This is a genomic window from Lelliottia sp. AC1, assembly GCF_023278595.1.
GTDB lineage: Bacteria > Pseudomonadota > Gammaproteobacteria > Enterobacterales > Enterobacteriaceae > Enterobacter > Enterobacter nimipressuralis.
In genome coordinates this window covers 1,214,637-1,272,134 of sequence record NZ_CP025699.1, presented here as the reverse complement: position 1 = coordinate 1,272,134, position 57,498 = coordinate 1,214,637, and the positions used below count along the sequence as shown (strand labels likewise).

At 59.0% G+C, this 57,498-nt stretch carries 51 protein-coding genes and 1 pseudogene (2 of these 52 running past the window's edge); 27 read left to right on the top strand and 25 right to left on the bottom strand.

Going from position 1 to position 57,498, the window contains the following annotated elements:
• A protein-coding gene (gene ahpF / locus C0560_RS05915) for an alkyl hydroperoxide reductase subunit F (RefSeq protein ID WP_100777246.1) crosses the window boundary here: on the bottom strand, positions 1-314 show its 5' portion. Its footprint begins 1,252 nt before the window's first position; 314 of the gene's 1,566 nt are visible here — the first part of the coding sequence; the start codon lies at positions 312-314; the stop codon falls past the left edge of the window.
• A gap of 217 nt (positions 315-531) precedes the next feature.
• A complete protein-coding gene (gene ahpC, locus C0560_RS05910; RefSeq protein ID WP_100777247.1) occupies positions 532-1,095 on the bottom strand; it encodes an alkyl hydroperoxide reductase subunit C in 564 nt (187 codons plus the stop codon).
• Between the two features lie 701 nt (positions 1,096-1,796).
• On the opposite strand from ahpC, the gene C0560_RS05905 reads away from it, so the two are divergent.
• Complete coding sequence (locus tag C0560_RS05905; RefSeq protein ID WP_248859816.1) at positions 1,797-3,020, top strand: phosphoadenosine phosphosulfate reductase; 1,224 nt, start codon at positions 1,797-1,799, stop codon at positions 3,018-3,020.
• Positions 3,005-3,631: a ParB/RepB/Spo0J family partition protein gene (locus C0560_RS05900; protein ID WP_181827472.1), complete on the top strand. Its 627-nt coding sequence runs from the start codon at positions 3,005-3,007 to the stop codon at positions 3,629-3,631. The genes C0560_RS05905 and C0560_RS05900 overlap by 16 nt, the downstream gene beginning before the upstream one ends.
• On the opposite strand, the gene C0560_RS05895 is transcribed toward C0560_RS05900, so the two are convergent.
• Positions 3,632-4,792, bottom strand: coding sequence for a pyridoxal phosphate-dependent aminotransferase (locus tag C0560_RS05895; protein WP_248859815.1), 1,161 nt, complete (start codon positions 4,790-4,792; stop codon positions 3,632-3,634).
• 121 nt (positions 4,793-4,913) lie between these two features.
• Here C0560_RS05895 and C0560_RS05890 point away from each other — a divergent pair, with 121 nt between their 5' ends.
• From C0560_RS05890 to C0560_RS05880, 3 genes are read left to right on the top strand one after another with little or no spacing between them, the layout of a single operon-like run.
• Positions 4,914-5,528, top strand: a complete 615-nt coding sequence (locus C0560_RS05890) for a methylthioribulose 1-phosphate dehydratase (protein ID WP_248859814.1) — start codon at positions 4,914-4,916, stop codon at positions 5,526-5,528.
• Complete coding sequence (gene mtnC, locus C0560_RS05885) at positions 5,525-6,214, top strand: acireductone synthase (RefSeq protein WP_102104197.1); 690 nt, start codon at positions 5,525-5,527, stop codon at positions 6,212-6,214. Before C0560_RS05890 ends, mtnC begins: the two co-directional genes overlap by 4 nt.
• On the top strand, positions 6,211-6,753 hold the full coding sequence (locus C0560_RS05880) for an acireductone dioxygenase (protein WP_248859813.1): 543 nt from the start codon (positions 6,211-6,213) through the stop codon (positions 6,751-6,753). Before mtnC ends, C0560_RS05880 begins: the two co-directional genes overlap by 4 nt.
• A 192-nt stretch (positions 6,754-6,945) precedes the next feature.
• Here C0560_RS05880 and mtnA read toward each other — a convergent pair whose 3' ends face one another.
• Positions 6,946-7,962: an S-methyl-5-thioribose-1-phosphate isomerase gene (mtnA, locus tag C0560_RS05875; protein WP_248859812.1), complete on the bottom strand. Its 1,017-nt coding sequence runs from the start codon at positions 7,960-7,962 to the stop codon at positions 6,946-6,948.
• A gap of 105 nt (positions 7,963-8,067) precedes the next feature.
• On the opposite strand from mtnA, the gene mtnK reads away from it, so the two are divergent.
• Positions 8,068-9,267, top strand: a complete 1,200-nt coding sequence (mtnK, locus tag C0560_RS05870; RefSeq protein ID WP_100777255.1) for an S-methyl-5-thioribose kinase — start codon at positions 8,068-8,070, stop codon at positions 9,265-9,267.
• Positions 9,268-9,316: 49 nt separating this feature from the next.
• On the opposite strand, the gene C0560_RS05865 is transcribed toward mtnK, so the two are convergent.
• From C0560_RS05865 to C0560_RS05850, 4 genes are all read right to left on the bottom strand, one after another.
• On the bottom strand, positions 9,317-10,561 hold the full coding sequence (locus C0560_RS05865; RefSeq protein ID WP_102104199.1) for an LVIVD repeat-containing protein: 1,245 nt from the start codon (positions 10,559-10,561) through the stop codon (positions 9,317-9,319).
• Positions 10,562-10,644: 83 nt separating this feature from the next.
• On the bottom strand, positions 10,645-11,709 hold the full coding sequence (locus tag C0560_RS05860; protein WP_100777257.1) for a sugar ABC transporter substrate-binding protein: 1,065 nt from the start codon (positions 11,707-11,709) through the stop codon (positions 10,645-10,647).
• 20 nt (positions 11,710-11,729) lie between these two features.
• Positions 11,730-12,725 (bottom strand): ABC transporter permease, encoded by a 996-nt coding sequence (locus C0560_RS05855; RefSeq protein ID WP_149044983.1) that lies wholly within the window; start codon positions 12,723-12,725, stop codon positions 11,730-11,732.
• The gene (locus C0560_RS05850) at positions 12,722-14,224 is read right to left on the bottom strand and encodes a sugar ABC transporter ATP-binding protein (RefSeq protein WP_100777259.1); all 1,503 of its coding nucleotides are present in this window, start codon (positions 14,222-14,224) and stop codon (positions 12,722-12,724) included. The genes C0560_RS05855 and C0560_RS05850 overlap by 4 nt, the downstream gene beginning before the upstream one ends.
• A gap of 162 nt (positions 14,225-14,386) precedes the next feature.
• Between C0560_RS05850 and C0560_RS05845 the strand changes: the two genes are divergently transcribed.
• The 4 genes from C0560_RS05845 (at position 14,387) to C0560_RS05830 (ending at position 17,159) form a co-directional block, all read left to right on the top strand.
• Positions 14,387-15,475 (top strand): oxidoreductase, encoded by a 1,089-nt coding sequence (locus C0560_RS05845; RefSeq protein WP_123429298.1) that lies wholly within the window; start codon positions 14,387-14,389, stop codon positions 15,473-15,475.
• Positions 15,476-15,532: 57 nt separating this feature from the next.
• Complete coding sequence (locus tag C0560_RS05840; protein WP_100777261.1) at positions 15,533-16,276, top strand: SDR family NAD(P)-dependent oxidoreductase; 744 nt, start codon at positions 15,533-15,535, stop codon at positions 16,274-16,276.
• Between the two features lie 66 nt (positions 16,277-16,342).
• Positions 16,343-16,780, top strand: a complete 438-nt coding sequence (locus C0560_RS05835) for a type II toxin-antitoxin system RelE/ParE family toxin (protein WP_371923370.1) — start codon at positions 16,343-16,345, stop codon at positions 16,778-16,780.
• Positions 16,755-17,159 (top strand): helix-turn-helix domain-containing protein, encoded by a 405-nt coding sequence (locus C0560_RS05830; RefSeq protein ID WP_248859811.1) that lies wholly within the window; start codon positions 16,755-16,757, stop codon positions 17,157-17,159. The genes C0560_RS05835 and C0560_RS05830 overlap by 26 nt, the downstream gene beginning before the upstream one ends.
• Here C0560_RS05830 and C0560_RS05825 read toward each other — a convergent pair.
• Together C0560_RS05825 and cstA are read right to left on the bottom strand one after the other, a co-directional pair.
• Entirely contained in the window at positions 17,156-17,353 is a 198-nt protein-coding gene (locus C0560_RS05825; protein WP_100777263.1) for a YbdD/YjiX family protein, read from the bottom strand. The genes C0560_RS05830 and C0560_RS05825 overlap by 4 nt on opposite strands.
• 65 nt (positions 17,354-17,418) lie before the next feature.
• Positions 17,419-19,524, bottom strand: a complete 2,106-nt coding sequence (cstA, locus tag C0560_RS05820) for a pyruvate/proton symporter CstA (protein ID WP_248859809.1) — start codon at positions 19,522-19,524, stop codon at positions 17,419-17,421.
• A gap of 291 nt (positions 19,525-19,815) precedes the next feature.
• On the opposite strand from cstA, the gene C0560_RS05815 reads away from it, so the two are divergent.
• The 3 genes from C0560_RS05815 to C0560_RS05805 are packed head-to-tail and all read left to right on the top strand — an operon-like array spanning position 19,816 to position 22,125.
• Positions 19,816-20,538: a nucleoside recognition domain-containing protein gene (locus C0560_RS05815; RefSeq protein WP_100777265.1), complete on the top strand. Its 723-nt coding sequence runs from the start codon at positions 19,816-19,818 to the stop codon at positions 20,536-20,538.
• Positions 20,535-20,999, top strand: a complete 465-nt coding sequence (locus C0560_RS05810) for a YjiG family protein (RefSeq protein WP_100777266.1) — start codon at positions 20,535-20,537, stop codon at positions 20,997-20,999. Before C0560_RS05815 ends, C0560_RS05810 begins: the two co-directional genes overlap by 4 nt.
• A 13-nt stretch (positions 21,000-21,012) precedes the next feature.
• Positions 21,013-22,125 carry a M20 family metallopeptidase gene (locus C0560_RS05805; RefSeq protein ID WP_248859808.1) on the top strand — a complete coding sequence of 371 codons (1,113 nt, stop codon included), beginning with the start codon at positions 21,013-21,015 and terminating at the stop codon, positions 22,123-22,125.
• A gap of 53 nt (positions 22,126-22,178) precedes the next feature.
• Here the strand turns inward: C0560_RS05805 and entH are convergent, their stop codons facing one another.
• Genes entH through entC form a run of 5 tightly spaced genes read right to left on the bottom strand, consistent with a single transcriptional unit; the run spans position 22,179 to position 27,008 of the window.
• Positions 22,179-22,592, bottom strand: coding sequence for a proofreading thioesterase EntH (gene entH, locus C0560_RS05800; RefSeq protein ID WP_100777268.1), 414 nt, complete (start codon positions 22,590-22,592; stop codon positions 22,179-22,181).
• Positions 22,593-23,348 carry a 2,3-dihydro-2,3-dihydroxybenzoate dehydrogenase EntA gene (gene entA / locus C0560_RS05795; protein WP_123429302.1) on the bottom strand — a complete coding sequence of 252 codons (756 nt, stop codon included), beginning with the start codon at positions 23,346-23,348 and terminating at the stop codon, positions 22,593-22,595.
• On the bottom strand, positions 23,348-24,202 hold the full coding sequence (locus C0560_RS05790) for an isochorismatase (protein ID WP_100777270.1): 855 nt from the start codon (positions 24,200-24,202) through the stop codon (positions 23,348-23,350). Before C0560_RS05790 ends, entA begins: the two co-directional genes overlap by 1 nt.
• Positions 24,203-24,212: 10 nt before the next feature.
• Positions 24,213-25,823: a (2,3-dihydroxybenzoyl)adenylate synthase EntE gene (gene entE / locus C0560_RS05785; protein ID WP_123429303.1), complete on the bottom strand. Its 1,611-nt coding sequence runs from the start codon at positions 25,821-25,823 to the stop codon at positions 24,213-24,215.
• A gap of 9 nt (positions 25,824-25,832) precedes the next feature.
• On the bottom strand, positions 25,833-27,008 hold the full coding sequence (entC, locus tag C0560_RS05780) for an isochorismate synthase EntC (RefSeq protein WP_248859807.1): 1,176 nt from the start codon (positions 27,006-27,008) through the stop codon (positions 25,833-25,835).
• A gap of 189 nt (positions 27,009-27,197) precedes the next feature.
• Here entC and fepB point away from each other — a divergent pair, with 189 nt between their 5' ends.
• Positions 27,198-28,157, top strand: a complete 960-nt coding sequence (gene fepB, locus C0560_RS05775) for a Fe2+-enterobactin ABC transporter substrate-binding protein (RefSeq protein ID WP_129034500.1) — start codon at positions 27,198-27,200, stop codon at positions 28,155-28,157.
• 49 nt (positions 28,158-28,206) lie between these two features.
• On the opposite strand, the gene entS is transcribed toward fepB, so the two are convergent.
• A complete protein-coding gene (gene entS, locus C0560_RS05770; RefSeq protein ID WP_248859806.1) occupies positions 28,207-29,451 on the bottom strand; it encodes an enterobactin transporter EntS in 1,245 nt (414 codons plus the stop codon).
• Between the two features lie 111 nt (positions 29,452-29,562).
• Here entS and fepD point away from each other — a divergent pair, with 111 nt between their 5' ends.
• The 3 genes from fepD to fepC are packed head-to-tail and all read left to right on the top strand — an operon-like array spanning position 29,563 to position 32,353.
• The gene (fepD, locus tag C0560_RS05765; RefSeq protein WP_123429307.1) at positions 29,563-30,567 is read left to right on the top strand and encodes a Fe(3+)-siderophore ABC transporter permease; all 1,005 of its coding nucleotides are present in this window, start codon (positions 29,563-29,565) and stop codon (positions 30,565-30,567) included.
• Complete coding sequence (gene fepG, locus C0560_RS05760) at positions 30,564-31,556, top strand: iron-enterobactin ABC transporter permease (RefSeq protein ID WP_248859805.1); 993 nt, start codon at positions 30,564-30,566, stop codon at positions 31,554-31,556. Before fepD ends, fepG begins: the two co-directional genes overlap by 4 nt.
• Complete coding sequence (gene fepC / locus C0560_RS05755; RefSeq protein ID WP_100777277.1) at positions 31,553-32,353, top strand: iron-enterobactin ABC transporter ATP-binding protein; 801 nt, start codon at positions 31,553-31,555, stop codon at positions 32,351-32,353. The genes fepG and fepC overlap by 4 nt, the downstream gene beginning before the upstream one ends.
• 48 nt (positions 32,354-32,401) lie before the next feature.
• Here fepC and entF read toward each other — a convergent pair whose 3' ends face one another.
• The 3 genes and pseudogenes from entF to fes form a co-directional block, all read right to left on the bottom strand.
• Positions 32,402-36,277, bottom strand: a complete 3,876-nt coding sequence (gene entF / locus C0560_RS05750; protein WP_248859804.1) for an enterobactin non-ribosomal peptide synthetase EntF — start codon at positions 36,275-36,277, stop codon at positions 32,402-32,404.
• Positions 36,274-36,486, bottom strand: a complete 213-nt coding sequence (locus tag C0560_RS05745) for an MbtH family NRPS accessory protein (RefSeq protein WP_100777279.1) — start codon at positions 36,484-36,486, stop codon at positions 36,274-36,276. Before C0560_RS05745 ends, entF begins: the two co-directional genes overlap by 4 nt.
• Before the next feature lie 36 nt (positions 36,487-36,522).
• Positions 36,523-37,734: pseudogene (gene fes, locus C0560_RS05740) on the bottom strand (enterochelin esterase); the annotation flags it as partial.
• A 250-nt stretch (positions 37,735-37,984) separates the two neighbouring features.
• On the opposite strand from fes, the gene C0560_RS05735 reads away from it, so the two are divergent.
• Together C0560_RS05735 and entD are read left to right on the top strand one after the other, a co-directional pair.
• A complete protein-coding gene (locus C0560_RS05735; protein WP_100777281.1) occupies positions 37,985-40,237 on the top strand; it encodes a TonB-dependent siderophore receptor in 2,253 nt (750 codons plus the stop codon).
• Between the two features lie 52 nt (positions 40,238-40,289).
• On the top strand, positions 40,290-40,946 hold the full coding sequence (gene entD / locus C0560_RS05730; RefSeq protein ID WP_248859802.1) for an enterobactin synthase subunit EntD: 657 nt from the start codon (positions 40,290-40,292) through the stop codon (positions 40,944-40,946).
• Positions 40,947-41,034: 88 nt separating this feature from the next.
• Here entD and C0560_RS05725 read toward each other — a convergent pair whose 3' ends face one another.
• Positions 41,035-41,757: a GNAT family N-acetyltransferase gene (locus C0560_RS05725; protein ID WP_123429312.1), complete on the bottom strand. Its 723-nt coding sequence runs from the start codon at positions 41,755-41,757 to the stop codon at positions 41,035-41,037.
• 213 nt (positions 41,758-41,970) lie between these two features.
• On the opposite strand from C0560_RS05725, the gene C0560_RS05720 reads away from it, so the two are divergent.
• The 6 genes from C0560_RS05720 (at position 41,971) to C0560_RS05695 (ending at position 47,833) form a co-directional block, all read left to right on the top strand.
• The gene (locus tag C0560_RS05720) at positions 41,971-43,539 is read left to right on the top strand and encodes an ABC transporter substrate-binding protein (protein ID WP_102104217.1); all 1,569 of its coding nucleotides are present in this window, start codon (positions 41,971-41,973) and stop codon (positions 43,537-43,539) included.
• Positions 43,540-43,645: 106 nt separating this feature from the next.
• The gene (locus C0560_RS05715; RefSeq protein WP_248859800.1) at positions 43,646-44,668 is read left to right on the top strand and encodes an ABC transporter permease; all 1,023 of its coding nucleotides are present in this window, start codon (positions 43,646-43,648) and stop codon (positions 44,666-44,668) included.
• Complete coding sequence (locus C0560_RS05710) at positions 44,668-45,501, top strand: ABC transporter permease (protein ID WP_123429315.1); 834 nt, start codon at positions 44,668-44,670, stop codon at positions 45,499-45,501. The genes C0560_RS05715 and C0560_RS05710 overlap by 1 nt, the downstream gene beginning before the upstream one ends.
• A complete protein-coding gene (locus C0560_RS05705; RefSeq protein ID WP_248859799.1) occupies positions 45,494-46,318 on the top strand; it encodes an ABC transporter ATP-binding protein in 825 nt (274 codons plus the stop codon). The genes C0560_RS05710 and C0560_RS05705 overlap by 8 nt, the downstream gene beginning before the upstream one ends.
• Positions 46,305-47,009: an ABC transporter ATP-binding protein gene (locus C0560_RS05700; protein WP_102104221.1), complete on the top strand. Its 705-nt coding sequence runs from the start codon at positions 46,305-46,307 to the stop codon at positions 47,007-47,009. The genes C0560_RS05705 and C0560_RS05700 overlap by 14 nt, the downstream gene beginning before the upstream one ends.
• A gap of 368 nt (positions 47,010-47,377) precedes the next feature.
• Positions 47,378-47,833, top strand: a complete 456-nt coding sequence (locus C0560_RS05695; RefSeq protein ID WP_107704087.1) for a hypothetical protein — start codon at positions 47,378-47,380, stop codon at positions 47,831-47,833.
• 55 nt (positions 47,834-47,888) lie between these two features.
• Here C0560_RS05695 and C0560_RS05690 read toward each other — a convergent pair whose 3' ends face one another.
• Positions 47,889-48,368, bottom strand: coding sequence for a cold-shock protein (locus C0560_RS05690; RefSeq protein ID WP_107704088.1), 480 nt, complete (start codon positions 48,366-48,368; stop codon positions 47,889-47,891).
• A 257-nt stretch (positions 48,369-48,625) separates the two neighbouring features.
• Here C0560_RS05690 and C0560_RS05685 point away from each other — a divergent pair, with 257 nt between their 5' ends.
• Positions 48,626-49,747, top strand: coding sequence for a YbdK family carboxylate-amine ligase (locus C0560_RS05685; protein WP_181827922.1), 1,122 nt, complete (start codon positions 48,626-48,628; stop codon positions 49,745-49,747).
• On the opposite strand, the gene C0560_RS05680 is transcribed toward C0560_RS05685, so the two are convergent.
• From C0560_RS05680 to C0560_RS05670, 3 genes are all read right to left on the bottom strand, one after another.
• Positions 49,734-52,832, bottom strand: coding sequence for an efflux RND transporter permease subunit (locus C0560_RS05680; RefSeq protein ID WP_248859798.1), 3,099 nt, complete (start codon positions 52,830-52,832; stop codon positions 49,734-49,736). The genes C0560_RS05685 and C0560_RS05680 overlap by 14 nt on opposite strands.
• Positions 52,833-52,841: 9 nt before the next feature.
• Positions 52,842-53,921: an efflux RND transporter periplasmic adaptor subunit gene (locus C0560_RS05675; protein ID WP_248859797.1), complete on the bottom strand. Its 1,080-nt coding sequence runs from the start codon at positions 53,919-53,921 to the stop codon at positions 52,842-52,844.
• Between the two features lie 80 nt (positions 53,922-54,001).
• On the bottom strand, positions 54,002-56,695 hold the full coding sequence (locus C0560_RS05670; protein WP_248859796.1) for a cation-transporting P-type ATPase: 2,694 nt from the start codon (positions 56,693-56,695) through the stop codon (positions 54,002-54,004).
• A gap of 499 nt (positions 56,696-57,194) precedes the next feature.
• Here C0560_RS05670 and C0560_RS05665 point away from each other — a divergent pair, with 499 nt between their 5' ends.
• Positions 57,195-57,443: a DUF1158 domain-containing protein gene (locus C0560_RS05665; RefSeq protein ID WP_100777296.1), complete on the top strand. Its 249-nt coding sequence runs from the start codon at positions 57,195-57,197 to the stop codon at positions 57,441-57,443.
• Here the strand turns inward: C0560_RS05665 and C0560_RS05660 are convergent.
• Positions 57,429-57,498: the 3' portion of an alpha/beta hydrolase-fold protein gene (locus C0560_RS05660; RefSeq protein WP_248859795.1), read on the bottom strand. Its footprint extends 1,499 nt past the window's final position; only the last 70 of its 1,569 coding nucleotides appear in the window; the start codon falls outside the window, past its right edge; it ends in the stop codon at positions 57,429-57,431. The two genes, C0560_RS05665 and C0560_RS05660, sit on opposite strands and share 15 nt — an antisense overlap.

Here is a 57,498-nt window from a genome sequence, read left to right as displayed (position 1 = left end):
GCCTCTTTCGACGGATGCCCACCGGTCCACAGCAGCGCCAGTACCAGGGAGGTAAATTCGTGACCCAGCGGAGAACCGGCAAAGCGCGGCCCCTTGTCAGAACCTGGGTTAGTAATCAGGAATGACGGCTTGCGTACCGCGAGGCTGTTATCTTCTTTAAAGGTCACTTTTGGTGACAGTTCGGCGATTTCCGCCAGCAGTTCCTTGATTTCTGCCGATTTAGCGCCGTCATCCAGCGTGGCAATCAGCTCAACAGGTTTGGTCAGTTTCTCAAGGTAGGCCTTGAGCTGGGTTTTCATGTTGGTGTCGAGCATCGTTAATCTCCTGCTTTACGTTTCCTCATGTAAACCGCCTCTTAGCTGGCGGCCTTCGCGCCCCGGTCACTTATTCCTGGGATTCGCTTAGCGCCGCCGCGATGCGACTTACATGAGATAACGTAAAAATTTCAAAAAAGCGGGTGCCACAATGCACCCGCCAATCGTCGTCAATTTCCTTTGGATTTCGCGCCTGAGCGTGAAAAAGAGGGAAATCTTAGATTTTGCCAACCAGGTCCAGAGATGGAGCCAGCGTCGCTTCGCCTTCTTTCCATTTAGCCGGGCACACTTCACCTGGGTGAGACGCCACGTACTGTGCTGCTTTGATTTTACGCAGCAGGTCAGATGCATCACGGCCGATACCTTCAGCGGTAACTTCGATAGCCTGGATAATGCCCTGCGGGTCAACGACGAAGGTGGCGCGGTCAGCCAGGCCTTCATCTTCACGCATGTTGTCGAAGTTACGGGTCAGGGCGCCAGTCGGGTCGCCGATCATCGCGTATTTGATTTTCGCGATGGTTTCAGAGCTGCCATGCCATGCTTTGTGAGTGAAGTGGGTGTCGGTAGAAACAGAGTAAACGTCCACGCCCAGTTTCTGCAGTTCGTCGTAATGATCCGCTACGTCGCCCAGTTCGGTCGGGCAAACGAAGGTGAAATCTGCCGGATAGAAGAAGAACACGCTCCAGCGACCTTCGGTATCTTTCTCGGTCACTTCGACGAATTCACCGTTTTTGAACGCCTGGTTTTTGAAAGGTTTAATTTTAGTGTTAATCAAAGACATCTGTACTTCCTCCGTGTTTTCGTTGAGATGTAAGGTAACGAACTTTGACTGATGGGGCTAATGCGTTTGCCGTATCAAATCAATCAGTCATACCTTACAACCCGAACCGACAACGTTGTGAATGGTGTTGGGTAGCCCAAAAGTAAAAAGGCCGCCCCAACGGGCGGCCCTGATACCTGAATTCCCCGTAGGTACCTTCAGTGCCAGCCGGAGCTGGCGTTGCGTTGCGCTCTACAGAACCTGAGTCAGGTCGTAACAGCGGTATCGATTACACCACCCGCGCAGGCATTGAGCAATCCACGACCGGGTCATTCCTGTCTATGGCTGTGATAGGTTTTTCCGAATAACGATGTTGACGGCCCTTCTCCCCTCTATTCTTGCGAGGAATAAAATTGCGCTTGATGCTAAATTTACCCATTAAAAAATACAAAATAATTATTAACACACCGCAATTCATGCAGCCCAATTATTATTAATAGTCAGAAATATTTTCATGGATGTATTTTATTTAACGCATATTGTGAAACATAATATTTCAATCAGCATAAAACCGAGTGCTATCACAAAACACCAGGGCACTATCCAATCAAATTTTATTTAAGGACAACTTTCTTTTTACATGCAGGGGAATTGCTTTATTATCACCACGTCATTCCCGACGAAGTAATGATATGGCAAAAAAAGTCATAAAGAGATTGATTATGTCCATCTATAAATATCCTCTTAAACTGAATGTTCTCGACGCCGCAATAGAGAGAATCGACTGGACGCTCGAAAACTTATCAAAAGTCTGCGTCTCTTTTTCCGGTGGAAAAGATTCCACCATTATGTTGCATCTTACGGCGCAGCGGGCGCGTAAACAGAAACGGAAAATTAGCGTTCTGTTTATCGACTGGGAGGCGCAATTTACTTACACCATCGAACATGTCGAGAACATGCGGGCGCACTATTCCGACGTCATCGATCACTTTTACTGGGTGGCACTGCCCCTCACCACGCAAAACTCCCTGTCACAATTTCAGCCTGAGTGGCAGTGCTGGGAGCCGGGCACCGACTGGGTCCGCCAGCCGCCGGAAGACGCCATTACCGATCCCCACTATTTCGATTTCTATCAGCAAGGGATGACCTTCGAATCGTTCGTCAGAGCCTTTTCCGACTGGTATGCGCAAAAACGCCCTGCCGCGGTGCTGATCGGCATTCGCGCCGACGAGTCCTATAACCGCTTTCTGAGTATCGCCAGCGCGCGCAAACAGCGGTTCGCGGACGACAAACCCTGGACCACCTTCGCCCCCGGCGGCCACGCCTGGTACATGTATCCCATCTACGACTGGAAAACCGCCGATATCTGGACCTGGTTTGCCAAAACCGGCTGCAGCTATAACCCCCTGTACAACCTGATGTACCAGGCGGGCGTCCCCCTTCGCTATATGCGCATTTGCGAACCCTTTGGCCCGGAGCAGCGCCAGGGCTTATGGCTCTACCATGTGCTGGAGCCGGAGCGCTGGGCGGCGATGTGCGAGCGGGTCAGCGGGGTGCGAAGCGGAGGCATTTACGCGGGTCATGACAACCATTTTTACGGCCATCGTAAAATTCTCAAACCCGATCATCTTTGCTGGCAGGAATATGCCTTGTTATTACTCGACAGTATGCCTGTCGCCACGGCAGAACATTATCGCAACAAAATCGCCGTCTATTTGCACTGGTATCAAAAACAGGGCATGGAAAATATACCGGACACTCAGGACGCGGATATTGGCTTAAAAGACATTCCCTCCTGGCGGCGAATTTGTAAGGTACTTCTTAATAATGATTATTGGTGTCGGGCGTTATCATTTAGCCCAAATAAACCTAAGCATTACCAACGCTACAGTGACCGAATGAAAACCAAACGCCAGCAGTGGGGAATTTTATGCAACAACGATTAATTAACGATATGGAGCACTATCTGCAATCGCTTTCTGAAGAGAAGAAAATAGAGGCCATCAACGCGTTTCGTCAGGCGATTCACCAGTTCAGCCCCTTTCACGAACAGCCCGTCGACTGCGTACTGTGGATTAAACAAGAAGAGATCAGCGCTAACGACTACAACCCCAATACCGTGGCCCCGCCGGAAAAACGCCTGCTCAGCAAATCGCTGGAGCTGGATGGGTTTACGCAGCCGATCCTGGTCACTGAAAACGGCCCGCACAATTACGAGATCGTGGACGGATTCCATCGGCGTGAGCTTGGCAGCCAGCGGGCGGCGTTAAAACGGCAGTTGAAAGGCTATCTGCCCGTCACCTGCCTGCGTAAAGAACGGCAGGAGAAGTTCGACCGGATGGCCGCCACCATTCGTCACAACCGTGCGCGCGGGCGCCATCAAATTCACTCGATGTCGGAGATTGTCCGGGAACTGGTATTGCTCGGCTGGGACAATGAGAAAATCGGGCTGGAGCTTGGGATGGACAGCGACGAAGTGCTGCGCCTGAAACAGATCAACGGCCTGCTGGAACTGTTCGCAGACCGTCGTTATTCAGACGCCTGGACCGTTAAATAATCACAGCGCATTCAGGCGCTCGGCCGCCGCTAACAGCGTCGATTCCTGCTTCGCAAAACAGAGACGAATCAGTTTATGCGGGAAGGGGTCGGCGCAAAATACCGACAGCGGTATCGCGGCGACGCCCGCCTCTTTGGTCAGCCACTGGCAAAAACTGACGTCGTCCAGATCGGAAATCGCGCTGTAATCCGCCAGCAGGAAGTAAGTCCCTTCGCACGGCAGAATTTCCAGCCGGCTGTTGCTCAGCGCATTCACAAACCGATCCCGTCGCGCGCGATAGAACGCCGGTAATTCACGATAGTGCTCCGGTTCGGCACGGAGCATATCCGCCAGCGCCAGCTGCGCAGGGGTGTTTACGGCAAACGTCAGATACTGATGCACTTTACGTAACTCGGCGCTGATCGCCGCAGGCGCGACGCAATAGCCCACTTTCCAGCCGGTCATGTGATAGGTTTTACCAAACGATGACACCGCGATGGCGCGTTCGCGAAGCTGCGGATGGGCGAGCACGCTGGCGTGCCCCTCGTCTGCAAAACAGATGTGCTCGTAGACTTCGTCGCTCAGCACATAGATTTCACGTTCAGCAATCGCCTGCCACAGCGCCGCGAAATCCGCTTTGCGCCAGACGGTCGCCGACGGGTTGTGCGGCGTATTAAGGATTACCAGACGGGTTTTCTCACTCAGCAGCGCGGCGAAAGCCTGCCAGTCGGGGCGAAAATGCGGCGGCTGAAGCGCAACACGTTTGACCACGCCGCCGGAGAGTTCAATGGCTGGCGCGTAGCTGTCGTAGCTCGGATCGAAGCAAATCACCTCATCACCGGTACGCACCAGCGCGGTAATCGCCGCGTACAGCGCCTCTGTCGCCCCCGCCGTCACCGTCACTTCACTGTTGGCATCCGGCTTGTAGCCATAGAGTTCAGCCGTTTTATCGGCAATCGCCTCCCGCAGCGGCTGCGCGCCCGTCATCGGCGCATACTGATTGGCCCCTTGCGCCACGTGGTGCGCCAGGCGCTCCTGCAGATAGGTCGGGCCGTCAAAGTCAGGGAATCCCTGCGAAAGGTTGATGGCGTTATGGGCCTGGGCCAGCGCGCTCATCTGCGTAAAGATGGTGGTACCGAGATTGGGAAGTTTGCTTTGCGGAATCAACGGGTTATTGCTCATTGTGTCGTGCCTGCATGTAATACTTATGTTGCTGCCACTATAACACGATGTTAGTCTTTAGCAATCAAGACGCTTAGACGTCTAAATCATATAATTATTCCTGCCGAGAGGGTAAAGGAAAATGACAGAGCACCTGCAACTCACACAACTCGTCGACGCCTGCCGCTGGATTGGCGCCAAAGGCTGGGCACCCGCGACGGGCGGGAACATGTCCGTGCGAAAGGACGACACGCTGTGCTGGCTGAGCGAATCCGGCAAAGACAAGGGCAGCCTGACAACGGATGATTTCCTGCAAGTGGAGATCGCCACCAACCGCGCGCCGGCCGGGCGAAAACCGTCGGCGGAAACGGGCCTGCACACGCTGATTTATCGCCTGTTTCCACAGGCCAACGCGGTGCTGCACGTGCATACGGTCAATGCCACCGTGCTGTCGCGCCTGACCAAAACGGCTGAGCTGCGCATCAGCGGTTTTGAGATGCAAAAATCCCTCAGCGGGCAGACCACCCATCTGGATACCCTCGTTATTCCGGTGTTCGACAACGACCAGGATATTGACGCCCTCGCCTCGCGAATCGCCCATTACGCACAGGAAACCCCACTTAATTATGGTTTTCTTCTGCGCGGTCATGGCTTAACCTGCTGGGGACGCGATGTGGCCGAAGCCCGCCGTCACCTTGAAGGCCTTGAATTCTTATTTGAATGCGAAATGCGTTTACGACAACTGGAGAGATTATGATTCGCGCGATTGTGACGGATATTGAAGGGACCACCAGCGATATTCGTTTTGTCCACAATGTGCTATTCCCCTATGCGCGCGAGCGGCTGGCGGCGTTTGTCACCGCCCAGCAGTACGCCGAACCGGTGAAATCCATTCTGGACAATCTGCGTGATGAAATTGCCAGCCCTCATGCCAGCATCAGCGAGCTTATCGACACCCTGTTTACGTTTATGGATGAAGACAGGAAATCCACCGCCCTGAAGGCCCTGCAAGGGATTATCTGGCAGGACGGATACGTCAACGGCGATTTCACGGGCCATCTCTACCCGGACGTTTTGCCTGCGCTGGAAAAATGGAAAGCGCAAGGCATTGATCTCTATGTTTATTCCTCTGGCTCTGTCGCAGCGCAGAAACTGTTATTTGGCTACAGCGACGAAGGTGATATTACTCATCTGTTCAGCGGTTATTTCGATACCCACGTGGGCGCGAAGCGTGATGTGCAGTCCTACACCACCATTGCCGCGCAGATCGGCGCCGCCCCGTCGCAAATCCTGTTCCTCTCGGACATTCACCAGGAGCTGGACGCCGCTGAGCAGGCAGGTTTTCGTACCCTGCAGCTGATTCGCGGTGATGACGATGGCGCGAGCCACCACCATCAGGTACACCAATTCGACGAGATTAATCCGGAGCAGATCCCTTCATGAGCGCTTTGACCATTTATTCCGACACCGACACCCGCGCCCCGCTGTGGCACAGCACCGATGCCCGTGATATCGCTGAAAAGCTCAACGCCCGCGGCGTGCGTTTTGAACGCTGGGAAGCCGACCGCGATTTAGGCCGCGATCCCGCACCGGAAACGGTGATTAATGCGTATCAGCACGCGATCGATAAACTGGTGGCGGAGAAAGGCTATCAGAGCTGGGATGTTATCAGCCTGCGCGCGGATAACCCGCAGAAAGAGGTGCTGCGCGCGAAGTTTCTCAACGAACATACTCACGGCGAAGATGAAGTGCGTTTCTTTGTTGAGGGTGCTGGTCTGTTTTGTCTGCACATCGAAGACCAGGTGTACCAGGTGCTGTGCGAGAAAAATGACCTCATCTCCGTACCCGCCGGCACGCCGCACTGGTTTGATATGGGTTCCGAACCCAACTTCACCGCGATCCGCATTTTCGATAACCCGGAAGGATGGATTGCGCAGTTCACGGGAAGTGAGATCGCGGATGGCTATCCGCGACTGGCTTAAGCGCTTTGCCGGGCGGCGCGAACGCTGACCCGGCTTGTTCAGCGGTAGATGCCTTCAGCGCTTCAGTCCGTATGCATCACCAACCAGCCGCTCCAGCACGATGCCCCATCCTTCACCCGTTCGAGCGTTAAAGCAGAATCACGCGTCACGTTCGGTCCTCCCCAAGGGAATGCCCTAAAAGGATAACCGCACTCAGGCGAATTCCCCTTTTGCCACCGCTTCCGGCCACACTACGCCCGTATCCAGCACCCACCCGCTGATCAGCGCCGCAGGCGTCACGTCAAACGCCGGGTTGTAGACTTTCGCCTCTTCCGGCGCCCACTGCACCGCGCCAAAACTCCCGGCAACACCCGTTACTTCGCTGGCCGCACGCTGCTCGATAGGGATGGCATCACCGTTCGGACAGTTCGGGTCCAGCGTGGTTTGCGGTACTGCGACATAAAAAGGAATGCCGTGGAATTTCGCCAGTACCGCCAGAGAGTAAGTGCCGATTTTGTTCGCCACATCGCCGTTGGCGGCAATGCGATCCGCTCCGACCCACACTGCGTCCACCTGCCCTTTCGCCATCAGGCTGGCGGCCATGGAGTCGGTGATCAGCTGATACGGTACGCCTAGCTCGCCCAGTTCCCAGGCGGTAAGTCTGCCGCCCTGCAACAGCGGGCGCGTTTCATCCACCCAGACATTAGCGATTTTTCCCTGCTGATGGGCAACCGCAATCACCCCCAGCGCCGTACCGACTCCCGCAGTCGCCAGGCCACCGGTATTGCAATGGGTCAGCAGACGGCTTCCAGGCTTCACCAGTTCGCTTCCGGCGCGAGCGATGGCGTCGCAAAGCTGCTTATCCTCATCGATCAGCCGCAGGGCCTCAGCGCTCAGCGCAGGGACAAAATCCTCCTGCCACAGCGCCTGCTTCATGCGATCGAGATTGTTCATCAGGTTCACGGCCGTTGGGCGTGACGCCCGCAGGGTGTCGAGGGCTAGCGCCAGCTCGTCTCGGCTTTTCCCTGCCTCGGCCAGCAGCGCCAGCAAAAGGCTCGCAGACAGCCCAATCAGCGGCGCGCCGCGTACTCTGAGCGCGTGAATGTGGCCGACCAGCGCCTCTACCGTGGAGGCATCCAGCCAGCGTTTCTCCTGCGGAAGCGCCTGTTGGTCGAGAATAAATAGCTGATTACCCGCCACCCGCAGGCTTGTCGTCTGTAATGTCTGCATGTCGTTAATTCTCTGTTGCGTTGTTGTATCACATTGTGTCAGGATAAAATTCAGATGTATAGACGTCTAAATGTCTTTATTACCAGAACTGATGAGGAACAGGCAATGTCGCAATACCGTACCTTTACCGCCCAGGATGCCGTGGAATATGCAAAGCAGTTCGGCGGCCTTGATGACCCATCATCGCTGGTGGAGGCGCAGGAAGTGGGCGACGGCAACCTCAATCTGGTATTTAAAATTTTCGATGCCGACGGCGTCAGCCGTATCATCGTCAAGCAGGCGCTGCCTTACGTGCGCTGCGTGGGTGAGTCCTGGCCACTGACGCTGGATCGCGCCCGCCTCGAAGCGCAAACCCTGGTCGAGCACTACCAGCACAGCCCGCAGCACACGGTCAAAATCCACCATTACGACCCGGAGCTGGCGGTGATGGTGATGGAAGATCTCTCCAGCCATAAAATCTGGCGCGGCGAGCTGATTAGCGGCGTCTGGTACCCGCAGGCTTCGCGTCAGCTGGGTGAATATCTCGCTCACACCCTGTTCCACACCAGCGATTTTTACCTCCATCCGCACGTCAAAAAGGCGCAGGTGGCGAAGTACATCAACCCGGAAATGTGTGAGATCACCGAGGATCTGTTCTTTAACGATCCGTACCAGATCCACGAGCGCAATAACTATCCGGCGGCGCTGGAAGCGGACGTGGCCGCCCTGCGCAGTGACGATCGGCTGAAAATTGCCGTCGCCTCGCTCAAGCACCGTTTCTTCTCGCAGGCCGAAGCGCTGCTGCACGGCGATATTCACAGCGGCTCGATTTTTGTCGCAGAGGGCAGCCTGAAGGCGATTGACGCCGAGTTCGGCTATTACGGGCCGATCGGTTTTGATATCGGCACCGCCATCGGCAATCTGCTGCTGAACTTCTGCGGTCTGCCGGGCCATCTGGGTATTCGCGATGCCGCTGCCGCCCGCGAGCAGCGTCTGACGGATATTCAGGAGCTGTGGAACACCTTCGCGGAACGTTTCCAGGCGCTGGCACGTGAAAAAACCCGCGATGCGGCCCTGAGCGTGCCGGGCTATGCGTCAGAATTTCTGAAAAAGGTCTGGACCGATGCCATCGGTTTCTGCGGCACCGAGCTGATTCGCCGAAGCGTTGGGCTGTCGCACGTGGCGGATATCGACACCATTGCGGACGAAGCAATGCGCCACGAGTGCCTGCGCCACGCCATTACGCTCGGCAGAGCGTTGATTGTGATTGCCGACCGAATCGACAGCGCCGAAGAACTCGTGGCGCGTGTTCGCCAGTACAGCTGATTCCGTAACCCTTGCCGGGTGGCGATGTCGCCTGCCCGGCCTGTCACACTTATCCCAGATACTCAATCACCGACAGCCCGCCGTTGTAATCCGTGCTGTAGATAATCCCCTGCGCATCCACAAACACGTCGCATGACTGAATCACCTGCGGGCGATGAGGGCGTGTGTCCATCATCTTCTCCGGCGCGGCCGGAACCAGCGCGCCGGTTTCCACCGGGCGGTACGGATTCGAAATGTCGTACGCGCGCACGCCTGCATTCTGATAGGTGGCGAAAATCAGCGTCGAGCTGATAAAACTCCCTGGCCGGTTTTCGTGCAGATTGTGCGGCCCGAAGTGCGCCCCTTTCGCCACGTAATCTGTCTCTTCCGGCTGCGGGAAGGTCGAGATACTGACCGGGTTCGACGGCTCGCGGATATCAAACAGCCAGATCAGCTTTTCACCGTCCTCCTGGTTATCGAGCACCGCTTCGTCCAGCACCACCAGCAGGTCCCGGTCGGGCAGCGGCAGCGCGGTATGCGTTCCACCGCCAAATGGCGGGCTCCAGTTGCGATGGCTAATCAGCTTCGGCTGGGTTCTATCCTTCACATCCAGCAGGGTCAGCCCGCCATCGCGCCAGCTGCCGTAGGCGGTATCGCCCGCGATGATCGCATGATGCAGCGCGTAGCGTTTGCCCTCCGGCCAGCCCGGTTGTTCGCCTGCCGCCTGATTCATCCCCGGCAGCCACCAGCGGCCTGCCACTTCCGGTTTGCGCGGATCGGCAAGATCGATAGTCAGGAAAATGTAGTCGGTAAAGCCATCGATCAGCGCCGAGACATACGCCCAGCGCCCGCCGACGTACCAGATGCGATGAATGCCGATCCCGTCGAGGGACAAGAAGCTGATTTCACGCGGTTTGTCCGGCGTGGAGATATCAAAAATCCGCAGGCCCGCGCTCCAGCCTTTGTCCTGCACGTCGCTGACGGTGTGCCCTACCTGGCGGGTGTAGTAGACCTTTTCATCGGCAAAACGGGCGTCGGCAAACAGATCGCGGGCGTTGATGACCAGTAACAGATCGTCATGGGCCTGGAGATGCACATTCCAGGTGCCGGGCGGCGCAGCCACGTAGCCCGCCGCTTTGGGATTTTTCGGGTCACGTACGTCGACAATGGAAAAGCCCTGCGACACCATATGCCCGATGTAGGCAAAGCCGCGATGGACCATCAGCTGAACACCGTCCGGGCGACCGCCCTGATCGCTGTGACCGATGAGCCGCATATTGCGGCTGTATTCCGGTGTAGGTAATTGAGAGGACATATCCGTTCCTTTTGCCGGATGGCGCTACACCTTCTCCGGCCTACAGAACGTAGGCCCGGTTAGCGCAGCGCCACCGGGCAATATTATTTGCTCTTCGCTTCCAGGGTCGCAAACCACGGCGCGACGAAATCTTCGGTCTGGCCCCAGCCCGGAATGATTTTCCCGAGTGATGCCACATTGACCGCACCCGGCTGGGCCGCCAGCAGCGCCTGCGGAATTGCCGCCGCTTTAAAGTCGTAGGTCGCTGGCGTGGTTTCACCTGCGATTTTATTGGCGATCAGGCGCACGTTAGTGGCACCAATCAGTTTCGGGTCAACCGCCACGCTCACTTTCCACGGGCTGCCGGATTCACGCATCAGCTGCAAATCCTGGTTCGAAATATCGATGCTGTAGAGTTTGATCTCGGTGCGGCCATTCTCTTTCAGCGCTTTGTAAGCGCCCTGGCTGAAGGCATCCCAGGTTCCCCAGATCGCATCGATTTGGCCTTTCGGGTACTTCGCCAGCACCGCGCCCACTTTGTTCGCCGTATCACCCTGCACGTCAGAGGAGACCGCGCCAATTGACTCCAGCTCTTTGATGCCCGGATACTCTTTTTGCAGCGCCTGGTACGCCGCCTGACGACGCTCCATCGGCGGGAAACCCGCGACCCACAGCTTAATGATATTGGCTTTGCCGTTGAAATCTTTCGCCAGCTGGCCGAAGGAGAGATTCGTCAGGGAGGCATCATCCTGCTGGGTGACGGTCACGCCCGGAATCTCACCGTTGACGGCCGTATCAAACACCGCCACTTTGATCCCAGCATCCACGGCCTTTTTCACCAGCGCCGTGGAGTAGGGGTCGCGGCCCTGGGAGAGAATAATCCCGTCATATTTCTGGCTGATGGCCTGGTTGACGAAATCCTGGAATTTGGCGTCATCGCCGTTGCTTAAAAAGGTGCTGACCTTAAAGCCGAGCTTTTTCCCTTCCTGAATCGCGCCCGAGACAAACTGCGTGGTGTTGTCGTCGGAGCCAAGGTTGCGGATCACCGCGATACGAATCGGGCCGTCATGATTGGCAATCGCCGCCGGAACGGGGGCTGGGGTGGCCGCGTAACCCGGTAACGCGGTCAGTAACCCCAGGGCCACCAAAGAGAGTGCTATTTTCTTCATTCTGTTATCCCATTGTGTTGTTAACGTTTTTGTATGTAAGTAATCGCCAGTGCCACTGCCAGCACCAGCCCTTTTATAATGTCCATGGCGTAATACGGAACCGAGAGCATCACCAGCCCGTTCGACAGCACGCCTAAAATCACCGCCCCCACCAGAGTTCCCAGTGCGTTGGGTTTACCGGAACCCGCCAGCGAGAAGCCAATCCACGCCGCGGCTACCGCGTCCATCAGATAACCGCCGCCCGCATTGACCTGAGAAGATCCAATGCGTGACGCCAGCAAAATGCCGCCTAACCCGGCCAGCAGAGAGGCAATCACATACGCCGCCACTTTGTAGCGCGTGGTACGAATTCCAGACAGACGCGCCGCTTCCGGGTTTCCGCCGATGGCGTACATGCGTCGTCCGTGGGTGGTCAGGGAGAGACCCAGCTGCGCCAGCACCGTCACCACCAGCATGATGATCACAATGGTCGGCACCTGGCCGAGCAGCCCGAACGCTGCCGGAATGGTCCCTTCAGCCATGTCACCGCTCGGCAGTACCATGTTTTCGGTAATCGATCCGCCGTAGCTGTAGGTCATCGCCACGCCCTGAATCACAAACAGACTGGCGAGGGTCGCCAGCATGTCCGGAATCCGCAGAATGACAATCAGGAAGGCATTAAACAGCCCGACCAGCGTACAGAGCGCCAGGGTGATCAGAATCGACTCGGTGGTGCCGTAGCCGTGCCAGACGAAGAGTGAAATCACCAGCGCATTGGCCAGCGACGCCGTCGAGCCTACGGAGAGATCAAACCCGCCGACGGTCAGGGAGATCGACACCCCGATGGCAATCACCGTCACAATGGCGATGGAACGTAAAATATTGATGATGTTAAAAGGATCGAGGAAGTTGTCCGATGCGATGCCAAAAATCGCCACCAGCGCGACAACGGTCAGCAACATGCCCCATTTGTAGAGAAAATCGAAAAACTGCTGACGGCCCGACGCCGTCGCATTCACTGAAAGGGCCTTGCTCACGACGCCGTACCTCCGGTTGAATAATAAAGTAATGTCTCTTCACGGGCCTGTGCTCCGGCGACTTCCGCCACGATGCGCCCGTCCCACAGCACGCAGATGCGATCGCATAATCCCACCAGCTCGGCGAATTCGCCGGAGGCATAAATCACCCCTTTGCCTTCGCGCGCCAGGCCATCAATCAGCTGGAACAGATCGGTTTTGGCCTTCACGTCCACGCCTTTGGTCGGCTCGTCAAAAATCAGTACGCTGGCGTTGCCGCGCAGCCATTTGCCGATCGCCACTTTCTGCTGATTGCCGCCTGACAGACGACGTAGAACCTGCCCCGGCCCCCGTGCCCGAATACCGACGCGGGCGATCACCTCCTCAGCCCAGCGCCACGCCTGACGATGCCCAAACAGGCTCCAGCGCGAGAAGCTGTGATCTGCGCTAACGGCCAGATTCATGCTCACCGGCTCATCGATAAAAATGCCCTCTTTGCGCCGCTCTTCCGGCACCAGCGCCAGCCCGCGCAATACAGAATCCGCCGGATCGCGCGGCTGCCACGGCTGATGGTTCAGCTCTGCGCGATCGACGCGGCTTTTCGAGGCGCCAAACAGCGCTTTGCACAGCTCGGTTTTCCCCGCCCCGGCAAGCCCGGCAATGCCAAGAATTTCGCCCTTGCGCAGGTGCAGGGAGATATCTTTCAGCAGCGCTTCGTCGTGCAGCCCTTCCACGCGCAGCAAGGTTTCGTCACTGTGCGGCGGTCGCGCAGGCGGATAGATGTCGCTCAGTTCATGGCCGAGCATCTTCTCGACGATGTCTTCACCGGAGAGTGACGCCATCGGCCCGGACTCAATCAGCTTGCCGTCGCGCAGCACCGTTAAGGTGTCGCAAATGGCTTTCAGCTCATGAATGCGATGGGAGATAAACACCACGCCGATCCCCTGCTGTTGCAGGCGTCGGACCACCGCGAACAGGCGCTCGCTTTCGTGCGCGTCCAGCGGTGCGGTCGGCTCATCCAGAATCAGAAAACGGCAGTGATGCGACAATGCCCGCGCCAGCAGAATTTGCTGCTTTTCGGCGAGGGTGCAGCTATCGATGGAACGACGGACATTAAGGGAGATATCCAGCTGCGCCAGGGCCTGCTGCGCCTGCTCGCGAATCGCGCGCCAGCGGTAGCGATGGCCCGGCTGCGCCAGATTATCGAGCATAATGTTTTCGGCGATACTGAGGCCCGGGATCAGCGCCACGTCCACCTCCTGCTGCACCAGGTGAATGCCCAGCCGTTTGGCGTCCAGCGGTTCACGAATGGCCACCGGCTGATTGTTAATGCTGATTTCGCCCTCGTAGTGGTCATGCGTGCCGCAGAGTACCGCCATCAGCGTCGATTTCCCCGCCCCGTTGGCCCCCGTCAGCGCATGGACAGAACCGCCCGTCAGGGTGAAATCCACGCGCGACAGCGCCTGAAAGCCGGAAAAGGCCAGGCTGATACCGCGCATCTCAAGGCGACTGGAACCCATCCGCTGTCATTCCTTCTTATTTAATATTTTGATTTATGGAATTTTTCACAGCTCGGGTTGACTGGCAATGATAGAAAAGGCATAAGATAAAGCTAAATATTATTAGCCATCCGGATGTCCAGACATAACATCGGGTTAGCGCTTCGCAAAAAGGACACCCTCATGAGTCACACTGATATTCGCGTCGTACCCGGCCCGGCAAACTACTTTTCCCACAACGGCAGCCTTGCGCGCCTGAGCGATTTCTTCACCCCGGAACAGCTGTCCCGCGCGGTGTGGATTTACGGTGAACGCGCCATCGAAGGCGCCCGCCCGTTCCTGCCTGACAGCTTCCACGCCGCAGGCGCGAAGCATCTGCTGTTTAAAGGCCACTGCAGCGAGCGCGATGTCACCCATCTGGTGAATGACGCGGGTGATGACGTCAGCGTGGTGATCGGCGTGGGCGGCGGCGCAGTGATGGACACGGTCAAAGCCGTGGCGCGTCGTCTGGGTGTGCCGTTCGTCGGCATTCCGACTATCGCCGCCACCTGCGCGGCCTGGACGCCGCTGTCCGTGTGGTACAACGATGCCGGTCAGGCGCTTCAGTTTGAGATTTTCGATGACGCCAACTTCCTGGTGCTGGTCGAGCCACAGATCATCCTCAACGCCCCAGCGGAATACCTGCTGGCGGGTATCGGCGACACGCTGGCGAAATGGTACGAAGCGGTGGTGCTGGCACCGAAACCGGAAGCGCTGCCTCTGACAGTGCGGCTTGGCATTAACGGCGCGCTGGCGATCCGCGACGTGCTGCTGGAGAGCAGCGAGCAGGCGCTGGCCGATCAGACGCGCGGCGAACAAACCCAGGCGTTTCGCGATGTGGTCGACGCCATTATCGCCGGTGGCGGGATGGTTGGCGGGCTGGGCGAGCGCTATACCCGCGTGGCGGCTGCACATGCGGTGCATAACGGTTTAACGGTTCTGCCGCAGACCGAAAAATTCCTCCACGGCACCAAAGTGGCCTACGGCATTCTGGTGCAGAGCGCCCTGCTCGGTCAGGACGATGTTCTCGCGCAGTTAATTGCGTCGTATCAGCGTTTTCATCTGCCAACGACCCTTCGCGAACTGGAGGTGGATATTAACAACCGCGCTGAACTGGATAAGGTGATCGCCCATACGCTGCGCCCGGTAGAGTCGATTCACTCCTTGCCGGTGACACTTACGCCCGAGTCGCTTTACGCCGCATTGGTGAAGGTGGAAAACCTCAGCCGCTAATCGCTTCGACCGTCTATACCTAATGATGATTCTCACCACTCTCGCAACGAGGTCATCATGCAGATCGATTTAACGGGTAAGAAGGCGCTGGTTACTGGCGCCAGTCGTGGTTTGGGCCGTGCCATCGCGCTATCCCTGGCTCAGGCCGGGGCCGACGTGGTTATTACGTATGAAAAATCCGCCGATAAAGCTCAGGCCGTCGCCGCAGAGATAGCGGCGCTGGGGCGCAACAGCGAAGCCATTCAGGCAGACAGCGCCAGCGCAGAGGCCATTCAGGATGCCGTTACGCAGGCGGCACGCACGCTCGGTGGGCTGGATATTCTGGTCAATAACGCCGGGATTGCGCGCGGCGGTCCGCTGGAGTCCATGACGCTGGCGGACATTGATGCCCTTATCAACGTCAACATTCGCGGCGTGGTGATCGCCACTCAGGCCGCGCTGGTCCATCTGTCTGACGGCGGTCGCATCATCAATATCGGCAGCTGTCTCGCCAACCGCGTCGCCCAGCCGGGCATTGCAGTCTATTCCATGACGAAATCGGCGCTTAACTCCCTGACCCGAGGTCTGGCCCGCGATCTGGGACCGCGCGGCATCACCGTCAATCTGGTCCATCCCGGCCCTACCAACAGCGACATGAATCCGGAAGATGGCGAGCAGGCCGACTCTCAGCGCCAGCTGATCGCCATCGGTCATTACGGCCAGCCGGAAGATATCGCGGCGGCGGTCACCTTCCTGGCAAGCCCGGCGGCAGGGCAAATCTCCGGCACCGGTCTGGATGTAGATGGCGGCCTCAATGCCTGAGACTTTTTTGCCGGCCTGATTCCAGGTTTTTTGCACGCCTCTGTCGCCTGACAGAGGCGCTTGCGAGTGGCCTCGCGGCCTTCTATTTTGCCTCTTTCACCCGCAAATTCTGTGCTTTACAGTGCCCAAAAGAAATTCGGAAATTGTCTAATAGTCTTATTATTTCCTTATAAAAACTGTGGGTGTAAAGTGCGTAGATTCAAATCGATTTGTTGGTCAAAAAACGCAGAAAGAGAGCTCGCCAGAATTGAACCTCATGCGAAGAAACGCATTCTTCATAAGTTCTCTGAATTCAATGATCGATCGGCTCCCCCTCCGGACATCAGAAAATTAACGATTCCGGAAAATCACTACCGCCTGAGAGTGGGCAATTACAGGATTGTTTTCACCATAAGAGGTGATGCGTATGACGAGTGCCTGGTCATATCCGTTAAACGCAGAACCTCAACCACTTATCTGCATGAGGAGATTGTGCCCTATGGCTGTTCAGCTAATTCAGGATGAGGAAGGAACAACGCAGTTTGTGGTGATCCCCTGGCATGAATATTCGCGCATGTGTTCACAGCTGTCGGAAAACGATGACGAGAGGGATAGCGATCTGGAAGATATCGAGTGTGAGCACGATACCTATGATGATGTCGAGATACCGGGTGATGTCTGCGACGTGATGCATAAAGAAAATGTCAGCCTGCAGGCTGCATGGCGTATTTTGCGCGGCTTATCTCAACAGGACGTTGCCGACAAACTGGGCATCAGTCAGTCTGCCGTTTCACAGCTCGAGGCGATCGACTCACGCCCGCAAAAGCGCACGCGTGAAAAACTTGCGGCCATTTATGGCTGCACGCAGGAACAGATCAGTCTGTATCACCCGAAAGAGGGTTAACAGCACTTCGCCCCGCCTTTGCTGCCGTAACGGGCGTCCTGACGATCGCGGAAAAATTCCTCGTAGGTCATTGGCGTTTGGTCCGGATGCGTAACACGCATATGCTCGACATAGTTGTCATAGTCCGGCACGCCGATCATCATTTTGGCCGCCTGGCCGAGGTATTTCCCTGCTTTGGATAAGGTATCGAACATGATTCGGTTCCCGGAGTGGTGAAAATAGCAGGCCGGGTGAGCGCAAGCCCCACCCGGCATGATGATTAATGTGCCCCTTTTGCCTGCACCACAATCTCATCCAGATTTTCTGGCATCGGCTCGTATGGCGTCTCTTTCGCGGTCGGCTTGTCTTCTTTCAGTGCCGCCAGCGCGGTCTTCAGAGAGTACAACGCCAGCACCACAACCACCACCATAAAGAAGATTGTCAGCCCGGCATCCAGACGGTTGTTAAACACCAGTTGTGACAGCTGCGACTCCGTATACTGCGCCGGGATCTTGCCGCTGTCGATCATCGCCTGGAATTTATTGGCGATCGCGAGGAAGCCGACTTTGTTGTCCGGGCTAAACGCTTTCTGCCAGCCTGCGGTGAGCGTACAGATCAGCAGCCACGCCGTTGGCAGCAGCGCCACCCACGCGTAACGCTGACGCTTCATTTTGAACAGCACCACCGCGCAGAGCATCAGCGCCATGCCTGCCAGCATCTGGTTAGCGATACCGAACAGCGGCCACAGGGTATTGATCCCGCCGAGCGGATCGACGACCCCCTGATGGAGGAAGTAACCCCACGCCAGCACGCACAGCGCCGTTGCCAGCAGGTTGGCGGGCAGCGAATCCGTGCGTTTGAGGTTCGGCGAAATAACCCCCAGCAGATCCTGCAGCATAAAGCGCGCCGCGCGCGTCCCGGCATCCACCGCCGTCAGAATAAACAGCGCCTCGAACAGAATGGCGAAGTGATACCAGAACGACACATCCATCAGCCCGCCGAGCGCGCCGTGCAGAATATAGGCCATCCCCACCGCCAGCGTCGGCGCACCACCCGCACGGGAGATAATCGACTGTTCCCCCACTTCGTTAGCGATATGGGTCAGGGTTTCCGGCGTAATCGCAAAGCCCCAGCCGCTCACTACCTGCGCCGCAGAGGCGACCACGTCAACGGTTCCGGCCGGCGCCAGCACCGCCATCGGGCTGTTCATCGCAAAGTACACGCCCGGATCGATAATGCAGGCAGAGACCAGCGCCATAATCGCGACGAAGGACTCCATCAGCATACCGCCGTAGCCAATCAGGCAGGCCTGATTTTCATTGGCCAGCATCTTCGGCGTGGTACCTGATGCGATCAGGGCATGGAAGCCCGAGACGGCACCACAGGCGATAGTGATAAACAGGAACGGGAACAGGTTACCGGTCCAGACCGGGCCGGTGCCGTCGATAAATTTGGTCAGCGCCGGCATCGTCAGGGTCGGGCGCATGATCAGAATCCCGATCGCCAGCCCCACGATAGTACCGATTTTGAGGAAGGTGGAGAGGTAATCACGCGGGGCCAGCAGCAGCCAGACCGGCAGAACCGCCGCCACAAAACCGTAGCCCACCAGCATCCAGGTCAGCTGCACGCCAGTAAAGTCAAAGTACGGCGCCCATGTCGGGCTTTCCGCCACCCAGCCGCCGGAGATAATCGCGAAGACCAGGAAGAACAGGCCAATCACCGACACTTCACCAATGCGCCCAGGGCGGATATAGCGAATGTAGATCCCCATGAAAATCGCCAGCGGGATGGTAAAGGCCACGGTGTACGTTCCCCACGGGCTGTGGGTCAGGGCTTTCACCACGATCATCGCCAGCACCGCCAGAATGATCACCATGATCATAAAGGTGGCGATCAGGGCGATCACTCCGGCCGTTGCGCCCATCTCCTCTTTCATCAGCTCACCAAGCGAGCGCCCATCGCGGCGGGTCGAGACGAACAGCACCATAAAATCCTGCACCGCACCGGCCAGCACCACGCCCGCGAGGATCCAGATCATCCCAGGGAGATAGCCCATCTGCGCCGCCAGCACCGGCCCGACGAGCGGCCCCGCCCCGGCAATCGCCGCAAAATGGTGGCCGAACAGCACTTTTTTATCCGTCGGGACATAGTCCAGCCCGTCGTTATGACGAACTGCAGGTGTCATGCGCGTGCCATCTACCGCCAACACTTTGTCAGCAATAAAGCGCCCGTAAAAACGATACGCGATCAGATAAATGCAGACGGAAGCGACGACAATCCATAGCGCATTGATCTGTTCACCACGGTTGAGGGCGATATAGCCCAGAGCAAATGCGCCCACAACGGAGAGCACTGCCCAGATGAGGTATTTCCCTGAGTTGTTCATAGTTGTTGTCCGTTAGCGTGAAACAGTGAGATGTTACATTTTGTTTCTAGATCACTGCTTAAAATTTAACAACTCTGAAACGCAATAATGTGTGGTCAAACCAGATATTTACGCCACAGTGTTAAGCGGATCACTTTCGTGCCTTCCGCGTGCGTTTTCCTCTCTCCTCCCCCGTCACATTTTTGGTTTTTTCCTGGCAAAGCACCCTGTCGAAATGATTTGAATCATCTTATCTGAGCAAATAATCAACAAAATACCCTTGTGTATTCGCACGTTAACAAGGAAAAGGATATGAAAAGTTCAATACCTCAGGACTATAAGGTAGGGCCCGGCGCCTATTTTGCGCTGGCTTTCGCCGCCGTTTTCTTCTCCGGCCTGTTAGGGGGAAAAGAGTGGTACGGCGTGTTTGATTTCACCACGCTCAACGGGGCTTTCGGCAAAGTGGTCAGCAAAGCCAGCCTCGAAGACGGCACCCTGACCACGGCGACCAGTGCCTTTCGCGGTACCGGGGGCAGCGGCGCGATGGACGGTTTTCTGTTTGCGCTGGGGCTGATTCCGGCGGTGATGTTCGCACTCGGCATGATCAACGTGCTGGAACATTACGGCGCGCTGCGGGCGGCGCGTAAACTGCTGACGCCTCTGCTGCGCCCGCTGATTGGCATTCCGGGCACCACCGGACTGGCGCTGATCGGCAGCCTGCAAAGCACCGATGTCGGCGCGTCGCTCACCCGTAATCTCGCCGATGAAGGGCAAATCAGCGAAAACGAGAAAGACGTCTTTGCGATGTTCCAGTTCTCGGCGGGGGCGATGATCACCAACTTCTTCTCTTCCGGCGCCATTTTATTCACCCTGATCGCGATAGACGGCACCGCCGCCGTCCCGACCTCCATCGGCACCTGTGTCGCCGTGATGTTCATCATGAAAATCGTCGGCGCCAACATCCTGCGCCTGATCCTCTTACTCACCGGTAACAAAGCCGCCGTGGCCCAACAGGCAGAAGGAGAAGCCTCATGAGTGCACCGCAATCCAATCCCGTCATTACCGATGTTTTTGTCGAGGGCGCGCGTAAAGGCTGGAGCATCGCCACCAGCAGTACCCTGCCGAACGTGGTGATGGCTTTTATCATCATCAAAGCGCTGGAGATCACCGGCGCACTCAAAGGGCTGGGGATGATTTTCGCCCCGCTGATGGGGCTGTTCGGCCTGCCGGGTGAAGCGGCCGCAGTGCTGATTGGCGGCTGGATGTCGATGGGCGGCGGTATTGGCGTCGCTATCGGCCTGTTTGATAAGGGCATTCTGAGCGGCGAACATCTGGCGATCCTCGCCCCGGCCATCTATCTGATGGGTTCTCAGGTCCAGTATCTGGGCCGCATTCTTGGCGTGATCGGAACCCGCGCCAAACGCATTCCTCTGATGATTGCCATTTCGGTCATCAACGCCTTCTTAGCCATGCTGCTGATGCGCATTATTCTCTGAACAGGACGGAACCATGAATCTTGACCATTACATCAACGAACTGAAAACCCTGGTGAACGTAGACTGCGGGACCCAGACTCTGGCAGGCGTTGCCACCGTTGCCGGCATTATGGAATTACTGTGGCAGCAGGAGGGCTGGCACACCGAGCGGGTGAATCTTGGCGAGCAGGTCGGCCCCGGCGTGCTGGTCTGCAATAAACCCGACGCAGAAAAGCTGGATGTCCTGCTGGTGGGCCATCTGGATACGGTCTTTGCGCCGGGCACCGTCGCGGAGCGCCCGATGAGCGAGGATGATACCCGTCTGTACGGGCCGGGCGTCTCGGACATGAAAAGCGGGTTACTCAATATTCTGTGGGCGATGCGCGAACTGGATGCCGCCGACAAAGCGCGCCTTTCTATTGCCGTGGCGATGAATCCGGACGAAGAGACCGGCTCAGTTTACTCTCACGAATGGATCGGCGGGCTGGCCAAGCGCGCCCGCTGCGTGCTGGTGTGCGAAGCCGCCCGCGCCGACGGTTCGCTGGTGAAAGCCCGTAAAGGGATGGCCGGATATCATCTGACGTTTAGCGGCGTGGCGGCGCACGCGGGGAACGATCCGGAGAAAGGCCGTTCGGCGATCACCGCCCTCGCTAACAGCGTTATCGCCATCAATGCCCTGGCAGACTGGGATCGCGGCACCACCCTCAACGTCGGGGTGATCAACGGCGGTAGCGCGGCAAACGTGGTGGCGGACAGCGCCGTCGCGGAGCTTGATGTGCGTTTCTGGGAAAATGATGAAGACACTCGTGTGCATCGCGCGCTCACCGCCCTGTGCGAAAACGGTTTTCTGAAGGGAGTGACGACCACGCTTACCCGCGTTAATCACAAGCCTGCGATGGCGGCCAGCGAAGCGACTCAGGCGCTGATGCAGCAGGTGGAAAAGGCTGGCAAAGAGGAAGGAATCGACATCACCTGGCAGGCCGTGGGCGGAGGCAGCGATGCCAACCATACGGCAGCGCTCGGCATTCCGACTCTCGACGGCTTCGGGCCGATCGGCGCCGGTTTCCATAGCCCTGCCGAGTGGCTGGATAAAGCCTCGATTGAGCCACGCATTCGCCTGTTAAAGCGGGTGGTTTCAATGCTGTAAGACGAAGATTGCCCGGTGGCTGTACGCTTACCGGGCAATCCCACGCAACCAAATTACCCGAGCACCATCGTACTTAGCCGGCAGGTACAGCAGCGCCGCCCCTGCTCGTCAAAGATCGCGATCTCCCAGCTTTGGTTCTGCCGCCCGAGGTGCAGCGGCTGACACACACCGCGCACTTTGCCCTGTGACACGGCGCGATGATGGGTGGCGTTCAGCTCCGTACCCACCACGTTTTGCCCGTCGCGGGTCATCAGAAAACCGGCCATTGAACCGAGCGTCTCCGCCAGCGCCGCCGAAGCCCCGCCGTGCAGCAGACCAAACGGCTGATGCGTTCGCGCATCGACCGGCATTTCCGCTTCCAGCGTGTCGTCACCGATACGCGTGTAAACCATCCCGAGGTGCGCCACCATGGTGTTGTGACTGGTGGCGTTCAGCTCTTCGAGGGACAAATGACGTTTCCAGATCATCTACGCCCCCAGGGTTGAGCCGCCGTCCACCACGATATCCTGCAGCGTGATGTGGCTGGCCAGATCCGAGGCGAGGAACAGAATGGTATTGGCAATTTCATGGGGACGCGCGATTTTACCCAGCGGAATGCCAAGCTTAAATTGCTCGCCAAATCCACGAATGCGCTGCTGCTCGGCGTCGTCGCTCACCCACAATGTGCGCTGCATGTCCGTATCCGTCGAACCAGGCGAGACAATATTGCAGCGCACGCCGCTGCCCGCCAGCTCCAGCCCGACCGTCAGGGCCAGGCTTTTAAGCGCCGCTTTCGACGCGCCATACGCGCTCATGCCGATGCGCGGCGTATGCGCAGCGTCAGAGGCGACCGTCACAATTGCCCCGCCCTGCTGACGGCGGAACTGGCCCATCGTCTGCTGGAACAGATTGAACGCCCCACCGACGTTAACCGCAAAAGTCTGCTGCCAGTCGTCCTGCGAGAGCTGATCCGTCGCCCCCATGCGCAAAATCCCTGCTGCGTTAACCAGCACGTCGAGGCGATCGATGGTCGCCAGCACGCGCCCGCAAACCTCGTTCATCTCGGTAGCATCCGCCACGTTCAGCACTTCAGTGGCAAACGGGTAATCCTGCTCGGGGAACGCGAGATCAAAGCCCGTCACCCGCGCCCCCGCCTCCACAAAGGCCTGCGCGGTGGCGTACCCGATGCCTTTTCCGGCCCCCGTCACCCAGACGGTTTTGCCGGTAAAATCGAATCCGGCCATCACTTCACCTCGCGGGAAAGCAGCGCCCACCAGGCATCAATAGTCGGATTTTTCGCCAGCATCACGAAGTCGATATCACCATGCACTTTGCGCCAGCGAGCCGCGAGAGCCATCATGCGCACGGAGTCCAGACCGTAATCGATCAGGTTCTCGTCATCCATCGGCTCGTCGGACTCATCCAGCAGCGGCAGTACGACGGCGCGCAGGGCCTCTTTACTTGCCGGCACGGACGGCAACAGTTCGTCAGTCATCACCACGCGACCGGTTCGGCCCGCCACGTATTTGAGGGACATCAGGTGCTCTTCGCGGCTGAAATCGGCCAGTGCGTCAGCGATAAAGAACGGTTTGATATCGCGCATGAAAGCGTCGGTCGCGGTCGTCATACAGCCGATGTGCGCGTACACACCGGTGATCAACAACTGATTGCGGCCCGTCTCTTTGAGCATCTGTTCCAGCGGCGAGCGGTGGAACGCGCTGTAGCGCCATTTCACCAGCACCGTATCGGCTTCGTCCGGAGTAAGCGCCGCGACAATACGCTGCTGCTCTGGTGAACGGGTCAGGCCCGGTCCCCACATGTCGTTCAGCAGGGCGCGATCTTCATCGCTCTGCTCTTTCGGCTGCGCGGTGTAGTAGACCGGAATGTTGTGCTTTTTGCAGTAATCGCGCAGTTGGGCGATGTTCGCCACCACTTGCTCCATCATCGGGCAGTTATCGCCCCAGAAGTTGAGGAAATATTCCTGCATATCGTGGATCAGCAGCGCCGCGCGCTCCGGCTCAAACGCCCAGCTCACTTTGTTGTCTGGCAGATCGGCCGCCGTTGGCAGCGCATAACCGGTTAATTTTGGAATTGCCATTTTTAACTCCTCAGCCCTGGGCGCGTTCGGCCAGCCACAGGCGCAATTGTTTCTTGTCCACTTTTCCTACCGGCGTCAGCGGCAGCGCATCCACGCTTTCGACACGATCCGGCAGCTTGAAATCCGCCACGCCCTGCTCACGCAGGAAACGCCGCACCTCCACCGCCCGCAGCGGGGTTTTCACCACCAGATACGCACAGCTTTTCTCGCCGAGCAGGCTGTCTTCCATGCTGACAAGCGCCGCATGAATGACCGCGTCGTGGCGCAGAAGCAGGTTTTCGATCTCTTCGGCGGCAATCTTCTCGCCCCCACGGTTGATCTGATCTTTTTCGCGCCCCTGAACGGTGATGTAACCCTGTTCATCGATGGCGATCAGATCGCCGGAGCAGTAAAAACCGTCGGCGTTAAAGGCGCTGGCGTTGTGCTCCGGGCTGTTGAAATAGCCACGGAACGTGTACGGCCCGCGCGTCATCAGACGTCCCACTTCGCCGCATGGCAGAGGATTGCCCTGTTCATCGGCCACCCACACTTCATCGTCCGGACACATCGGACGGCCCTGGGTGTTCATGATTTTTTCCGGGGAATCGTCGAGCGCCGTGTAGTTCACCAGCCCTTCCGCCATGCCAAACACCTGCTGCAGCTGGCAGCCGATTTCCGCCGGAATACGTGCGGCAAGGGTCGCAGACAAACGCGCCCCGCCCACCTGCAGCAGCGCCAGCGAGGCGAGCTGTGCATTGCCCGCCCCTTCGGCAATCGCCTGCAGCCACAGGCTGACCGCCGGTGGCACCAGCGAGGTGACGTTAATCTGATGTTTTTCGATCAGCGGGAAGCAGAGCGTGGCGCTCGGATCGGTGGCCAGCACCACGCAGCCACCCGCGAGGAACACGCCAAGGGAACCAGGGGAACTCATGGCGTAGTTATGCGCGGCAGGCAGCGCGTTCAGATAGCGCGTCTGGCTGTTGATGGCGCAAATCTCGTTGCTGCGACGAATGCTGTAGTAGTAATCGTTGTGCGTGCGCGGGATGAGCTTCGGCGTGCCGGTACTGCCGCCGGAGAGCTGGAAAAAGGCCACTTCGTCAGCCGGAGTTGGGCTGGCGATAAAGTTATCGGCCGGGCGCGCAATCGCGGCTTCCAGCGCATGTTCGCCCGTATCGCCGCGCAGCAACACCACGCGCACGGAGCGGTGCTGGTCGACAAAGGTATTCAGGAATTCATCGCCCGCGAACAGCGCGTGCTGGCGATCGGCAATCAGTAAAGCCGGTTCAATCTGCGCGGCGTAGGCGTTCAGTTCGCTGCGCTGATGGCTGAACAGGGCATTTACGGGCGCAACGCCCACCTGCAGCAGCGCGAAGAAGGTGACGTAAAACTCGGCGACATTGCCGAGCTGCACCAGCGCCGTTTCACCGCGTTTCACGCCCTGCGCCTGCAACGCGGAGGCGAGATTGTTGACGGCCTGATGGAACTGGCGGTAAGTGTACTGACGCTCGCCGTCGATAATTGCCGTCGCCTCGCTCCCGGCGTGGCGGGTCAAAATATCGGTCAGAGGCAGATCCTGCCAGTAGCCTTTTTCGCGGTAGCGCCGGGCAAAATCTTCGGGCCAGCGGGTAAAGGGAATGCTCATGATGGTTCCTCAGTGCAGACCAAAAACGTTCAGCATGGTGGAGAGTTTCACCCCGGTTTCGCGCCACTCACCGACCGGTGAAGAGGCCGGGACAATGCCCGCGCCCGCGAACAGGCGAACAGAATTCTGATGAATGCGCGCGCAGCGGATCGTCACCACCCACTCGCCGTTACCTTCGCTGTCGCACCAGCCGACGATGCCGCCAAACAGTTCGCGATCGAACGGCTCCAGCTCCGCGATCAGTTGTTTCGCCGCCTGATGCGGGAAACCGCTCAGGGCGGGTGTCGGGTGCAGCAGGCAGGCCAGCGTCAGGGCGTTTTCGTTGTCGTGCGCTTCGCCCTCCACCGGCGTCGCCAGATGCCAGAGCGTCGGCGTCGTCACCAGCTGTGGCGAAGAGGGCATGCTCAGGTGATGGCTGCGTTTTTCGAGCACGGTTTTCATCGCCTGCGTGACCAGGTCATGCTCGTGGCGATCTTTTTCCGAGGCCAGCAGCTTGTTACCGGCTTCGCGATCCAGCATGTCGTCCGGCTGACGACGCGCGGAACCGGCCAGCGGCAGCGAACTAAAATGCGCCCCCTCTTTGCGCAGCAGCAGCTCCGGGCTTGCACCCAGCAGCACGCCGCCGTCTTCAAGCGGCACGTGGAAGTTAAAACTCGCCGGGTTCTGCGCGATCAGGCGCTCGAGCAGCGCCCCGCTGTCAATCTTCTGGTCAGCGGCGATATCAATCAGGCGCGAAAGCACCACTTTATTGACCTGCGGCGTAGCGGTGAGCGCAGCGGCGCGGGCCACCATCTCTTCAAAAACGGGCTGAGGGGGGATTTCGGTGCGTCGGGTGACGGACAGCTCCTGCGCCCCTGGGAGATAGCGCGCGGATTTTTGTCGCGCCGGGCGGGAAAAGGTCTGCCAGTTTTGCGGAATAAACAGTGACGACGGTTTGCGGGTATCGAACGGAATAGCGCCGACCATAATCGGATGGCTTATTCCGCTGTCTTTGGCATGCTGAAACGCCTGCGCCAGCTTTTGCTGGAAGGCACCTGCCGGATCGTCGCCGCCAGCGGCGGATTCAGAAAAACGGGCAAAACAGCCTGACGTGGTAAAACTGCGATAAGGCGACATAAAGAAAAAGCTGTCTGATTGCAGCGTGGTCGCGGTGTGCTGAACTTCCTCAGCCAATGACGTATCCATATCATCCTCCTTAAAAATGATAAACGCAGTACGAATAATTATCATTTATATTTTCGATGGCTAACCTAATAGCAGAGCGCGACGGTGTCAACCGCCGACAGCGCATCTTGTGCGACTATCGCTTGCATCCCTTCGGCGCATTCATGAAAATGAGAAGCATTAACCTCAACAAAAACAGGATGCCGCTTTGTGAAACTCCCTGCCGTTTGTCGTCAAACCCTGCTTTTCGCAGGACTTTTTGTTTTAGGACTAACCTCAGCCACCGCCGCCGACTGGCCGCGTCAGGTGAGCGACAGCCACGGTACGCACACCCTCGAAAGCAAACCGACCCGCATTGTTTCCACCAGCGTGACCCTCACCGGCTCGCTGCTGGCGATTGACGCGCCGGTCATTGCCAGCGGTGCCACCACCCCTAACAACCGCGTGGCGGATGCGCAGGGCTTTATGCGCCAGTGGGGCGATATCGCCAAAGCACGCAAACTCTCCCGCCTCTATATCGGCGAACCGAGCGCAGAAGCCGTGGCCGCGCAAATGCCGGATCTGATCCTGATCAGCGCTACCGGCGGCGATTCAGCCCTCGCGCTGTACGATCAGCTTTCGGCCATCGCGCCGACACTGGTGATTAACTACGACGATAAAAGCTGGCAGGAACTGCTGACGCAGCTCGGCACGATCACCGGGCAGGAAAAGCAGGCTGCCGCCCGCATCGCGGAATTCGACACGCAGCTGGCGCAGGTGAAACAGAAAATGAAGCTGCCGCCACAGCCGGTAAACGCCATCGTCTACACCGCCGCTGCGCACAGCGCGAACCTGTGGACCACCGAATCAGCGCAGGGGAAATTCCTGCAGCAGCTCGGCTTCCAGCTGGCTGAGCTGCCTGCCGGGCTACACACGTCCAAAAGCCAGGGCCAACGCCACGATATTATCCAGCTGGGCGGTGAAAACCTGGCGACGGGTCTGAACGGAGAAGGGTTGTTCTTGTTTGCGGGTGACCAGAAAGATGTGGATGCGATTTACGCTAACCCGCTGCTGGCCCATCTGCCGGCGGTGCAAAACAAACGCGTCTGGGCGCTCGGCACGGAGACCTTCCGCCTGGATTACTACAGTGCGATGCTGGTGTTGCAGCGTTTAGAGGCGTTATTCAAATAGCAAAGACGGTTGTGCCCGGTGGCGGTTGCGCCTGACCGGGCACTGCATTTTATCCTTCTTCAATCACAACGGGTTCCTGACGGAACCGGCGTAACTCAGCCAGCGTCATCAATAAAATCACCCCGACGATGGCCAACACAAAACCGCTGCTGCTCGCCGACGCCACCGGGGTCATAATCACCCCCAGCCCGCCTAAAATCGCCGCGCCAATTGCATCACCCGTCACGTTCTGCGCGGTCCACAGGCCGTTGATCCGCCCGAGCATGCCTTCCGGCGTCTGGGTCTGAATCAGGGTGTATTGCAGCAAAGAACTCACCGCACTCAGCCAGCCAAACAGCGCCAGACACACCACGCCCAGCGCCCAGAATGACATCAGGCTAAAGAAAGCGATGGCGATAAACGAGGCCAGCGTCGCCGACAACATGATCAGCCCAGGCCGCGCGCTGTGCGCCAGATTGCCGCTGGTCAGGGCGCCAAACGCCGCACCGAGCGGGATCGCCGCGTACAGCAGGCCAATCTGCGAGGCGCTCATCTGCCACTCTATCGCCAGCGCCGGATAAAGCACGCGCACGGCGCTCGCCATCGTCAGCAGACCGCCGAGGAGCGCAATCCCGCCAATCAGTGGATTGCTGAACAGAAAACGGATCGCCGCCATCAGCGATTTTAACGGGTGTTCGCGCGGCTGCGGCGGAGGGGGCAACAGCGGCAGACGCAGCAAGGTGAGCGTGGTGATAAAGGTCCCCGCCGCCGCCAGCCCGTAGTTCCAGGCAACATTCCCGGTCGCCAGCAGCAGGCCGCCGACCATCGGCGAAATCACCGAACCCAGACGCACGGTGAGCATCGTAATCGCCCCGGCCTGCATCAGATTTTCACGCCCAACCAGCGCCGGCGTCGCCGCCAGCAGTGCCGTCACGCCCAGCGAGGCAAAGAATCCATCCCACAGTCCTAACGCGTAAATAGCGATAAGCGACGGCTCCGGCAGCAAGGCGTTCAGGCACAGCCCGACGAAGCCCACGCCGCAGGTGCCGCGCGCCAGCAGGATCAGTTTTTTACGCTCGTAGCGGTCCGCCAGCACGCCGCCGACCATCAGGCCGATAAACATTGCGCTGCCCGTTAATGTGACGGAAAGCCCGACCAGCCAGCTGGAGTGAGTCATGGCCTGGATCTGCACCGGAACGGCGACGCCAAGCAGGCCAAGGGATAAAATGGAGATAAAACGGGCGATAAACACGGCGCGAAACGCCGGATGCGTTTTCAGCAGGCTGAGGTTGAGCAGCCAGGATTTTTGATTCATGACAAGGCCTTGTGGTCTAACTTTCTACCAATTCCATGGCCGCACATGCTAACATAGCCAAATAAGATAGATAACGATAATTACTATCATTATCAAATCATGGATGTTGCTATGTCGTCTTCCTCTTTGACGGTGCGCGCCGCTGCCGTGCCCGTTTTATTGTTGTTACTCATTCTTGCTGTTGCACTCAGCCTGCTGGTTGGCGCGAAACCGCTGCCCGCATCCACGATCGTCGATGCTCTGTCCGGTACCTGCCAACGCGCAGACTGCATTATTGTGCTGGACGCCCGTCTGCCGCGCACCCTTGCCGGGCTGCTGGCCGGTGCGGCGCTTGGCCTCGCCGGTGCGCTGATGCAAACATTGACCCGCAATCCCCTCGCCGACCCCGGCATTCTCGGCGTTAACGCCGGTGCCAGTTTTGCTATCGTCCTCGGCGCGGCGCTGTTTGGTTTTTCCTCCCCCGGCGAACAACTGCTGATGGCCTTCTGCGGTGCCCTCGCCGCGTCCTTGCTGGTGGCCTTTACCGGCAGCCAGGGCGGCGGCCAGCTTAGCCCGGTCCGTCTGACGCTGGCGGGCGTGGCGCTCGGCGCGGTACTCGAAGGTCTGTCCAGCGGCATCGCCCTGCTCAACCCGGACGTCTGGGATCAGCTGCGCTTCTGGCAGGCCGGTTCGCTGGATATTCGCACATTACAAACCCTGAAAGTGGTGACGCTGCCGGTGCTGATCGCCGCCGCCATCGCGCTCTTCTCCAGCCGGGCGCTGAACAGCCTGAGTCTCGGAACCGACACCGCCACCGCGCTCGGCAGCCGCGTGGCGCGTACGCAGCTGCTCGGTTTACTGGCGATCACCGTGCTGTGTGGTAGCGCAACGGCGGTCGTCGGCCCAATTGCCTTTATTGGCCTGATGATGCCGCACATGGCGCGCTGGATTGTCGGGTCCGATCACCGCTGGTTGCTGCCGGTCACGCTGCTCGCTACGCCGACGCTGCTGCTGTTTGCCGATATTCTGGGCCGCGTGCTGGTACCGGGCGAACTGCGCGTCTCGGTGGTCAGCGCCTTTATCGGCGCGCCGGTGCTGATTTTCCTGGTTCGACGCCAGCGCGGAGGTGCCCTGTGATGGCCCCGTCCCGACGTTTAGTTTTCTCCTGCCTGCTGCTGGCCGCCGCCAGCCTGCTGATTGCCGTCTGGAGCCTGCGCAGCGGCGCGGTGACCCTCGATTTCAGCCAGGTGTTCAACGCCCTCACCGGCAGCGCACCGCGCAATATCACCATGGTGGTGACGGAGTGGCGTCTGCCGCGCGTGATGATGGCGATTCTGGTCGGCGCCGCGCTGGGTGTGAGCGGCGCAATTTTCCAGTCTCTGCTGCGTAACCCGCTCGGCAGCCCGGACGTGATGGGCTTCAACACCGGGGCGTGGAGCGGCGTGCTGGTGGCGATGGTGCTATTTGGCCAGCATCTGACGGCGATTGCGTTCGCGGCGATGGCGGGCGGTATACTCACCTCGCTGCTGGTCTGGGCGCTCGCCTGGCGCAACGGCATCGAAACCTTCCGCCTGATCATTATCGGCATCGGCATTCGCGCCATGCTGATGGCCTTCAACACCTGGCTGTTGCTGCACGCCTCGCTGGAAACGTCCCTCTCTGCGGGGCTGTGGAACGCCGGCTCGCTCAACGGCCTGACGTGGGCCAAAACCCTGCCCGCCACGCCGATCATCGCCCTGATGTTTATCTGTTCCTGGCTGCTGGTGCGCCGAATGCGGCTGCTGGAAATGGGCGATGACAGCGCCTGTGCGCTGGGCGTCAGCGTGGAGCGTTCGCGCCTGACGCTGATGCTGGTCGCCGTGGTATTAACCGCCGCCTCCACTGCCATCGCGGGCCCGATTTCGTTTATTGCCCTGGTCGCTCCGCACATTGCGCGACGCATCAGCGGCACCGCGCGCTGGGGCGTAACCCAGGCAGCCCTGTGTGGCGCATTACTTTTACTGGCCGCCGATCTCTGCGCCCAGCAGCTGTTTATGCCTTATCAACTTCCGGTGGGCGTGGTGACCGTCAGTCTTGGCGGGATTTACCTCATCGTCTTGTTAGTCCAGGAGTCCCGCAAGAAATGAATGCCATCACCTCCCGCTTGCGCGGCGAAAAACTGACCCTCGGCTACGGTAAAAAAATCGTGGTCGACGACCTGAGCGTCTCGATTCCTGACGGCCATTTCACGGCGATTATCGGCCCGAACGGCTGCGGAAAATCGACGCTACTGCGCACCCTGAGCCGCCTGATGACGCCCCAGCACGGCAGCGTGTTTCTCGACGGCGAGCAGATCCAGAGTTTTGCCAGCAAAGAGGTCGCGCGTCGGATTGGTCTGCTGGCGCAAAACGCCACCACGCCGGGGGATATCACGGTGCACGAGCTGGTGGCTCGCGGGCGCTATCCGCATCAGCCGCTGTTTACCCGCTGGCGCAAAGAGGATGAAGAGGCCGTTGCGCGTGCGATGCAGGCAACAGGCATTACGGATCTGGCGACGCAGAGTGTCGATACGCTGTCCGGCGGCCAACGGCAGCGCGCGTGGATTGCGATGGTGCTGGCGCAGGAAACCGCGATCATGCTGCTCGACGAACCGACTACCTGGCTGGATATCAGCCATCAAATCGATCTGCTGGAACTGCTGAGCGATCTGAATCGCACCCAGGGGTATACGCTCGCGGCAGTTTTGCACGACCTCAACCAGGCGTGCCGCTACGCCACGCACCTGATTGCCCTGCGCGACGGGAAGATTGTGGCGCAAGGAGCGCCGAAAGAGATTGTCACGCCGGAGCTTATCGAGCGGATTTACGGCATGCGCTGCATGATTATTGACGATCCGGTGGCGGGTACGCCGCTGGTGGTACCGTTGGGGAAACGCGCGGTCTGACGCCTCTCATTTCTGCCCTCTCCCTGAGAAGAGGGCAGAAACCTGTGCTTACCCTAAAATGCCCTTCAACACCGGCCCAATCTGCTCAAACGCCTGCGGAGAGATAATATCCACGTGGGCGCAATCCTGGCGATAGACCTCCAGCTCACTCACCCACGGGGCCCACGCCTGCTGCGGGTCCATGGTGCGCGTGCGTTCGGCGACAAACAGCGTCGCTTTGCCGTCAAAGCGTGAACTGTGGGCCGTGGTCAGGAGTCGCACCGCATCGGCGTAGTTCCCTTCGATAGCGCTAAACAGCTCGCCGGACGCCTGCCCCTGCTGGGCCGCCATGAACGCTTCGCGCTCGCGTTCGATCTCGGCCAGCACTTCCGGGTCCAGCCCGTTAGCCTCTTTTTCCGCCCAGTTTTGCGTCTCCGGCGGCCAGGTATCCAGCAGGCCGAGGAACGCCACCGCTTCGCCCTGCTCACGCAGACGTGCCGCGATACCCTGTGCAAGCGTTCCGCCGAGCGAGTACCCGAACAGATAGTAGGGTCCCTTCGGCTGCTGGGTGCGTAGCGTCTGCAGATGATGTTCGATCACCGCATCGAGCGTCGCGCCCTGCGCCATCGGGCCATCGGGCCTTGGCGACTGGATACCGGTAATTGACCAGCGCGGGCTGAGGTAGCGCGCCAGCACGCTGAACTGCCAGGCAAAACCAGACGCCGGGTGGAAGCAGAACAGCGTCGGGCCCGTACTTTGGCGCAGCGGAAGGAGGATTTCGTACCCCAGACGCTGAGCCTGCTCATCGCTGATGGTCGACTCCAGCAGCGTGCTGAGCTGATTAACCGTCGAGGCGACCATAATCTGCCCCGGCGTAACTTTGCGGGAGAACGCACGACTGAGCTGCGCCGCGAGACGCATCGCCAGCAGCGAGTGGCCGCCGAGGGCAAAGAAATCCGCTTCGATATCATTCACTTCGCAGCCGAGCAGCGCGGAGAACGCCTGCGCCACCGCCATTTCAGTGTCCGACTCCGGCGCGCGGCCCGAGGCTTTGCTGGTTAACTCCGGCAGCGGCAGTGCTTTGCGGTCGAGCTTCCCGTTGGCGCTCAGGGGCAGTTCGCTGATTTGCAGCAGCACCACCGGCACCATGTGCGGCGGAAGCTGCGCTTTGAGTGCTTCGAGCAGCGCATCGCGATCCAGCGGCAGGCCGGATTCGGAAACGACGTACCCCACCAGCTGACGCGCATCGCCGCCCGTGGCGGCCGCCTGATTAAAGACACAGGCATGGGCCACCGCCTGCGCCACGTCAGGCAGCGCCTGCATCGCGCGGTCGATTTCACCCAGCTCAATACGCTGGCCGCGAATTTTGAGCTGATCGTCGCTACGCCCCAGGTATTCCACCGCGCCGTTGTCCAGCCAGCGGGCGACATCACCGGTGCGATACATCCGCTCGCCCGGCGTAAAAGGATCGGCGATAAAGCGGCTGGCGGTCAGATCCGGACGGCCCAGATAGCCCTGCGCCAGCTGGATGCCCGTCAGATAGAGATCGCCCGCCACCCCGAACGGCACCGGGCGCATCATGGCGTCCAGAATCCGCAGGCCGGTATTCCACACCGGGAAACCAATCGGCACGCTGTTGCCTGACACCGCCGCCAGCGCGTCGCCAAAGGCCGGATACCAGCTCACGTCCACTGCCGCTTCCGTCGGGCCGTAGAGGTTATGCAGCGGCGCGTGCGTGAGCACTTCCCACTCGCGGCACAGATCTGTCGGCAGCGCTTCACCGCTGCAGAACACCTGCTTCAGACTCGCGCAACAATGCGCATTTTCCGGCGTTAACGAGGCGACAAATGCCGCCAGCATCGACGGCACAAAGTGCGTGGTGGTCACGCCGTAGTGGGCAAAGAAGTGCTGCATCGCCAGCGGATCGCGGTGGGCGTCCGGTTCGGCCATCACCAGTTTTGCCCCGGCAATAAACGGCCACCAGAACTCCCACACGGAGACGTCAAAGCTGCACGGCGTTTTCTGTGCGACCACATCCTGCGCGTCCAGCGGGTAGTGGTTTTGCATCCAAAGCAGTCGGTTAACGATGGCGGTTTGCCCGACCATCACCCCTTTCGGGCGCCCTGTCGAACCGGAGGTGAAAATAATATAGGCGGTCTGTTCCGGCGTGCTCAGATTCAGCGGTTCACTGCCGTTCGCAGGCAGCAGTGCGTCGTAGCACAGGCTATCGATGCCCGGCACGTCGCTGAAGCGCGGGAGCTGATCGTCGGTGGTGATGAGCAGCGATGGGCGCGCATCTTCCAGCATCATCCGCAGGCGGTCGTCGGGATAACCCGTATCGAGCGGCAGCCAGGCGGCTCCGGCCTCGACAATCCCATGCAGCGCCAGAGTCAGGAACACCGAGCGCGGCAACGCCACCGCCACGCTGTCACCGGGTTTAACCCCGCGTTCACGCAGCAGCGTCGCCAGCGCGATGACTTGCTCGCGCATCTGACGATAGCTCAGCGCATGGTGGCCATCCGCCAGCGCCGGGGCGTCCGGCGTTTTACGCGCCTGTTCTGCCACCAGCGCACTCAGGGTGGTCGCCTTGAGCATCACGCCGGTGTCGTTGATCTGCGCCAGCTGCTGATACTCCGCTTCCGAGACGGTTTCCGCCTCGCCGCAGCCGAGTGCCGGATTGGCGGCAAACTGCGCCAGCAGCGCATTCAGGCGCGCCACGTGGCGGGTGAGCGTTGCGTTGTCATAGCGCTGTTTGTTTGCCAGAATTTCAATGCTCAAACCGCCCTGCTCGTCCGGGAATAGCGCCAGTTCGAGATCGTTTACCGGGCCGGTCGCCAGCGTGTGGGTGACGGCCTCAACACCATCAATATCCAGCTGATAATCAAAGACCTTCACGTTAAGCACCGGGCCAAACAGGGCTTCGTCTCCTGCGGCACGACCGCTGTCGCGCACAATCTGCTCGGCGTCGTAACGCTGATGGCGACGCATCTTTTTCAGCTGATTCGCCAGACGCAGGGCCAGCTCCGGCAACGTGTCCTGCGGGTTAATGTTGACCGCCATCGGCAGCACGTTCAGCACCGGGCCGGTGGCGGTGAGCGCCGCCGATCCCATGCGACGCATAAAGATAAAGCCCGCCGCGTAGTCCATGCGTCCGGTTAAACGCCCGAGCCACAGGGCCACCAGCGCGAGGGCCAGATCCGTGCGCTGCACCTGCGGGCAGGAGGCCGTCAGCTGGCTGAATGCGCGACGATCGGCGACCAGCTTCAGGCGTAAAATATCGGTCGTGGCAGCACGCCCCGGCAGCGGCACGGGGGAGAGCGAAACGGGCGGCGGCAGCTGTTTACGCTGCTCGGCCCAGAATGCGCCGTCGCGCTGAAAGGCGTCGCTGTCGCGATAGCGCTGATACTCTTCCACCACCTCGGCAAAAGGGGTGAACGGCGTTGGCGGTGTCGGCTCGCCTTTCGACCAGGCTGCGTAAATGGCGGCAATCTGGCGGGTAATTGCCGGGAAACTGAAGCCATCAACCACTAAGTGGTGATAGCGCTGATACCAATACCAGCGGTGATTATCGACCTGAATCAGGCACTGAAACGCCAGCGGCTGGCCGCTCTCGACGCGCAGGTTTTGCTGCAGATCGGCCTCCATCAGCGCCACGGCGGCGGCATGGGGATCGGCGCTGTCGCGCAGATCGACCCGTTGCGGCTCGGAGAACGTCATGGCGTCATCGATCCACTGCCACACTTCGCCGTTGTCTTCGCTAAAGCGCGTGCGCAGCGTGTCGGCCTGCATCATGCCTTCGACAATCGCTTTCGCCAGCAGCGGCGCGTTAATTTCGCCGTTGAGTTCAACGTAGTGCGCCACGCTCCAGGCATTAGGCAGCGTGGAGAGCTGTTCTGCCATCCAGATACCCGGCTGGGCGGCCACGAGAGGAAGATGCGTGCTCATACGTTCTCCTCGGCAAAAAAGGACGGGATCAGCGTCTGCCAGTTTTCTGCCAGCCAGTGCTGGCAGGCCTCCTGGGATTGCGGGGCGCACACTTCACGCCAGCCCGCAGGCTGTGCGCACTGCGCGGGCCACAGGCTGTACTGACCGTTTTCGTTTTGCAACACAGAGAACTGCCCTTGCGGATTGTCGAAGGGATTACTGAATTCCATACCAAACTCCTGTCGAAAAAAATCGCCTGCCTGGCGTTAGTGAATGAGTGGCTGCCAGAGGGTGATAAGTCCCTGCGTCAGCCCGCCACGCCAGCAAAGCGCATCATGTCCGCCGTCAACCTGACGCCAGAAAATCGACTGCTGTGTGTGTTGTAGTTGGGCGTAAATGGCCTGATTGGCCCGGAAAATCAGCGGCTCGCGCTGGCCCGCCTCAAGAACGATACGAAGATTTTGCGCGGATTTTTCACCCGCTTTGAGTTGTTCGATAAGCAGCCCGTCCTGCTGCGCGCCGCGATGCGGCCACCAGTAGGAGCCCGACTGGCTGAGCACGCAGCCAAAACGCTGCGGCCAGTTAAGCCCGGCGTACAGAGAGGACAGGCCACCAAAGCTTTGCCCGGCGACGACCGTGTGGTCAGCTCGCGCGCTGAACGGCGCGATGGCGTGAATCTGCGGGAGTAGTTCTTCCTGCACCGCCAGCCAGAAATCGGGGTTGCAGGGCAGCTCGCGGCTGCGATGGGCGGTATCGATCACATCAATGAGCACGTAGACCGCAGGAGGCAGTTGCCCCTCGTTTGTCAGCGCCGTCAGGGCGGGCCAGACAGGCATACTTTCAGCCCAAAACTGGCCATCGAGAAGAATTGCCAGCGGGCGCTCGGCTGCGCGCTCCTCGCCCGTGGTGAAGATCCACACCCGGCGCGAATTCCCCAGACGCGGGCTGTGCCACTGAATGCAGTGCGGCGCAGAAAACGGGGTTTCGGGATGATTCCAGCCTGGCTGAACGGGCGCATTCGGCATCTCCAGCGCCGACACCGGATGGCCGCGTCCGCCGCGCCAGCTCTGGGCATTCAGCGGATCGGCAATCGCGTTTGGCAGCAGTTTGCGCCAGCCCTCACGCAGCGCCATGCGGTCGGGCGCGTCGGCGGTGAAGACGGTTTGGTCGAAGTCCTGGACGTTTTCGGAGGGAATAAAACAGTAGCTGCCGCGCCACTCAGGGCTGAATTCCCCCTGCCACTGCCAGACGTCGGTGTCGGGAAGGCGCGTGAGCGACTGGGGACGCGCATTTTGATGGTGATCCGTGACGCCGGTGATGTAGATCCACACCCGCTGCACCGTCGAGGTGAGTTGCGTTCCGCCGGGATCGCGCCACCAGAAAGTGACACGATAATTATCCCCTTCGCGGACCGCTTCCGGCCCTTTTTTTGACTGCCACCAGGCATCACTTCCCGTTGTTAGCGCCGTCACCCGTTTAACCTCATGTTTTTCGCGTCTTTTTTGTTATATGACAAAAATTATTGATAATATTATTGATAACTATTTGCATTTGCAATAGCGTAGTGCCCGCGCTGTGGGAAGCGCGCTCATAAAATAACCATGCCACGCATTGTGTGCGCTCGAGGACAGGGCTGCTTACGCAACGTGCCGGTGATAATTCATGCCGCCTCCTCTCCCGTTAGGGAATGGAGCCAAGGGGACGCGGCAACGAAAAGCAGGACGTACAATGAATAAGAAGATTCACTCCCTGGCCTTGCTGGTCAATCTGGGGATTTACGGCGTGGCCATGCCAGCCATGGCAGACGACAAAACCACCAGCAGTGCCGCGCACGAAGATACTATGGTGATCACCGCCGCCGAGCAAAACCTGCAGGCGCCGGGCGTTTCAACCATCACGGCCGATGAAATTCGTAAAAATCCTCCCGCTCGCGACGTGGCCGAAATCATTCGTACCATGCCGGGCGTTAACCTGACCGGTAACTCCACCAGCGGTCAGCGCGGTAACAACCGCCAGATTGATATTCGTGGCATGGGCCCGGAAAACACCCTGATTCTGATCGACGGCAAACCCGTCACCAGCCGTAACTCCATCCGTCTCGGCTGGCGCGGCGAGCGTGATACGCGCGGCGACACCGGCTGGGTACCGCCTGAGATGATCGAGCGCATCGAAGTCATTCGTGGCCCGGCGGCCGCGCGCTACGGTAACGGCGCGGCGGGCGGTGTAGTGAACATCATCACCAAGAAATTCGACAACCAGTGGCATGGTTCGTGGAACACCTACCTGAACGCGCCGGAGCATAAAGACGAAGGCTCCACCAAGCGCACCAACTTCAGCCTGAGCGGCCCGCTGGGCGGCGATTTCAGCTTCCGCATGTTCGGTAATCTGGACAAAACCCAGGCCGACGCATGGGATATCAACCAGGGCCATCAGTCCGACCGTACCGGAATGTATGCCGATACCCTGCCGGCCGGTCGTGAAGGCGTGGAAAACAAAGATATCAACGGCGTGGTGCGCTGGGACTTCGCGCCAATGCAGTCTCTGGAATTTGAAGCGGGCTACAGCCGCCAGAATAACCTCTACGCGGGCGATACCCAGAACACCAACAACGACAACAGCTCGAACGGGCTGGTGAAGAAGAATTACGGCAAAGAGACCAACCGTATTTATCGCCAGAACTGGGCGGTGACCTGGAACGGCGGCTGGGATAACGGCGTGACTACCAGCAACTGGGCGCAATACGAGCACACCCGTAACTCGCGTCTCGGCGAAGGGCTGGCGGGCGGTCTGGAAGGGCTGTTCAACAGCGACAAATTTACCGATACGGATCTGTCCGACGTCACCCTGCACAGCGAAGTTAACCTGCCGTTCGATTTCCTGGTCAACCAGAACCTGACTCTGGGGACCGAGTGGAACCAGCAGCGCATGAAGGATTACGCCTCTAACTCTCAGACCCAGCAGGGCGGCGCGATCCCTGGCATGAGCGACGATCGTAGCCCGTACTCGAAAGCGGAGATCTTCTCCCTGTTCGCCGAAAACAACATGGAGCTGACCGACAGCACCATGCTGACCCCGGCGCTGCGCTTCGATCATCACACTATCGTGGGTAACAACTGGAGCCCGTCCCTGAACCTGTCGCAAGGTCTGGGGGATGATTTCACGCTGAAGATGGGTATCGCCCGGGCGTATAAAGCGCCGAGCCTGTATCAGACCAACCCGAACTACCTGCTCTACAGCAAAGGCCAGGGCTGCTACGCAAGCGGCGACGGCGTCGGCTGTTACATGATGGGTAATGACGATCTGAAAGCCGAAACCAGCATCAACAAAGAAATTGGCCTCGAGTGGAAACGCGACGGCTGGCTGGCGGGTGCGACCTGGTTCCGTAACGACTATCGCGACAAAATCGAAGCGGGCTATGCGCCAATCGGCCAGACCTCTACCGGCAAAGTCTCCACCGATATTTACCAGTGGGAAAACGTGCCGAAAGCCGTCGTAGAAGGGCTGGAAGGCTCCTTAAACGTGCCGGTGACGGATGCGGTCAACTGGACCAACAACATCACCTACATGCTACAAAGTAAGAACAAAGAGACCGGCGATCGTCTGTCGATCATCCCGGAGTACACGCTGAACTCAACCCTGAGCTGGCAGGTACAGCAGGATGTGTCGGTGCAGTCGACCTTCACCTGGTACGGCAAGCAGCAGCCGAAGAAATACAACTACAAAGGCCAGCCGGTGAGCGGGTCTGAAAAAGACGAAGTCAGCCCGTACAGCATCGTGGGCCTGAGCGCGACCTGGGACGTGACCAAATACGTCAGCCTGACCGGCGGCGTGGATAACGTCTTCGACAAACGCCAGTGGCGTGCTGGTAATGCCCAGACCACCGGGAATGCCACCACGGGCGCGTACATGTACGGTGCAGGTGCTTACACCTACAACGAACCGGGTCGTACCTGGTACATGAGCGTTAACACCCACTTCTGATAGACTGTAAGCCCTCTTCCATCGAAGGGGGCTTTTTCTATCAGGGGGACCGATGCACACCACACACAGCCTGCTGACACTCGGCGGCGTCTCGCTTCATCGCATCGATTTCGATCCCTCCACCTTTGATCACGCCGATCTGCTCTGGCTGCCTCATCACGCCGCCCTCAGCCACGCCTCTGCCAAACGCAAAGCGGAACACCTCGCCGGACGCATCGCCGCCGTCCAGGCGCTCCAGCCCTTTGGCATCACCACGGTGCCCGGTATCGGCGCGAACGGCGAACCGCTGTGGCCAACCGGTTTTGCGGGCAGTATTTCTCACAGTGGCACCCAGGCGCTGGCGCTGGCGGTGCGCCGCGACAATGCGCTGGTGGGGATTGACTGCGAAGCGCTGATTGCAGAAAAGGAAGCCGTAGAGATTCAGGACGGGATTATCAACGAGCAGGAAAAGCGTGTTCTGCTGAGCGCGGGATATCCGTTTGCCCTCGCCCTGACGCTGGTTTTTAGCGCCAAAGAGAGCCTGTTTAAAGCCCTGTTCCCGCGCGTTAACGCCTTTATGGGTGTTGATAGCGCCTGCGTGACGGCGATGACTCACAGCACGCTCACCCTGTCGCTGGCTCGCCCACTGGCCGGTTTTTCGCACAACCACACTTTTCACCTTCACTGGTGCCAGCAAAACGTCGGCGTGATGACGCTGCTCTGCGAATAATTCGCCTCAGCGTTAACCCGCCTTCCCTGTTACTTTCAAAACCCGCTATTTATTTCTTCGTTAAATAACATCGAGCCGACCGGGCAGTTTAGCGGGGAATTTCCTCCGCAACCCCTTGCCTGAACGCTTCCAGTCGCTGGATCTGGCGCCCTTCGCTGTCGAAGTTCTCCGCCGCCAGCCACGCGCGCAGCTCGGCGTCGCGCTCTGGCCACTCGGTATTAATGATGGAAAGCATATCGCTGTCGCGGTTGCGCCCTTTGCGGATCAGTTTTTGCCGCAGCCGCCCTTCCCAGACAAACCCCAGCCGCTCTGCCGCGCGCCGCGACGCCACATTCATCGAATCGCATTTCCACTCCACGCGGCGGTAGTGATGTTCGAAGGCATTTTTCAGCAGCAGCCAGACCGTTTCCGTTCCCATTGGGGTATTTTTCATCTTACGCGACCAGGTCACGTGGCCGATCTCCACCGACCCCATCAGTCGCTCAATCGCCATATAACTCACCACGCCAACCGCACGCTCTGAACGTAAATCAATGACCGCGTAAGGCACCAGCGCATCGTCCATCACCTTGCCCAACAGCCAGTGCGCGGTGGCGTCGACGCTCTCCGGCTGCGTGCTGGCAAGCCAGGTCCAGTCGCTGTCATCGCCCAGGGCATACGCGTCAAACAGATCCACGGCGTGCCGCGCGGCGTCCAGCGGCTCCAGACGGCAGAATCGCCCGTTCAGCGGCGTGCGACGCAACACTGAGGCACCTTTCCAGTGGGGAACAATATCGTTTACGACTTGACCATGTTGATTAATTTCCGGCACGCCCGCGACTCCCTGATATGTAATGCAATTGTTATATCAGGACAAAAAGCAGGCGAAAAGCCCTGCGTGTAGGAAAGCGCTTAATAGCCAATCTGCATGCGTTATATCCCCATGGCATAAGCAAAGCAGAATTTAGACTTTGAGGATTTTCACGGCAGGCCTAACGTAGCGATGCCAAAAACAATCACAACACATTTTCTTTCAGGGATCGCTATGACGAAAAAACTGCTGCCGTTACTGGTATTGGCCGCGCTGTCAGCCGCCGCCAACGCCGCTACTCCGCCGAATACGCTGGTTGTCGCTCAGGGGCTTGATGATATCGTCAGCCTCGATCCCGCAGAGGCCAACGAGCTTTCCAGCATCCAGACCGTGCCGAGCCTGTACCAGCGTCTGGTGCAGCCCGACCGCGATAATCCGGCAAAAATCTCCCCGATTCTGGCGGAAAGCTGGGAAGCAGACGCAGCAGCGAAAACCCTGACCATCAAACTGAAGCCTGACGCCAAATTTGCCTCCGGCAACCCGCTGCGCCCGGAAGATGTGATTTTCTCCTACACCCGCGCCATCACCCTGAACAAATCCCCGGCCTTTATTCTGAACGTGCTGGGCTGGGAGCCGGGTAATATCGCCAGCCAGCTGAAAAAAGTGGATGACCACACGCTGCAACTGCACTGGACGGCTGACGTCAGCCCGGCGGTGGCGCTGAATATTCTCTCCACGCCGATCGCCTCTATCGTCGATGAAAAGCTGGTTTCAGCGAATGTGAAAGACAACGACTTCGGTAATACCTGGCTGAAAATGCACTCGGCGGGCAGCGGCGCGTACAAAATGCGCGTCTACCAGCCGCATCAGGCCATCGTGCTGGAAGCTAACGACACCGCCCCCGGCGGCGCGCCGAAGCTCAAAAGCATCATTATTAAAAACGTCCCGGACCCGGCCTCTCGCCGTTTGCTGATTCAGCAGGGTGATGCAGATGTGGCCCGCGATCTGGGCGCAGACCAAATCAGCGCGCTGGAAGGCAAAGCGGGTGTGAAGGTGTTAAGCATCCCGTCTGCCGAGCAGAACTACCTGGTGTTTAACGCCGGAAACAGCGCGAACCCGCTGCTGAACAACCCGGCGTTCTGGGAAGCGTCGCGCTGGCTGGTGGATTACGACGGTATCACTAAGGATCTGCTGAAAGGCCAGTATTTTGTGCATCAGAGCTTCCTGCCGGTCGGGCTGCCGGGCGCGCTGGAGGATAATCCGTTCAAATTCGATCCGGCCAAAGCGAAAGCGATCCTCGCCAAAGCGGGTATTAAAGACGCGCACTTCACGCTGGACGTGGAGAACAAACCGCCGTTTATCACCATCGCGCAGTCAATGCAGGCGAGCTTCGCACAAGGCGGCGTGAAGGTGGATCTGCTGCCTGCTGCGGGCAGCCAGGTGTATGCGCGCGTGCGTGCCAAACAGCACCAGGCGGCGATTCGCCTGTGGATCCCGGATTACTTCGATGCACACTCCAATGCCAGCGCCTTTGCCTGGAACGACGGGAAATCCAGCACCGTGGCCGGTCTTAACGGCTGGAAAATCCCCGAGCTGACCAAAGCCACGCTGGCCGCTGTGGCCGAGCCCGATCCGGCAAAACGCCTGGATCTGTACACCAAAATGCAGCAGGAGTTGCAGCATAATTCGCCGTACGTGTTTGTCGATCAGGGCAAAACCCAGATCGTGGTGCGCGATAATGTGAAGGGGTACCAGCAAGGGCTGAATGCCGATATGGTCTGGTACGATAAAGTGACTAAATAATCTGCCCTGATGGCCGGGTGGGGTTCGCCTCACCCGGCCATCAACACAGTGAAACGTCGGCCCGGCCAGCACAACGCCACCGGGCAAAAGGAATAACGCTCTCTCCATGCTACCTCTATCTTCCCACGTGATGCGTGTTGTTCAGGGCCTTTTCACCCTGCTCCTTACGCTGTTCGGGCTGCTGCTCGTCACGTTTGCGCTCTCCGCTTTTTCCCCCGTCGATCGTGTCTTGCAGATCGTCGGCGATCACGCCAGCCAGTCGACGTACGATCAGGTTCGTCACCAGCTTGGGCTGGATCAGCCCCTGCCGGTGCAGTTCTGGCATTACCTGCTGAACCTGTTTCATGGCGATCTCGGCACCGCCAGCGCTACCGGACAGCCGGTATTGCAGGATCTGCTGCACGCATTTCCCGCCACGCTGGAACTCGCCACGCTGGCGCTGATTATCGGCTCCGTGCTCGGGATTATTGCGGGCGTGCTGTGCGCGCGTTTTGCCGGTTCACCGCTGGATCTGATCATCCGCACCCTCACCCTGCTCGGTAACTCGGTGCCTGTTTTCTGGCTGGGGCTGCTCATGCTGGCATTGTTTTACGCGAAGCTGCAGTGGAGCGCCGGGCCGGGCCGGTTGGACGATATCTGGCAATACACCGTGGAGCCGCGCACCGGTTTTGCGCTGATCGATACCTGGCTTTCAGGGGACCGCGAGGCGTTAAAAAATGCCCTCAGCCACCTGGTGCTGCCGGTGCTGCTGCTGGCCTACTATTCGCTGGCGAGCATCACCCGCCTGACGCGCTCGGCGTGCCTCAGCGAAATGAACAAAGAGTACATCCTGCTCGCGCGCGCCAAAGGTGCCGGAGAGATGGCCATTCTGCTGCGCCACGTGCTGCCCAATATTCGCAGCACGCTACTGACGGTAATCGCGCTGGCCTACACCAGCATGCTCGAAGGCGCAGTGCTGACCGAAACCGTCTTCTCATGGCCGGGCATTGGCCGCTATCTCACCACCGCGTTATTTGCGGGCGATACCACCGCCATCATGGGCGGTACGCTGGTGATTGGCGTCTGTTTTGTGCTGATAAATAATCTGACCGACCTGCTTGTGCGGGCCACCGACCCCAGGGTGCGCTGATGCCTTTTTATCTTTTTCTGCGCCGACTGCGCCGCTCTCCCGCTGCGTTCTGCGGGCTTATCGCAATCGTTCTGTTGCTGCTGATCGCGCTGTTTGCTCCGTGGCTCGCTCCGCTCAACCCGAACTGGCAGAACGCGGCGGCACGCCTGCAGGCACCGAACGCCACGCACTGGCTCGGCACGGACAGTTTCGGGCGAGATCTGCTCTCACGCCTGATCTACGGCAGCCGTCCCGCCCTTGGGCTGGTGGCGCTGGTGACGATCATCACCCTGCCCACCGGGCTGCTGATCGGGATTTTGTCCGGCTACTACGGCGGCTGGCTGGAGCGCGTGCTGATGCGGTTTACCGACGTGGTGATGTCGATGCCACGCCTGATCCTCGCCTTTGCCTTTGTCGCCATGCTCGGCCCTGGCCTTGTGAACGGCGCGCTGGCGCTGGCGCTCACCACCTGGCCGGCCTATGCGCGTCAGGCCCGGAGTGAAATTCAGCGTCTGCGTCACAGCGATTATCTGGCGGCTGCCGAGATGATGGGCATTCGCGGCGGGCGTCTGTTGCTTGGGCATATTCTGCCGCTCTGCCTGCCGTCAGCGATTGTGCGACTGGCGCTGGATCTGGCGGGCATTATTCTGGCCGCCGCCGGGCTGGGCTTCCTGGGTCTGGGCGCGCGTCCGCCGATGGCCGAATGGGGCGCGATGATCGCCGACGGCATGCAGGTGATTTTCGATCAATGGTGGATCGCCGCTATTCCTGGCGGCGCGATCCTGTTCGCCAGCCTGGCGTTTAACCTGCTGGGCGACGGCCTGCGCGACATTCTGGAGCCGCAACATGACTGACTCCCGCGTTATCGTCGATGCGCTGAATATCGACTACCCCGCCGCGCGTGTGGTGAACAACCTGAGTTTTACCCTTGGCAACGAACGGCTGGCGTTAGTGGGCGAATCCGGCTCCGGTAAATCCATGTCGGCCAGGGCGCTGATGGGGCTGGTGCGCAAGCCCGGCGTGGTCAGTGCCAGGCAGCTTAACGTGCTGGGCCACGATCTGCTGACCCTGAATAATCGCGGCTGGCAGCGCCTTCGCGGCAACGGCATTGCGATGGTGCTACAGGACCCGCGCTATGCGCTCAACCCGGCCAAAAACGTCGCCGCGCAGCTCGAAGAGTCGCTGACGCTGCATCAGTCTCTCTCCCGCAAGGAGCGGCAGGAGCGTATTCGCGACATTATCCACGCCGTCGGGCTGGAGCAGAGGGTGCTGACGCGCTATCCCGGTGAACTCTCCGGCGGGATGGGCCAGCGGGTGATGATTGCCATTGCGCTCATCAACAATCCGCAGGTGCTGATTGCCGATGAACCCACCTCGGCCCTCGACGCGCGTCTGCGCAATCAAATTCTCGAACTGCTGGTGAAGCAGTGCGAAGAGCGCCAGATGGCGATGTTGCTGATTAGTCACGATTTACCGCTGGTGGCAGAACATTGCGACCGCGTGCTGGTGATGTATCAGGGCGAAAAAGTCGATGAGATGGCCGCGCGGGAACTGCCGCAGGCCACGCATCCCTACACCCGCACGCTGTGGACCTGCCGCCCGGATGCCAGCACCTACGGGCAAATGTTACCGACGCTGGATCGCAAGGAGATACACCATGGCACTCGTTGATGTCCGTCAGTTGCAGGTGGCGTTCGGCGAAAAAACGGCGGTATCGTCGGCCAGCTTTGCCATCGAAAAAGGGGAGACTTTCAGCCTGATCGGGGAATCCGGCTGCGGAAAATCGACCATTCTGCGCGTGCTGGCCGGGCTACAACGTCAGTGGCGCGGCGACGTGACGCTGCTCGGGGAAAACCTGAAACCCGACGCCCGGTTTACCGGCGCGCTGCGGCGCAACGTGCAGATGGTGTTTCAGGATCCGTGGGCGTCCTTGCATCCGAATCACACCCTTTCACGCACGCTGACAGAGCCGCTAAAAATTCACGGTGAAACACAGATTGCAGAGAAAGTAGCCGACGCGTTGCAGCAGGTGGGGCTGTCGGCTGACGCAGGCCAGCGTTATCCGCATCAGCTGTCTGGCGGCCAGCGTCAGCGCGTGGCGATTGCCCGCGCCCTGTTGCTGCGCCCCCAGCTCTTGCTGCTGGACGAACCAACCTCGGCGCTGGATATGTCGGTGCAGGCGGAGATCCTGAATCTGCTGAACCGCCTGAAACAGCAGCACGGTATGACCTATCTGCTGGTGAGCCACGACGCGGATGTGATTGCGCATATGTCAGACCGCGCGGCGTTTATGGCGCACGGCGAGATTCAACGGGTGTTTGATCGTGAAGCGATGCGAAACGGCGAGCACCGGATGGGGTAGGTTTTGCGTGGGCCAGTGTGTGCGCTTTCGGGCTGGCTACCGCCCGGCATCTGTTTTCTGGAAAGCGCCTCGCAAATCGAAAAGTAACCTTGTGAAACTCTGGGTTTAGCCTTTTATTTGCCCTTCCTCGGTCGTAAAGTGCCTGCGTTGCGGTTTATCCGCGACCGGGCGTAGGAACCCGTTGGCATAAAGCGATAATTTTTTTCGCGACAGCGCATACCCCGTTAACTTACGGTGGCGCTGGCGGAGCAGCAAACGCTGGCCGTTTTCTTTGTGCACGGTATTCCTACCTCCGTCAGCGCTGCCCCTCCCTGAGCGCAGGGACTTACAGGGTGGTCAATTAATTTCATGCATAATGAGGATGCCAAATGGCTACTATCCCAACCCTGTTTTACGCGCAATCTGACGAAAGCGTTATTCAGCAGCTTCTCAACGCCCCGCTCCCGCAAACGGCGGATTTATTCCAGGTGGCCGATCTCTGCGCCTCATTTGTGTGCGTGCTGGTCGAAACCCACGACAGCAAAACGCGCGAAGCCTTGTGCGAGCGTTTACTGCAAGCGCTCAACCAGCTGCGCGAACTGTGCGATAAAGATCTTCCACCGTACCTGATTGAGCAACTGATCAAGGGCGAGAAAATCAGCTCAAACGTGCCGGATCTGTGGCAGGAAACCGCCACGCTGTTGGATTACATTCAGGCGCTGACGAACGCCATTCTGGCAGGGACTCTGCCACCGAATGTGGCAAAAGAGTTAACGGGGCTGCTGCATGATATGGTCTGGCTGCTGACCGATTTTGTGAAGGAGCCGTACATCACGGCGCACTGAGGCAGGAGTGAGGCCGAAATTCTGCTGATGAATGGCACAGAATTTCGGCACAGGATCACTTGAGGAGTTTCACCGTGGCCTCGATGTCGATCTCATCTTCAGAGAAGATCAGCGTCGTCCCCTGGAAGGTGGTGATCGCCAGTTTCTTCACCGAGCGCATCTCACCCGGTTTCGCCGCAGATTTCGGACGGATATTGTTCAGCAGCAGGCCAACGGACAGGATCGCATTTTCTTTATCGATGCCCGAATCAGCAGGCACTTCTTCGCTGTAGACCAGGAAAGATTTAATCGACGTCAGCTTAATGCGCTCGCCCGCGATATAAATGTATTTGCTTTCCGGCACCACTTTCACCGCATACGCGGACAAGCCTTTGTTGTTGGTCGTCGGTTCAAACGTGACCGCCGCGTCTTTCTTAATCAGCTCAGGATTGGCAACTTTGATCACATGAAAATACCGGTTGTCACCGTTTTCATCTTTGATAAATCCAAAGCCTTTATCTTTAAACCACGTTGTGATCGTTCCGTTCATCGCCATTACCGCCTGATTAATCGTTTATCAACACAAATTTTGCAGCGCGCAGTGTAAAGCACATTGCCTGCGCAGACTACGTCTTTGGGTTAAGTCTGGACGATAAATTTGTGGGATGCGAGTCCATTACCCAATGGGGAAATTGCTTGCACGGGCCTACACATCGCATACGTTGAAAAGTGGGTAAGGCACTGCCACTTCCGGCATGCCGCTCAGGTCAGGAGATGTCTATACTCATTTCATCCCCGCAACCGGAGCGCGCCATGCCCCTACCCGACTTCCATGTATCCGACCCTTTTACGCTGGGAATTGAACTCGAACTGCAGGTGGTGAACCCGCCGGGGTACGATCTCAGCCAGGACTCTTCGGCGCTGATTGCCGCCGTGAAAAACGATATCAAAGCCGGTGAGGTCAAACACGATATCACCGAGAGTATGCTCGAAATCGCCACCGGCGTGTGTCAGGACATTCATCAGGCGGCAGCGCAGTTTTCTGCGATGCAACAGGCGATCCTGCGCGCGGCGGCGGATCAGCATATTCAGATCTGCGGCGGCGGCACACATCCGTTTCAGAAGTGGCAGCGTCAGGAGGTGTGCGACGACGAGCGCTACAACCGCACGCTGGAGATGTTTGGCTACCTGATTTTGCAGGCGACGGTTTTCGGCCAGCACGTTCACGTCGGTTGCCGGAACGGTGATGAGGCGATTTACCTGCTGCACGGACTGTCTCGCTTTGTGCCGCACTTTATTGCCCTCTCCGCCTCGTCGCCTTACATGCAGGGCAGCGATACACAATTCGCCTCCTCGCGGCTCAATATTTTCTCAGCGTTTCCGGATAACGGCAAAATGCCGTGGGTGAATAACTGGCAGGAGTTCGAAGGGCTGTTTCGCCGCCTGAGCTATACCAGCACCATCGACAGCATCAAAGATCTACACTGGGACATCCGCCCCAGCCCGCATTTTGGCACCGTTGAGGTGCGGGTGATGGATACGCCGCTGACCCTGGCGCACGCGATTAACATCGCCGGGCTGATTCAGGCGACGTCGCACTGGTTGCTAACCGAACGCCCGTACAAGCACCAGCCGCAGGATGCCCTGCTCTATAACTTCAACCGTTTTCAGGCCTGCCGCTATGGACTGGATGGCCTGCTGACCGACGTGAACAGCGGCGAACAAAAAACCCTTGCCGAGGATATCGCGTGGCTGCTGGAGCGCGTCGCGCCATCAGCCGATAAGGTGGGCGCGACAAGCGCGATTGCGGAAATTGCCCTGATGTTAAAACAGGGCAAAAGCGAGGCGCAGCGGATGCGGGATTTTATCGCCGACGGCGGTTCGCTGACCTCGCTGGTACAAAAACACTGCGAGCTGTGGACTACTCACCCGTAAGTGAGTGCCCCCACTCGCGCAGACGCTGGAACAGCACGAACAGCGCCGGAATAAAGACAATCCCGACCACGGTCGCCACCAGCATGCCGCTGAACACCGTCGTCCCGATGATGCGGCGGCTCTGCGCCCCCGCACCGGAGGCCAGCATCATCGGCAGCACGCCAATAATAAAGGACACGGCGGTCATCATGACTGCGCGGAAGCGGCGCGATGCCCCTTCGCGGGCGGCATCGACAATCGCCATGCCGTCGATGCGCCGCGCGCGGGCAAACTCGACGATCAGAATGGCGTTTTTGGCCGCCAGGGCGATAAGCAACACCAGCCCAATCTGCACGTACACGTCGTTGGCAAAGCCCGCAACCCACAGCCAGACCAGCGCGCCGCCGATGGCAAACAGCACCGAGAGCATCACGCTTGCAGGCAAGGTCCAGCTTTCGTACTGCGCCACAAGGAACAGCCACGCCATCACCACCGCCGCCAGCACAATCCAGATCGCCTGATTGCCCGTCTGCTGCTCCTGATACGACATGCCGCTCCACGCGTAGTCATACCCGGCGGGCAGAGTATCGTTCAGCAACTGCCCCATCGCCGCCATTGCCGTGCTACTGCTCACGCCCGCCGCCGCTGAGCCGCTCACCGACACCGACGGGAACTGGTTGTACTGCTGCACAAACGGCGCACCGACGGTCGGGGTGATAGTCACCAGATTGCTCAGACGCACGCGCTCGCCGTTATTGCTGCGCACATAAAGCTCACTGATCTGCTCCGCACGCTCACGCCACTGCATCTCGTTTTGCATCACCACATGGTAAACGCGATTATTAATGCTGAAATCTCCGGCGCGCGTGCCGCCAAAGGCGGTTTGCAGGCTGCTGAAGATGCGGCTCACGGGCACATCCAGCCGTGCTGCGCGCTCGCGATCCACCTCAAGGGTCAGCTGCGGTACGTTGCTGCTCCAGGTGGTAAACACGCGGGTGAGCTGCGGATGCTGGTTGGCTTTCGCCAGCACCTCGCGGGTGACGCGCTCCAGCTCCGCCGGGCTTTGCCCTGCCTGGGCCTGAATACGCAGATCGAACCCGGAGGCATTACCCAGCCCCGGCAGCGTCGGCGGCGCGAAGGTCATGATGGTCGCTTCCGGCAGGGCCAACAACTGACGTTGCAGCCCGCCCATCACCTCGTCGAGCGGCGGACGCTCGCTCCAGTCTTTCAGCATCACCGAGATAAATCCGCCGTTCGAGGCGCTGGTGCCGTTGAGAATATTAAAACCCGAGACCTGAATGACATCCGCCACCGCCGGATTGGCGGCAATCAGCTCGCGCGCCGTCGTCATCACCGCTTCGGTGCGCTCCAGGGACGCCGCCTCCGGCAGCTGGACGCTGGCGAAGAAGTAGCCCTGATCTTCTTGCGGCAGGAACCCTTTTGGCATGGCGGTAAAACTCAGCGCCACGATGGCCGCCGCACCGGCAGTCGCCAGCAGTGCCACCACAGGGCGACGGTTAAAGACCTCCACCAGACGGGTGTAAGCCTGCCGCGTGGCGTCCAGCGCCCGGTTAAAGCCGCGGAAAATCGCCGCAGGACGCCCGACGCGCGGGCGCAGCAATAAGGCGCACAGCGCCGGTGTAAGCGTCAGGGCCACAATACTTGAAAGGGTTACGGCGGTGGAAAGCGTGACCGCAAACTGGCGATACAGCTCGCCGACAATCCCCGGCAGCAGCGCCACCGGCACGAACACCGCCAGCAGTACCAGGGTGGTGGCGATCACCGGCCCGGCAATCTGACGCAGCGCGTTGGCCGTCGCCTCCGTGCGGCTTTGCCCCTCCGCCATCAGCGTTTCGACGCTCTCGACCACCACAATTGCGTCATCCACCACCATGGTGAGCGCCAGAATAATGGCGAACAGACTCAGGGTGTTCGCCGAATAGCCGAGCGTGTAGAGCACCGCGAAGGTGCCAATCAGCGACACGGGGATTGCCAGTACCACAATCAGCGTCGCGCGCCAGCTTTGCAGAAACAGGGAAACAACCACTACCACGGCAAGCAGCGTCAGGGCCAGTGAGACACCAATCTCTTTGATGGTCGCCGCCACAAACTCGGTGGTGTCGAACTTCACTTCCCAGGTCAGGTCCGCCGGGAAGCGTGTGGCGAGCCGCTCAAGCTCGCCGCGCACCGCTTCGGCCACGCGCAGGGCATTAGCCGACGGCGTCGGATAGATGCCTAAATACGCCGAATCGTGACCGTTCAGCTGCGCGCCAGAGCTGTAACTTCGCGATCCCAGCTCGATGGTTGCCACGTCGTTCAGGCGCACCAGTTGCCCCATGTCACCGGCGCGGATAATGATATCGCCAAAGGCGTCGGCTTCGTTGAGACGCCCCAGCCCGTTGATGGTGAGCGTTTGCTGCTGCCCGTTGAAGACCGGCGGCGTTCCCACCTGGCCTGCCGCACCCTGCACGTTCTGCTCGCCCAGCGCCTGGGCCACATCATCCGTGGTGACGTTGAGAGCGTTCATACGATCCGGACGCAGCCAGATGCGCATGCTGTAGTCGCGCGCGCCAAACAGCTGGACCTGCCCGACGCCCGGCAGGCGTGCCAGGGCTTCGCGCACCTGGGTACTGGCGTAATTGCTGACAAACAACGTTGAATGGGTACCTTCCGGTGAGTAAAGACTTACCCCCATCATCAGGTTAGTGGCGCGTTTTCGCACCTGCACGCCGTTTTGCTGCGCCTCGGCGGGCAACTGCGCCAAGGCCTGCGCCACGCGGTTTTGCACATCAATCGCCGCCAGATCCGGGTCGGTGCCTGCGGCAAAGGTGATGTTCAGGCTGTAGGCGCCTTCATCGGAGCTGGTCGACTCCATGTACAGCATGTGATCCACGCCATTGAGCTGGGTTTCCAGCGGCGTGGCGATGGCTTCAGCCACATCTGCCGCGCTGGCACCCGGCCAGCTGGCGCTCACATTCACCACCGGCGGCGTGATCTGCGGGTACTGCTCCACCGGGATCAGCCTCAGGGCGATGGCCCCGAGCAGGGTGATCACCAGCGCGATCACCATCGCAAAGCGCGGGCGTTTGATAAACAACGTCAGCATGGTGGCTCCTTAATTCAGAACCTGGACAGCAGCACCGGGCTGCAGTCGCGGCGCGCCGTCGGTGACCACGCGCTCATTCGCCTTAACGCCGCTTTGCACGGTGAACTGCTGGCCCATTTGTCCGCCGAGCATGAGCGCGCGTTTTTCAGCGTTTCCGTCGGCGTTCACTACCCAGGTGAAAAATCCGTCGCCATTTTGTTGTACCGCAGCCGCCGGGATCACCAGCGAATCCTGCTCGCTCTGCGGTCGCAGCCAGACATTCACGTTGCCCCCCGGCAGCAGGCGGTGCTGCGGATTAGCGAATTCGGCGCGCAGCATTACGCTGGCGGTGCGCGGGTCGATACGATTATCCACCGAGGTCAGGGTGCCATTTTCACGCTGCTCGCCGTTCTGAATCTGCGCCAGCCAGGCCTGTTTCAGCGCCGTGATATCCGCATGCTGCCCGGCTTTCGCGGCAAATGCCCCCTCTTCCAGGGCGAAGGCAATGCGGATGGGGTCAAGCTGCACCACCTCCACCAGCGGGCCGCTCGATGGATTCACTACGCTGCCGACATGGAAGCGGCTGTGGCCCATACGCCCGTTGATGGGTGAGACTATCCGCGTGAAACCGAGAGTAACGTTTCGCGCCTCGAGACGGGCATTGGCCTGCTCCAGCGCCGCGCGGGCCACGTCGCGCTGCATCTGTGCATTGTCGACGTCATTACGGCTGATAGCGTTGCCGGTTTTCAGGCTTTGAAAACGCGTGAGTTGCTGCTGCGCCTGGCGCAGGGTGGCTTCGGCACTTTTCACTTCCGCCTGCGCCAGACGCACCGCCGCACGCGGCTCTGCGTCGTCGAGTTCGAACAGCAGATCGCCCTGTTTGACGTACTGCCCGTCGCGGAAATGGATTTTGGCAATCGCCCCTTCCGTGCGCGCCCGCAGCTCTACCGTATGGATCGCCTCAATGCGGCCAGGGATCTGGCGCTCAGCGGCGTGGGTGGTCTGCTCGACGCTGGCGACGCGTACCGGAATGGCGGCGGCAAGAGCGGTTTGCAGGGTGCAGGAAAGAAGTGCGACCGCCAGAGCGGTGCGCAGGAAGGTGGATTTCATGGGGAAGTCCTCAGGTGATTCTCACCCTCACCCTGGCCCGCTCCAGTGGAGAAGGTCAGGATGAGGGTGAGGGCAAAAAGTTATGCAGCCTTACGGAACCTGCGGGTCAGTCGCTTCTCAATTTCGACGATGAAGAACATCACGCCAGCCAGCGCCAGGGTAACACCCCAGTAGCGCAGCGGCAGGGCTTCGGTGCCGAACAGCATCTGCATAAATGGCAGGTAGATAATCGCCAGCTGCAGCAGGAACAGCACACCCGTGACCAGCCAGATCCCTTTGTTCGCCAGCAGACCGCGGTTCAGAGAGAAACCATCGCTGTTGCGGCAGTTAATCATGTACACCCACTGCGCACACACCAGCATCTGCAGCAGCACGGTGCGGATGAACTCGGCGCTGTGGCCGCGCGGCGCGAGCCAGGCTTCCAGCGCAAAGGCTGCAATCGCAATCATGGTGCCGACGAAGGCCACGCGCCAGACGGCGAAGGCATCCATCACGTGCTGACCGGTCTGACGCGGCGGACGCTTCATGATGTTGCGCTCGGCGGCTTCAAAGGCCAGGCCGAAGGAGAGCGTGGCGGAGGTCGCCATGTTCATCCACAGAATCAGCACCGGCGTCAGTGGAATAATGTTCCCCGCCAGCAGGGCAATCACAATCAGCAGACCCTGCGCCAGGTTGGTTGGCATAATGAACAGAATCGTTTTCTTCAGGTTGTCGTAGACGCGACGCCCCTCTTTTACCGAGCTGGCAATGGTGGCGAAGTTGTCGTCCGTCAGAACCATATCGGCGGCTTCTTTGGTCACTTCCGTGCCTTTGATGCCCATGGCGATCCCGACATCCGCCTGACGCAGCGCGGGCGCATCGTTCACCCCGTCGCCGGTCATCCCGACGATTTCACCTTTCTCCTGCAGGGCTTTCACCAGGCGCAGCTTATGCTCCGGGCTGGTACGCGCAAAGATGTCGTACTCCACCGCCGCATCTGCCAGCTCGGCGTCGTCCATCTTCTCCAGCTGATAGCCAGTAACTGCCTGCGCGCTGTTGGTGATCCCCAGCATCTGCCCGATGCTCATTGCGGTCTGCGGGTGGTCGCCGGTGATCATCTTCACGCGGATACCGGCCTGCTGACAGGCGTGAATGGCGTCGATAGCCTCCGGACGCGGCGGGTCCATCATCCCGGCGATGCCGAGGAAAATCAGCCCGTTGTTCAGGTCGTCGTGGCTCAGCCCCTGCTGATCGGCCGCCGCCGGTTTGTACGCGGCTGCTACCATGCGCAGCCCCTGGCTGGCATAACGCTCCATCTCGGTTTCCCACCAGGCGCGGTCAAACGCGTCGACACCGTGGCGAGTCTGTTGCTGGTCGCACAGGGCGAAAATCACGTCCGGCGCACCGGTGACCAGGATCTGCTCCTCACTGCCAATCTGGTAGTGGGTGCTCATGTACTTGTACTGCGAGTCGAACGGGATTTTGTTAATCAGGCTGGTGACGACCGGCGCAAGCTTGGCTTTGGCGGCCAGCACTTTCAGCGCCCCTTCCGTCGGCCCGCCGGTGATACCCCACAGGCCGCGCTCGTCCTGAATAATCTGGCTGTCGTTGCACAGGTCGATGGTGCGCAGATAGTGCTCCAGCACCGTGCCCTGCTGAACGTGCACCGGCTCGTCGCTGCCGTCCAGATAGATGTTACCCACTGGCTCGTAGCTGTTGCCTTCCACGCGGTAGCAGCAGTCGGCGGTGATAATTGCTTTAACGGTCATTTCGTTCATGGTCAGGGTGCCGGTTTTATCCGAGCAGACCACGGTCATCGCCCCCAGGGTTTCAACGGTTGGCAGCTTGCGAATAATCGCCTTTTTGCGCGCCATCGCCTGAACGCCGAGCGACAGGATAATCGAGATAATCGCTGGCAGACCTTCCGGTACAGAGGCCACCGCCAGGCTAATCAGAGAGAGCAGCAGCTCGCCCATTGGAATGTCGCGGAACACCAGGCTGAAGACAAACAGCGCCGCCATCATCGCCAGAATAATGGCGAAGATCGCTTTGCCGAGCTTGTCCATCTGCACCAGCAGCGGCGTGCGGTGCTTTTCAATTCCGGCCATCATCTGGTTGATGTGACCAAGCTCGGTGTCCTGGCCGGTGGCGATAACCACGCCCACACCGCCACCTGCGCTTACGGTGGTGCCGGAGAACACCAGGTTCGTGCGGTCACCCAGCGATAAATCGCCCTGCAATGGATTGGTGTGTTTATCCACTACCGTCGATTCACCCGTCAGAATCGCCTCTTCGACGCGTAAATTATGCGCCTCGATAAGACGCATATCCGCCGGAATACGATCCCCGGCGCGCAGGACAATAATATCGCCCGGCACAATACCCGTGGTTGGAATGGTCTCATGGACGCCGTTACGAATAACTCGCGCATCGCTGGAGAGCATATTGCGAATACTTTGCAGCGATTTCTCCGCATTACTTTCCTGCACATGACCAATTAAGGCGTTGATTACCGCCACGCCCAGAATCACCAGCGTATCCACCCAGTGGCCCATCACGGCGGTTAATACGGCGGCGGCCAGAAGAACATAAATCAGGACGTCATTAAAATGGGCGAGAAAACGCAACCAGACCGGTTTGCCTTTTTTCTCAGGCAGGGCATTTGGGCCATATTGCTGCAAACGCGCCTGGGCTTCTGCACGGTCCAGTCCGTTGGCGTGGCTCTTTTTTTGCGCCAGTACCTGCTCGATGGTCTGCTGGTATGGCCGATTCTGGGAGTGAGTCTTTTTGGTCATTGATGCAATTCCTTCAATATCCGGTGGACGGAAGCCTGAATTCCTTTCTGGCTTTATTAAATTCATTTTTTATGGCGTTAATTCTTGCGGTGTAAATTGTTCTGCCGCAATATAATTAGCGCCGGCTTATTCAAAACACACATTCAATATTTCGATGAGATGATTTTTACAAAATATTTCTAAACGCAATCTAAACGAGGAGAGAGCATGTTTGGGATTTATCGCGGGCGCCGCCTGGCTTTGTACATAGTTGTTGCCATTGTTATTGCGACGTTAATTGGATACAGCACATATACGTTTGTAAAATTATTCGCCTGATGATGACAGTTATTTACATAACCACAGAATAATTGAATTCATTCATTCGAGGTTTAATTAAATCAGGAATATTCCCGGAATAATTATTCTTTTTTTATCAGGAAAGTGAATTTCGGGATGATATTGCTTTACGTTGCAGGATGCCGGACAATAACTTTTTTAACTGACAATTAACATTGATATGAAACACCCGTTAGAATCGCTGTTAACGGCAGGAGGCATTTTGCTGATGGCACTGCTCTCCTGCCTGTTGCTTCCCGCGCCATCATTCGGACTGGCGCTGGCGCAGAAACTGGTCGCTCTGTTTCATCTGATGGATCTGAACCAGCTCTACACTCTGGTGTTCTGTCTGTGGTTTATCCTGCTCGGCGCCATCGAATTTTTCGTCCTGCGTTTCATCTGGCGCCGCTGGTTTTCACTGACCGCGTAGCCCCGTGAAATCGCGCATTCCGTGGATCAGCGCTTCGCACCAGGCCGCGTAATCG

Excerpts from the sequence above, each read along its gene's own strand:
- ahpC (WP_100777247.1), bottom strand. The coding sequence starts at position 1,095 with ATGTCTTTGATTAACACTAAAATTAAACCTTTCAAAAACCAGGCGTTC.
- C0560_RS05905 (WP_248859816.1), top strand. The coding sequence starts at position 1,797 with ATGTCCATCTATAAATATCCTCTTAAACTGAATGTTCTCGACGCCGCA.
- C0560_RS05900 (WP_181827472.1), top strand. The coding sequence starts at position 3,005 with ATGCAACAACGATTAATTAACGATATGGAGCACTATCTGCAATCGCTT.
- C0560_RS05895 (WP_248859815.1), bottom strand. The coding sequence starts at position 4,792 with ATGAGCAATAACCCGTTGATTCCGCAAAGCAAACTTCCCAATCTCGGT.
- C0560_RS05890 (WP_248859814.1), top strand. The coding sequence starts at position 4,914 with ATGACAGAGCACCTGCAACTCACACAACTCGTCGACGCCTGCCGCTGG.
- mtnC (WP_102104197.1), top strand. The coding sequence starts at position 5,525 with ATGATTCGCGCGATTGTGACGGATATTGAAGGGACCACCAGCGATATT.
- C0560_RS05880 (WP_248859813.1), top strand. The coding sequence starts at position 6,211 with ATGAGCGCTTTGACCATTTATTCCGACACCGACACCCGCGCCCCGCTG.
- mtnA (WP_248859812.1), bottom strand. The coding sequence starts at position 7,962 with ATGCAGACATTACAGACGACAAGCCTGCGGGTGGCGGGTAATCAGCTA.
- mtnK (WP_100777255.1), top strand. The coding sequence starts at position 8,068 with ATGTCGCAATACCGTACCTTTACCGCCCAGGATGCCGTGGAATATGCA.
- C0560_RS05865 (WP_102104199.1), bottom strand. The coding sequence starts at position 10,561 with ATGTCCTCTCAATTACCTACACCGGAATACAGCCGCAATATGCGGCTC.
- C0560_RS05860 (WP_100777257.1), bottom strand. The coding sequence starts at position 11,709 with ATGAAGAAAATAGCACTCTCTTTGGTGGCCCTGGGGTTACTGACCGCG.
- C0560_RS05850 (WP_100777259.1), bottom strand. The coding sequence starts at position 14,224 with ATGGGTTCCAGTCGCCTTGAGATGCGCGGTATCAGCCTGGCCTTTTCC.
- C0560_RS05845 (WP_123429298.1), top strand. The coding sequence starts at position 14,387 with ATGAGTCACACTGATATTCGCGTCGTACCCGGCCCGGCAAACTACTTT.
- C0560_RS05840 (WP_100777261.1), top strand. The coding sequence starts at position 15,533 with ATGCAGATCGATTTAACGGGTAAGAAGGCGCTGGTTACTGGCGCCAGT.
- C0560_RS05830 (WP_248859811.1), top strand. The coding sequence starts at position 16,755 with ATGGCTGTTCAGCTAATTCAGGATGAGGAAGGAACAACGCAGTTTGTG.
- C0560_RS05825 (WP_100777263.1), bottom strand. The coding sequence starts at position 17,353 with ATGTTCGATACCTTATCCAAAGCAGGGAAATACCTCGGCCAGGCGGCC.
- cstA (WP_248859809.1), bottom strand. The coding sequence starts at position 19,524 with ATGAACAACTCAGGGAAATACCTCATCTGGGCAGTGCTCTCCGTTGTG.
- C0560_RS05815 (WP_100777265.1), top strand. The coding sequence starts at position 19,816 with ATGAAAAGTTCAATACCTCAGGACTATAAGGTAGGGCCCGGCGCCTAT.
- C0560_RS05810 (WP_100777266.1), top strand. The coding sequence starts at position 20,535 with ATGAGTGCACCGCAATCCAATCCCGTCATTACCGATGTTTTTGTCGAG.
- C0560_RS05805 (WP_248859808.1), top strand. The coding sequence starts at position 21,013 with ATGAATCTTGACCATTACATCAACGAACTGAAAACCCTGGTGAACGTA.
- entH (WP_100777268.1), bottom strand. The coding sequence starts at position 22,592 with ATGATCTGGAAACGTCATTTGTCCCTCGAAGAGCTGAACGCCACCAGT.
- entA (WP_123429302.1), bottom strand. The coding sequence starts at position 23,348 with ATGGCCGGATTCGATTTTACCGGCAAAACCGTCTGGGTGACGGGGGCC.
- C0560_RS05790 (WP_100777270.1), bottom strand. The coding sequence starts at position 24,202 with ATGGCAATTCCAAAATTAACCGGTTATGCGCTGCCAACGGCGGCCGAT.
- entE (WP_123429303.1), bottom strand. The coding sequence starts at position 25,823 with ATGAGCATTCCCTTTACCCGCTGGCCCGAAGATTTTGCCCGGCGCTAC.
- entC (WP_248859807.1), bottom strand. The coding sequence starts at position 27,008 with ATGGATACGTCATTGGCTGAGGAAGTTCAGCACACCGCGACCACGCTG.
- entS (WP_248859806.1), bottom strand. The coding sequence starts at position 29,451 with ATGAATCAAAAATCCTGGCTGCTCAACCTCAGCCTGCTGAAAACGCAT.
- fepD (WP_123429307.1), top strand. The coding sequence starts at position 29,563 with ATGTCGTCTTCCTCTTTGACGGTGCGCGCCGCTGCCGTGCCCGTTTTA.
- fepC (WP_100777277.1), top strand. The coding sequence starts at position 31,553 with ATGAATGCCATCACCTCCCGCTTGCGCGGCGAAAAACTGACCCTCGGC.
- entF (WP_248859804.1), bottom strand. The coding sequence starts at position 36,277 with ATGAGCACGCATCTTCCTCTCGTGGCCGCCCAGCCGGGTATCTGGATG.
- C0560_RS05745 (WP_100777279.1), bottom strand. The coding sequence starts at position 36,486 with ATGGAATTCAGTAATCCCTTCGACAATCCGCAAGGGCAGTTCTCTGTG.
- C0560_RS05735 (WP_100777281.1), top strand. The coding sequence starts at position 37,985 with ATGAATAAGAAGATTCACTCCCTGGCCTTGCTGGTCAATCTGGGGATT.
- entD (WP_248859802.1), top strand. The coding sequence starts at position 40,290 with ATGCACACCACACACAGCCTGCTGACACTCGGCGGCGTCTCGCTTCAT.
- C0560_RS05720 (WP_102104217.1), top strand. The coding sequence starts at position 41,971 with ATGACGAAAAAACTGCTGCCGTTACTGGTATTGGCCGCGCTGTCAGCC.
- C0560_RS05715 (WP_248859800.1), top strand. The coding sequence starts at position 43,646 with ATGCTACCTCTATCTTCCCACGTGATGCGTGTTGTTCAGGGCCTTTTC.
- C0560_RS05710 (WP_123429315.1), top strand. The coding sequence starts at position 44,668 with ATGCCTTTTTATCTTTTTCTGCGCCGACTGCGCCGCTCTCCCGCTGCG.
- C0560_RS05705 (WP_248859799.1), top strand. The coding sequence starts at position 45,494 with ATGACTGACTCCCGCGTTATCGTCGATGCGCTGAATATCGACTACCCC.
- C0560_RS05700 (WP_102104221.1), top strand. The coding sequence starts at position 46,305 with ATGGCACTCGTTGATGTCCGTCAGTTGCAGGTGGCGTTCGGCGAAAAA.
- C0560_RS05695 (WP_107704087.1), top strand. The coding sequence starts at position 47,378 with ATGGCTACTATCCCAACCCTGTTTTACGCGCAATCTGACGAAAGCGTT.
- C0560_RS05690 (WP_107704088.1), bottom strand. The coding sequence starts at position 48,368 with ATGGCGATGAACGGAACGATCACAACGTGGTTTAAAGATAAAGGCTTT.
- C0560_RS05685 (WP_181827922.1), top strand. The coding sequence starts at position 48,626 with ATGCCCCTACCCGACTTCCATGTATCCGACCCTTTTACGCTGGGAATT.
- C0560_RS05680 (WP_248859798.1), bottom strand. The coding sequence starts at position 52,832 with ATGCTGACGTTGTTTATCAAACGCCCGCGCTTTGCGATGGTGATCGCG.
- C0560_RS05675 (WP_248859797.1), bottom strand. The coding sequence starts at position 53,921 with ATGAAATCCACCTTCCTGCGCACCGCTCTGGCGGTCGCACTTCTTTCC.
- C0560_RS05670 (WP_248859796.1), bottom strand. The coding sequence starts at position 56,695 with ATGACCAAAAAGACTCACTCCCAGAATCGGCCATACCAGCAGACCATC.
- C0560_RS05665 (WP_100777296.1), top strand. The coding sequence starts at position 57,195 with ATGAAACACCCGTTAGAATCGCTGTTAACGGCAGGAGGCATTTTGCTG.